The organism is Shinella agrisoli (genome assembly GCF_046557955.1).
GTDB lineage: Bacteria > Pseudomonadota > Alphaproteobacteria > Rhizobiales > Rhizobiaceae > Shinella.
Genome location: NZ_JBJIEP010000023.1, coordinates 1 through 56,937, shown reverse-complemented (window position 1 = coordinate 56,937; position 56,937 = coordinate 1). Strand labels below are relative to the sequence as shown.

Sequence of the window (56,937 nt, the reverse complement as noted above, 5' to 3'; positions counted from 1 at the left end):
CGCCAAGCTCACGCCGTGGCAGAAGACGCAGGTGGCGCGCCATCCGCAGCGGCCGCATTTCGTCGACTACGCCGCCCAGCTCTTCGAGGAATTCACCCCGCTTGCCGGCGACCGCAAGTTCGCCGAGGACGAGGCGATCCAGGCCGGCCTCGGCCGTTTCCGCGGCGAAGCCGTCGCGATCATCGGCCAGGAAAAGGGCAACGACACCAAGTCGCGCCTGAAGCACAATTTCGGTAGCGCCCGTCCGGAGGGCTACCGCAAGGCGATCCGCATCATGGAAATGGCCGACCGTTTCGGCCTGCCGGTCATCACGCTGATCGACACCGCCGGCGCCTATCCGGGCATTGGTGCGGAAGAGCGTGGCCAGGCCGAGGCCATCGCCCGCTCGACGGAAATGTGTCTCAACATCCGCGTGCCGATCGTCTCGGTCGTGCTCGGCGAGGGCGGCTCGGGCGGCGCGATCGCGATCGCCACCGGCGACCGCGTCTACATGCTGGAGCACGCGATCTACAGCGTGATCTCGCCGGAGGGCGCCGCCTCGATCCTCTGGCGCGATTCCACCCGCGCCAAGGAGGCCGCGAGCAACATGAAGATCACGGCCGAGGACCTGAAGGCTCTCGGCATCATCGACGGCATCATTCCGGAGCCGGTGGGCGGCGCGCATCGCGATCCCGCGGCGGTCATCGGCCGCACGGGCGACGTGATTGCCGCCGCGCTGAAGGAGCTTGGCGGCAAGCCCGGCGACCAGCTGCGCCAGGACCGCCGCCAGCGCTACCTCAATATCGGGCGCCAGCTCTGACGGATCGGCTCTTTGGCGGCGTCTCGCGCCGCCCTTGCCCAATCTCGGCCATAATCCTTGTGTCTGAAACGGGTGCGGTCTTCCGGCAGCCTCGCGAAAGAATTTCCGGTTAAGAATTTATGAAGTATAAGCCGGTTACGACTGCGCGTCCCGCCCGCCGGCGCGACGGCTCGCGATCTGACGATTTTCACGGACTTCTGGAATGCGCCTGACTGTTCTTGCCGCCGTATCGCTCCTTGCCGTGGTCGCCGCAGGCTGCACCAACGAGACGCTCGACTCGTTCGACAAGGTCGATGTCGACATCTCCAAGGTTTCCAGCAAGACCGGCTACCAGCTTTCGCCGGCGGTGCTCAGCAAGCTCTCCTCGATGAACATCGACCGGTCCTCGCCGATCATGCTGCGCATCTTCAAGGAAGAGGGCAGACTGGAGCTCTGGAAAGCGGACCGCTCGAACCGCTTCAAGCTGGTGCGCAACTACAAGATCTGCGCCTGGTCCGGCAAGCTCGGCCCGAAGATGAAGGAAGGCGACCGCCAGGCGCCGGAAGGATTCTATCCGCTCTCGCGGGCGAACATGAATCCGAATTCGAGCTACTTCCTCGCGATCAATACGGGTTTCCCGAACAATTATGACCGTGCCATCAAGGCGAGCGGCAGCCATCTGATGATCCACGGCGCCTGCTCGTCCTCCGGCTGCTATTCCATGACCGACGAGCAGATGCTGGAGATCTTCGCCTTTGCGCGCGATGCCTTCGACGGCGGCCAGAAGACGATCCAGCTCCAGGCCTTCCCCTTCCGCATGACCGCGGAAAACATGGCCCGGCACCGCGACAATCCGAACATCGAATTCTGGAAGATGCTGAAGGTCGGCTACGACCATTTCGAGATCACCAAGCGTCCGCCGGAGGTCAATGTCTGCGAGAAGAAGTACGTCTTCAACCAGCAGGCCGACAAGCCTTTCCCGCCGGCCGGCGCCTGCCCGGCGATGACGACGCCGGCTGCGCTGGAAGTGGCGCTTGCCAGCTACAACAAGACCTATGACGCAGCTTACGCGAAGGCGATGAGCAAGTACGAGGGCACCGTCTGGATCGAGCCTTCGGAGGCCGAGCGCAAGGCGATCGTCGCCGACCAGCGCAAGGGCCGGGAACTCGCCTATGCGCCGACCGGAAGCTCCCTCGATGCCGGCAAGCTGATGACGGCACGCGAGATCGAGGAACAGAAGCGCAAGGCCGAGGAGGCCGAAAGGCGGAAGGTCGAGGCTGCCGAGCGCGCCAAGCGGGAAGCCGAGCAGGCCGCCCTGGAAGCCGAGCAGCGGAAGGCCAGGGAAGCGGAAAACCTCGCCGCCGATGTCGCCGCCGCGAAGGCGGAGAAGCAGGCGCGGGGCGCGGCCGAAGCCCTGCCCGTACCGGAGGAAAATCCGGGCGTGGCGGCCGTTGAGAAGAAGGAAACCAAACCCTTCTGGAAGCTCTGGGCGAAGGATGAGGGGCAGTCCGAGGCCGAACCGGCCGCGGGCGTGACGCAGGGCACGGAGCAGGCAACGTTCGATGCCGGCCGTCAGGCAAGCAAGGAAGCCCGAATCCCGGCCGCCGACGGCGCCACGGAAAAGGTTGAGAAGCCGGCGGAAGACGCCGGCACCCTGCCGAAGGAAACCCCGGACGTCCAGGTCGTGGAAGAGACGCCGAAAAAGCCTTTCTGGAAGTTCTGGCAGAAATGACCGTGGCGGCGGCGCGCGAGGAAGTCGAGGTCTACGACCTGCGCGGGCTGAAATGTCCGCTGCCGGTGATGAAGACGCGCAAGCGTCTTTCCACGATGGAGGCCGGCGCCGTGCTCTGGGTCGAGACCACCGATCCGCTCGCCGTCATCGACATCCCGCACTTCTGCCGGGAGGACGGCCACGCGCTCGAAGCGAGCGAGCGCGTCGAGGCAGGACATCGCTTCCTCATCCGGAAGCTGGGCTAGTCTCCGGAGATTTCCATCTCCCGGAAAACTGCTGCACGGCTTTGGAGGAATCTCCTAGAGCCTCAGGCCGGGTATGGCGAGCGGATTGTCCGCCAGCGCCGCGCGGTCCGGCCGATCGATCTTCGGCGTGCCGGTGAAGGCGTCGAACAAGTCGCGCACGAAGGCTTCCGGCAGGTCCTTGGTGATCAGCACCAGCCGCGTGCGGCGGTCGGCCGGGTCCGGCCAGGCGGCGAGCCGCTCCGGCGGATGGAAGACGCTCTGCACGCCGTGCAGCACCAGCGGGCGCTCCGGACTGTTGGACATCAGCACGATGCCCTTCATGCGCAGGAGCTTCTCGCCATGCGCGGAGCGCAGGAGGTCGAGGAACATTTCCAGCGCCATCGGATCGATCGGGCGGTCGTGCACGATGCTGAAGGAGCGGATCGTCGCGTCGTGGCGCGTCACGTCATGGGCGTGCTGATGGCCGTGTGCGTGATCATGATGGTGGTGATGGTGCGCATGATCGTGAGGATGATGGCCGTGCGTCTCTTCATGCAGCCAGCGGCGGACATCCGGGATCTTGCTGCCGGGATCATAGAGGCCGTTGGCGAGCAGGTCCGGCGTGACCACTCCGGGCGCATCGGCGTCCGAGACGGGCGCCCGCGGATTGAGCGCAGCGATCTCGCTCCTTATGGCGTCCTGCGCTCCGGCATCGGCAAGCGAGGCCTTGGTAACCAGCACGCGGTCGGCCACCGCGACCTGCTTGACGGCTTCCGGATGATTGGCGAGCGTCGACAGGCCGTTGACGGCGTCGACGACGGTGATGACGCCGTCGAGGCTGAAGGATTGGGAAAGCGCGGGATTGCCCATGACCGCCTGGAGCACCGGTGCGGGATCGGCAAGGCCGGTCGTCTCGATCACCACGCGCTTCAGGGGCTGGATCTTGCCCGTCTGCATGCGGTCCATCAAGTCGGCGAGCGTATCGACGAGCTCGCCGCGGATCGTGCAGCAAAGGCAGCCGTCGGAAAGCTCGATGATGCCGTCGCCGGATTGTTCGACCAGGAGGTGGTCGATGCCGACCTCACCGAACTCGTTGATGATGACGGCGGTATCGGTGAGCGACGGGTCCTTCAGCAGGCGATTGAGCAGGGTCGTCTTGCCCGCACCCAGAAACCCGGTCAGCACGGAAACCGGCACGCGCCGCTCAGCGAGGGTCATGGTCTTTCCTGTCAGAACGTGGGACGCGGGATCGGGATCGGAACGTTGGCGATGTCGCCGATATCGCCGGCGGCGACCTTGTCGTTGCCGGCCGTTTTCGCCGTGTCGCCGCCGATGAGGCCGGCATAGACCAGCTTCAGCGGCCGGTTCAGTTCATGGATATAGGGCGAGGCCAGCTTCTGGCGGCCCGCCTCGTCGCGGCCTTCGCTGCGCACCTTGGCGGCATGCTTCGAGCAGATCTCTTCGGAGACGTCGGCGACGATGTCGCGCGTCTCACCGTAGGGGCGGAGCTGGCCGAGCGTCGGCACATTGCCCACCCGCATCGTCAGGCCCTTTTCCAGCATGCCGGCGGAAATGTCGGCACGGGCGCCGAGGCTGTCGGAACCGAGCACGACGGAGACGACGCTGCGGCCGTTTCGGGTAGCGGAGGAAACCTGATTGAAGCCGGAAGCGCAGATGAAGCCTGTCTTCATGCCGTCCGCACCGTTGAAACGGCCGATCAGCATGTTGAAGTTCGGGTACTGCTTCTTGCCGGTCGTGAAGCCTTCAAGCGCGAAATAGGACGCATATTGCGGGAATTCGCGCTTCAGCGTCACGGCGAGCACGGCAAGGTCGCGCGCCGTCGTATACTGGCCCTTGCCGGGCAGGCCGTTCGGGTTGATGAAGCGCGAGGAAATCATGCCGATGCGCTTGGCCTCGGCATTCATGCGGGCGACGAAGGCTTCCTCGGAGCCGGCGACGGACTCGGCGATGGCCACGGAGACGTCGTTCGCCGACTTGACGAGAATGATCTTCAGCGCGCTGTCGAGCGTCATCTTCTGGCCGGGCTTGAAATACATCTTGCTCGGCGGCTCGGCGGCGGCGTGCTTGCTCATCACGACCGGGCTTTCCAGCGTCAGTTCGCCGGCCTTGATGGCGCGAAAGACGGTATAGGCGGTCATCAGCTTGGTGAGCGAGGCCGGATACCAGCGCTGGAAGGCGTCCTCGTGCTCGATGACCTTCAGCGTGTTGACGTCCACCAGCATGCGCGGGCCGGCTGCCGCCGTGGTTGCCAGGAGGGAAGCTGCGAGCAGCAGGCCGCAGCCCAGATGCCATGCGCTCCGGCGCGTCGTTCGTCCGTTCATCTGCAAGGGTCTGTCCTCGAAATCGGGAGTTGTCTCGAACCGTCGCCCTATTTAACCTATATGGCACCGTGATGGCAAAGCCATCGAGTGCAGATGGCCAAATTTGCGGCCGAAATGACAGGAAGTGTTGCATGCCCATTCTGAACCGCGCCGCAGAAATGCAGGACGAAATCGCTGAATGGCGCAGGCAGTTGCACCGGGAACCGGAGCTCCTCTTCGCCGTCGAGAAGACCGCGGCCTTCGTGGCGCAGAAGCTGCGCGAATTCGGGGTGGACGAAATCGTGACCGGTATCGGCCGCACCGGCGTGGTCGGCATCATTCGCGGCAAGGGCGAGGGACGCACGATCGGGCTTCGTGCCGATATGGACGCGCTGCCGATGGACGAGACGAGCGGCAAGCCCTGGTCCTCCACCGTCAAGGGCAAGATGCACGCTTGCGGGCATGACGGCCATACGGCCATGCTGCTCGGTGCGGCAAAGTACCTAACCGAGACGAGAAATTTCTCGGGCAACGTCGCGGTCATCTTCCAGCCGGCCGAGGAGGGCGGCGGCGGCGGCAACGAAATGGTGAAGGACGGCATGATGGAGCGTTTCGGGATTTCCGAGGTCTACGGCATGCACAACCTGCCCGGCATGCCGGTCGGCGCCTTCGGCACGCGTTCCGGGCCGATCATGGCGGCGACCGATGAGTTCAACATCGCCATCAGGGGTCGCGGCGGTCACGCGGCGCTGCCGCACAAGACGGTGGACCCGATCGTCATCGGCGCGCAGGTGGTGACGGCGCTTCAGACCATCGTCTCGCGCGTTGCCGATCCGATCGCCTCCCTCGTCGTTTCCGTCACCAAGTTCAATGCGGGTTTCGCCCATAACGTCATCCCCGGAGAGGCGCAGCTCGCCGGCACGGTGCGCACGCTCGATCCCGACATGCGCGAGGAAGCGGAAGCCCGCATCCGGCAGATCTGCGGCGGTCTTGCCGCCGCCCATGGCGCCGAGATTACGGTCACCTATCACCGCAACTATCCCGTCACGGTGAATCACCCGGAAGAGACCGGCCATGCCATCTCGGTGGCCCGCGAGATAGCCGGCGAGGCGGCGGTCGATCCGTCGCTCGATCCGATGATGGGCGGGGAGGATTTTTCCTACATGCTGCTCGCCCGGCCCGGCTCTTTCGTCTTCCTCGGCAACGGTGACACGGCGGGCCTCCACCATCCGGCCTACGATTTCAACGACGACGCCATCCCCCACGGCGTGACCTATTGGGTCAAGCTCGCCGAAAGCCGTCTCGCTGCCTGACAAAAAGAGCCCGGCTGCAGGGACGAACAGCCGGGCAAGGCGGGGAGGATCGGACGGAGGTCGCGGTGGCCATCCCATGACCGAATGTCCCACGGCCCGGCCGGCCGCGCTGTTCCCCATGGAACTCGTCGGCGCGGCCCCGAAAATCGCTTGGCTTCCGGCCGCGGCTTTTGTATGGGTGCAGTCAGTGGTCCCGTAGCTCAGCAGGATAGAGCACCAGATTCCTAATCTGGGGGTCCCGCGTTCGAATCGCGGCGGGATCACCATCTTCTCCAGAAGACGTTCAGACCTCTTCCGTCTCGCGCTCGGGCGTGACGACGTGCGGTTTGGCGCGGACTGCGGGGACGATGGAGGGCGTGGCGACGACCTTCGGCGGCGGGGCCTTCAGGCCGAGGAGGTTGCGGATGCGGTCGGAAACGAGCGGACGGAAGCGGCTGGCGCGGAAGGGCATGTCGACGGCGCCGTAGCCCTCCGGGCCGTCGTCCTTGCCGCGGTACAGCTCCATCAGCTTGATGCCGTAGAAGTCGCCGTCGACATAGTGGCGATAATGGCCGGCCCAGCGGACCGTATAGATCTGCCCCTTGCGGATGCCCTGGTCGATCGAGACATTCTTGAAACGGTCGTTGATGCAGACGACCTTCTGTCCGACATGGAAGGTAGGCATTCCGTTTCCCTCTTCGATGCGGTCCCGTCTCAGCCGGTCTTGCGGCAGTTGACGCCCGGCGCGTTCTCGCCCCTGGTCAGGTCGTAAAGCGTCGCCTCGTCGCCCTTGGTCCACCATTCGTGGCGGCCGCCGGCATATTTGGCGCCGGAAGCCGACATGACGTTGGCGGCGATGACCGTCTCTTCGCCGATTCTCAGCACGGCCAGCGAGTTCGCGCCGACATTGATGTATTCGACGACGACGCGCTGCTCGGCGTCGCACTGGTAGTTCAGCGTCTCGCGTGCCACGCTCTGCTCGGGACCGGGCAGGCGGATGATGATATCCGTGTTGTTCTTCAGCGCCGCCAGGCGGATCGCCGGCGCGCCTTCCTTGCCCGTCAGGTGCAGGATGCCATTCTCGAGCTTCCAAGAGGTCACGGTACCGAGCGCATCGAAAAACTTCTGCTCCTGATCCATGATGGCGGGCGCGCACATCTTGCGCGTCGCCGCGGCCGGGGCAAAGGCGATGTTGCCGTTCTGCACCTTCAGCTTGCCGCGATAGGTGTTGCAGCCGCCATTGCCGCCGTAGGAGCCATCCGGCTTGATCTCCAGCGTCGTTTGCAGGTTGTCGATGACACCGTTGCCGCCGATGTCCTCGGCGAGCCACGTGCCGCCGAGACCACCTGGGACCGGCTCGTCGGCACAGGCCGGAGCCGCCGCCCAAAAGGCGAGGCAGGCGAGGGTCCATACTCTCAGGCGTCGGTACACAGATTTCTCCAATCGCGTCAGGGCGGAAGACCGCTTTGCGGGGACGTTATGGCCGTCCGGGCGAAAAGGTCAAGCCGCGGGTTCCAGAAGACTGGCGCAGCCTTCGCTTTACAGCATTTCGATGACTTGTTGCAGGCGTCTTTCGCCTGTAGAGCCTTTTGCTGATAAGAAGAAAAACGCGGAAATCCACCATGGCTCCCCACGCGCGGCAGAAGCGCCGTATCACCATTCTCGGCTCCACAGGCTCCATCGGCACCAGCACGCTCGACGTGGTGCGCCAGCTCGGCGGGCGCGAACGCTTCGAGGTCCTGGCGCTGACCGGCAACGGCAACGTGGAACTGCTCGCCGCACAGGCCCGGGACTGCGGGGCGCGGACGGCGGTGACGGCCGACGAGAGCCGCTACGGCGCGCTCAAGGATGCGCTTGCCGGAAGCGGCGTCGAAGCGGCGGCAGGGCGGGCGGCTCTGCTGGAAGCGGCCTCCGGCGACGCGGACTGGGTGATGGCGGCGATCGTCGGCACGGCGGGCCTTGCCCCGACGCTGGCAGCAGCGAAGAAGGGCGCGGACATCGCGCTTGCCAACAAGGAATGCCTCGTGTCCGCCGGAGACCTCTTCGTCCAGGCGGTTTCGGCAGGCGGCGGACGCCTCATCCCGGTCGACAGCGAGCACAGCGCGATCTTCCAGGCGCTGGAAGACGATCAGCGCCAGGCCGTCGAGCGCATCGTGCTGACGGCGTCCGGCGGTCCCTTCCGCACCTGGAGCCGCGAGCGGATGGCGGGCGTGACCGTCGACATCGCGCGGGCGCATCCCAACTGGTCGATGGGCCTGAAAATCTCGATCGGCAGCGCCTCCATGTTCAACAAGGCGCTGGAGATGATCGAAGCCAAGCATCTCTTCGACGTGCGGCCGGACCAGATCGAAGTGGTCGTGCATCCGCAATCGATCATCCATTCCATGGTGGGGTATGTCGACGGCTCGGTGCTCGCGCAGCTGGGCGCGCCCGACATGCGCACAGCGATCGGCTATGCGCTGACCTATCCGCAGCGTTCGCCGCTCAACGTCGACCGGCTCGACTTTGCGAAGCTCTCACGGCTCGATTTCGAGGCGCCGGACGAGGTTCGCTTTCCGGCGCTTCGCCTCGCCAGAACGGCGCTCACGCGCGGCGGGCTGCAGGGCGCGGTGATGAATGCGGCGGAAGAGGTGGCCTTCCACGCCTTTGTCGGCGGACGCATCGGCTTCCTCGCGATGGCCGACATCGCCGAAGGCGTGATGGACAGGCTCAGCCACCTGCCGCCGGCGTCCTGCATGGACGATGTCTTCGCCGCGGACGAAGAAGCCCGGCGGGTGGCCGCCGGGCTCATTGGATAGTTCCTGCTTACATTCTTGCTTCAGGCGACCGCGCGGGCCAGCGCGCAGCGCGACCAGAGCGAATGGAGCGCGCCGACGAGGTGGTCGATATCGGCGTCCGAATGCAGCGGCGTCGGGGTGATGCGCAGGCGCTCGGTCTTCTTCGGCACCGTCGGATAGTTGATCGGCTGGACATAGATGCCGAAATTGTCGAGCAGCAGGTCCGATATCCACTTGCACTTGGCGGCGTCGCCGACCATCACCGGCACGATATGGCTCGGATTGGGCATGTGGGGAATGCCGTTGCGGTCGAGCAGAGAGCGCAGGCGGCGCACGCGCTCCTGGTGCGCGAAGCGTTCGATCTGGCTTTCCTTGAGATGGCGGATCGAGGCGAGGGCACCGGCGGCAAGCGCCGGCGGCAGGGCCGTCGTGAAGATGAAGCCCGAGGCGAAGGAGCGGATGAAGTCGCAGAGCGCGGCCGAGCCGGTGATGTAGCCGCCCATGACGCCGAAGGCCTTGCCGAGCGTGCCTTCTATCACGGTAAGGCGGTGCATCAGGCCTTCGCGTTCGGCAATGCCGCCGCCGCGCGGGCCGTACATGCCGACGGCGTGCACTTCGTCGAGATAGGTCATCGCGCCGTACCTGTCGGCGATGTCGCAGATTTCCTTGATGGGAGCGATGTCGCCGTCCATCGAGTAGACCGATTCGAAGGCGATCAGCTTCGGCGCCTTCGGGTCGGCGGCGGCGAGCTTGGCTTCGAGGTCCTTCAGGTCGTTGTGCTTCCAGATCACGCGTTCGCATTTCGAGTGGCGGATGCCCTCGATCATCGAGGCGTGGTTCCCGGCATCGGAGAAACAGATGATGCCGGGGATCTTGGAACAGAGCGTGCCGAGCGCGGCCCAGTTCGAGACGTAACCGGAGGTGAAGAGAAGAGCGGCTTCCTTGCCGTGCAGGTCGGCAAGCTCGCGTTCGAGCAGGACATGGTAATGGTTGGTGCCGGAGATGTTGCGGGTGCCGCCGGCACCGGCGCCACAGTGGTCGATGGCGAGCTTCATCGCCTCGGTCACCTTCGGGTGCTGGCCCATGGCGAGATAGTCGTTCGAGCACCAGACCGTGACGTCCTGGACGCCGTTTGCCGTGTAGCGCGTCGCTTTCGGGAAATTGCCCTTCTGGCGCTCCAGATCGGCGAAGACGCGGTAGCGGCCTTCCTGATGCAGGCCGTCCAGCTCGTTCTTGAAGTAGGTCTCGAAGTCCATCCAGAGTCTCCGGTCCGGCAACACTCCGGACGTCATCATCATCGTTGGCGGTCGTTCAAACGGCTACACCCGGCGGTGTCCTGCTGCAACGGCGTCCGCTGCGGCAAATCGGCGCCACCTTTGAACCATTCCAATGTATCCTAGACTGCAAAAGGCCATTTCCTATTGATGCATGTCAAGTCTGCACGAAAAAAGGACGGCCTCAACCGCCCTTTTAATCGAACAGCTTCAGCTTTTTCGAGGGTCAGGTGGCGGCGACCGCGCGCTTGGCCATGACCTTCACGAGATTCGCGCGGTATTCGGCGCTGCCATGGAGGTCCGAGAGCAGGTCGGAGGCATCCACCTCGACAGCGGAGACGGCGTCCGCCGACCAGTCGGCGGCAAGCGCGTCCTCCAGGCCCGCATGGCGGAACACGCCGTTGGAGCCGGCGCCCGTCACCGCAACCCGAACGCTGCCATTCTCCGCCTTCGCGACGAAGACGCCGGCCATCGCATAGCGTGAAGCCGGGTTCGCGAACTTGGCATAGGCCGCCTTTGCCGGCGCGTCGAAGGCTACCGCAACGACGATCTCGCCGTCTTCCAGCGCCGTTTCGAAGAGGCCTGTGAAGAAGTCGCCGGCAGGGATCTCGCGCGCATTGGTGATGATCGTCGCATCCAGCGCCAGCATGGCGGCGGGATAGTCGGCGGCCGGGTCGTTGTTGGCGATGGAGCCGCCGATCGTGCCCATGTGGCGCACGTGCGGGTCGCCGATATGGGCGGCGAGATGGCAGGCCGCCGGGCAGACGGCCTCGATCTCGGCCGAGGTCGAGACCTCATGGTGCGTCGTTCCCGCACCGATGCGCACCCGGCGCCCGTTGACGGTGATGCCCTTGAGCTCGGCGATGTGACGCAGATCGACGAGATCGGAGGGGGCGGCCAGCCGCTGCTTCATGGTGGGGATCAGCGTCATGCCGCCGGAGACATATTTTGCCTCGTCGAAGGAGGACTGCAGCTTGACGGCGTCGGTGATCGAGGCTGGGCGATGATAGGTGGTTGCGTACATGGTTCCCTCCGTCAATGGGCCGCAGCCCGCGCAGCCGCCCATACCCTCTGGGGCGTCGCCGGCATGGTGAGGTCGTTGTTTCCGATGGCGTCGGTGATCGCGTTGATGAGCGCCGGCGGCGAGCCGATGGCGCCGGCCTCGCCGCAGCCCTTGATGCCGAGCGGATTGTTGGGGCACGGCGTCACCTGGTGCGAGACCGTGAAGGAGGGCACGTCGTCGGCGCGGGGCATGGCGTAGTCCATGTAGCTCGCCGTCAGGAGCTGGCCCGTCTGCGGATCGTAGTGCACGCCTTCGAGCAGCGCCTGGCCGATGCCCTGGGTAATGCCGCCGTGTACCTGGCCCTCCACGATCATCGGGTTGATGATGTTGCCGAAGTCGTCGGCGGCCACGAACTGGATGATCTCGGTCTTGCCGGTTTCCGGATCGACCTCGACCTCGCAGATGTAGCAGCCGGCCGGGAAGGTGAAATTGCTCGGGTCGTAGAAGGCGCTTTCCTTGAGGCCCGGCTCCATGTCGGCCGGCAGGTTGTGCGCGGTATAGGCGGCGAGCGCCACCTGGAACCACGGAACCGACTTGTCTGTGCCGGCGACCTTGAGCGCGCCGTTCTCGATGACGACGTCGCTCTCGTCCGCCTCCATCAGGTGGGCCGCGATCTTCTTCGCCTTGGCCTCCACCCTGTCGAGTGCCTTCACCACGGCCGACATGCCGACGGCGCCGGAACGCGAGCCGTAGGTGCCCATGCCCATCTGCACCTTGTCCGTGTCGCCATGCACGATGGAAACGCTGTCGATCGGCACGCCGAGGCGGCCGGCGACCACCTGGGCGAAGGTCGTCTCATGGCCCTGGCCGTGGCTGTGCGAGCCGGTCAGCACCTCGATCGTGCCGACGGCGTTGACGCGCACCTCGGCCGATTCCCAGAGGCCGACGCCCGCACCGAGCGATCCGACGGCGGCCGAGGGCGCAAGGCCGCAAGCCTCGATATAGCAGCTCATGCCGATGCCGCGCCTCATGCCGCGGCTTGCGGCTTCGGCCCTGCGGGCCGGGAACCCGTCGCAGTCGGCGGCCTTCATGGCCGCGTCCAGCGAGGCCTCGTAGTTGCCGGCGTCGTAGTTCATGATGACCGGCGTCTGGTGGGGGAAGGAGCGGATGAAGTTGATGCGGCGAAGCTCCGCCGGCAAGACGCCGAGTTCGCGCGCCGCCGTCTCAATCGTGCGTTCCAGGACATAGGTCGCTTCCGGCCGGCCGGCGCCGCGATAGGCGTCGACGGGGGCGGTGTTGGTATAGACGGCGCGCACGTTGGCATGGATCGCGGGGATGGCGTACTGGCCGGAGAGCAGCGTTGCGTAGAGATAGGTCGGGACGCATGAGGAGAAGAGCGACATGTAGGCGCCGAGATTGGCGACGGTGTCGACCTTCAGCGCCGTGATGCGGTTGTTCGTGTCGAAGGCCATGCGGACGGTCGAGACGTGATCGCGGCCATGGGCGTCCGTCAGGAAGGCCTCGGTCCGGTCGCTCGTCCATTTTACGGGAACGCCGGTGCGCTTGGAGGCCCACAGACAGACGATCTCTTCGGGATAGATGAAGATCTTGGAGCCGAAACCGCCGCCGACGTCCGGCGCGATGACGCGCAGCTTGTTTTCCGGCGCCACGTTGTAGAAGGCGCTCATGACGAGGCGCGCGACATGCGGGTTCTGGCTCGTCGTGTAGCAGGTATAGTGGTCTTCGGCGGGGTCGTAGACGCCGAGTGCGGCACGCGGCTCCATCGCGTTCGGGGCCAGCCGGTTGTTGACGATCTTCATCTCCGTGACATGGGCGGCGGAGGCGATCGCGGCGTCGACCGCGGCAGAATCGCCGAGATCCCAGTCGAAGATCAGGTTGCCGGGCGCTTCCGGATGGAGTTGCGGCTGGCCCGCTTCGAGCGCCTTGACTGCCTCGGTGACGGCGGGCAGCACCTCGTAATCGACGACGACGGCTTCGGCCGCATCGCGGGCCTCTTCCACGCTGTCGGCGACGACCACGGCGATGGCATCGCCGACATACCGCACCGTCTCGTGCGCGATCGGCCGCCAGGCCCCCATCTTCATCGGCGATCCGTCCCTGGAATGGATCATCCAGCCGCAGATCAAGTTGCCGATGCCGTCTTCCTGCATCTGCCTGCCGTCGAGCACCGCGACCACGCCCGGCATGTCCCGCGCCGCGGACGCATCGATGCTCCTGATTTTCGCATGGGCGTGCGGAGAGCGCACGAATGCGGCGTAACGCATGCCCGGTACGGACATGTCGTCCGTGTAGCGGCCCCTGCCGGTCAGGAACCTCTTGTCTTCCTTTCGCGCGACGCGCGCGCCGATGCCTTCGACACCCATCTTCATCTCCTCCAGAGAATGGAGGCAGTAGGGGTTGGCCAATAGGCGTCAGGGAAATCGCAAAGATCGCGACGGCCTCCCTATTGGCTGCTGCCTATTGCCCAAGACCTTATTCCGCTGCCTGCCGGCCTGCCGCACCCATCTCCCCGGCGGCGGCGAGGATGGCTTTCACGATATTGTGGTAGCCGGTGCATCGACAGATATTGCCTTTGAGGTTCTCCCGGACCGTCTTCTCGTCGAGCCTGGCGCCGTAGCGGTTGATCATGTCGACGGCGGTCATCACCATGCCGGGCGTGCAGAAGCCGCATTGCAGGCCGTGATTGGCCTTGAAGGCGGCCTGCACCGGGTGCAGCTCGCCGTTTGCGGCAAGGCCTTCGATGGTGAGGATGTCCGATCCCGCGGCCTGGGCGGCGAGGACGGAACAGCTTTTTACTGCCTTGCCGTCCATGTGCACGACGCAGGCCCCGCACTGGGACGTATCGCAGCCGACGTGGGTTCCGGTGAGACAGAGATGGTCGCGGAGGAAGTGCACGAGCAGCGTGCGATCCTCGCACTCCCTGCTGACCTTCCTGCCGTTGACGGTCATTGCCACTTTCGTCATTCGTTCCTCCCTGGCGTTCTCTCGCTGGGGCCGATCGATCCGACGTCACATGCAGCGGGCGTCCTCACGACGCGGGCCGGGGACGCTCCTCCGGCGCCGGCGCAACCTCAACAGTCATATCATTTGACTTTTTCCCGCGGCGATCAACCGGTACTTTCAGGCGGGCGCGAAATTTCTCGTGACCGGTCGGCGCGGGCGAAGCCAAACGGAATAACGGCAGCGTTTATTCGGGCTGCAAAAAAATAGTTCAACGCCATGGACTTCCCCATTTCGGGATATATTTTCAATCGCGGACAGACCTGACCGTCGATGACGGCCCCGGTATGTTGCGTGAGTAGAAGGGGATAGTGCGGACCCGGCAAACGCGGCCGCAGCTCAACTTTGGAGAACATCTTCATGAAGAAAGTCATTGCGCTCGTTCTGGTTGGCCTTGCCGTCGCCAGCTGCACGCCGACGGAAAGAGGTGCGGGTATCGGCGCGGCCTCCGGCGCGATCATCGGTGGCGCGGTCACCGGCAATGTTCGTGGTGCGGCTGTGGGCGCGGCCATCGGTGGCCTGTCCGGTGCCGTCATCGGCAGCGTTTCCGAGCAGCCCGGCCAGTGCTACTACCGTGACCGCTACGGCCGCCGCTATATCGACCGGTGCCCGTCGGGTTACTGATACCTGACGCATGCAACCTATGCGAAGCCCCGGATGTCCTCCGGGGTTTTTGCGTTTCCGCTTTCGGCACAAAATGCCGTCCGGTGCTTCAAATCTCGTGCGCCTGCGTGTAAAACCGCCGTTAACATTACGGAAAACCTAACACGTTAGGGTCTTTTCTGCCTGAAAGCTCCGGATGAACGGGAGCGCCTGAAGTACTGTGTCGGAAGCTGTCGGCCTGCCGCGCACCGCACCTCGGGGAAGGCGACGGATAGCTGCGGATGCGGGATAAAGTGAACCGGCCGGAAAAGAGTTTCGCGTTTCTGAAGGCTGGCACCGCGCTCGCGGTTGCTGCGGCGCTGGCGTGCGGCCCCTTCTGCGTCCAGCCGGCGTCGGCTTTCGAGATCTTCGGCATGAAGTTCTTCGAGGATGACGAGGAAGAGGCGGCCGCCGTCATCGATCCCGTCAACTATACCCTGACGCTCGATCCGGGCACGGACGACGCCGACCTCAAGGAAGCCATCGAGAATACCGCGCGCCTCAAGCAGGACGAGGGCAAGCCGGTTTCCGGCGATCTCGGCCTCGTCATCAAGGCGCGCGACGACCGTGACCGCATTCTCGCGGCCCTCTATGAAAATGCGCGCTACGGCGGCGTGGTGAACGTCACCGTCAACGGCCAGGACCTCGACTCGCTGCCCCCCAACCCGGAGTTCAACCGGAGCGGCGCGATACCGGTGACGATCCGCGTCCAGCCGGGTCCCGTCTTCACCTTCGGTGACGTCGTCTTCTCCGGCGATGCGGAGGGACGCAACCCGGCGGACTACGACCTTGTGCCGGGGGCGCGCGCGGACTCCACCATCATCCTGAAGGCCGGCGAAAAGATCGTCGTGGACCTGAAAGCGGAGGGGCGGCCGCTCGCGAAGCTCACCGAACGCAATGCGACGGCCGACCACGAGACACGGACGGTGGACGTGGTGATCGCCGCCGAGGGTGGGCCGGTCGCTCCCGTCGGCGATGTCGGCGTGACCGGCACCAAGACGGTCGATCCGGATTTCGTGCAGCGCTATTCGCGCATCAATGCCGGCCAGCCCTACTCGCCGGAGGCGCTCACCAAGGCGGCGGAGCGGCTGCGTACGCTCGGCGTCTTCTCCAGCGTCACGATCCGCGAGGCGGACAGGCTGGCGCCGGACGGTTCGCTCCCGATGACCATCGAGGTCTCCGAAGGCAAGCACCGCTATTTCGGCGTCGGCGCGCAATATTCCAACACGGAAGGCTTCGGCGTGCAGGGCTATTGGGGCCACCGGAACCTGTTCGGGCAGGCCGAGTCGCTGCGCATCGAAGGGGCGGTCAACCGTATCGGCGAAGCGAAGGATCTCGGCGAACTTGACTATTCGAGCGCCATCCTGTTTTCCAAGCCGGGCGCCTTCGGTCCGGCGACCACGTTCAATGCCAGCCTGAAGGCCTCCATCGTCGATCCGGATGCCTACAAGGCGTTCACGATCACCGGCGCGGCCGGCGTCAGCGTCGAGCTTTCCGACAAGGACACGGTGAGCGCCGGCGGCGAGGTGATGTGGAGCGACGTCGAGGACGCCTTCGGCAAGAACAAGTACCTGACGTTCAGCCTTCCGATCGAGTATGTGCGCGACACCCGCGACGACAAGCTGAACCCGACCGAAGGCTATCGCTTCATGATCAACGCGAAGCCGAGCTACGAGAATTACCGGGGCACCTTCTTTTCCAGCTTCGAGGGCGCGATCACCGGCTACCAGGCGCTCGGTGCCGAGGATCGCTTCGTGCTGGCCGGCAAGCTCGCCGCCGGCACGATCATCGGCGGCGACGAGCTTTCCGACATTCCGGCGACGCGCCGCTTCTTCCTCGGCGGCGGCGGCACGGTGCGCGGCTACGGCTACCAGGAGATCTCGCCGCGCAACGGCGCCAACCAGCTTCTCGGCGGCCGCTCCTATGTGGCGGCGTCCGCCGAGGTGCGCATCGGCCTCACCGAGACGATCGGCATCGTGCCCTTCATCGATGCGGGCACGGTTTCGACCGACGAAGTGCCGGATTTCGAGGACATACGGGCAGGCGCCGGCATAGGCCTGCGCTACGCGACGCCGTTCGGGCCGCTGCGGCTCGACGTCGCCGTGCCGCTGCAGAAGTACCCGGGTGGAACCTCCTTCGGAATCTATGCCGGCATCGGCCAGTCCTTCTGACTGTCGCCTCAATTTTCGTCTAGGCTCTTGATCGGTTGCGCGATTGGGATTCTAGACGTGGAGGAGCGATTCCTCGTTCCCGCACGCGAAATGGATGAAGCATGAACAGGCTGTCCCGAATTCTCCGCGCCATTCTCCGCTATGCCGGCTACGGCCTTGCGATCGTGCTTGTCCTTCTCGTGGCGCTCGTGGGGTTCGTCGGGTTTACCGATACGGGCGCGCGCATGGCGGTTTCCTATGCGGAAAGGGTCGCGGCGGCGAGCGGACAGGTGATTTCGGTCAGCGAGCCATCCGGCCTGCTCACCGGCCGCCTGCGTGCCGGCGCCATCACGCTCGGCGACGAGAAGGGCACCTATGCCGAAATCCGCGACCTCGCCGTGGACTGGTCGCCGCTCCAGCTTCTCTTCTTCAGCTTCGATGCGTCCCGTGTTTCCGCCTCTTCCGTTTCCCTGCTGCGCCTGCCGGAATCGAAGGCCGGGGCAGAAACGTCCGACCAGCCCTTCACCCTGCCGGTGGAAGTGCATGTCGGCTCGCTGGCGATACCGGAGCTTTTCGTCTCGGGCGCGATCGCCGGACGCGACCAGCGTATCGTCGTTTCGGGCCGCGGCGATGCGACAGCCGAGAGCGTGGCAGTCAAGCTCTCCGCCTCGGAGAAAGCCCGGCCGGATGCCCGGATCGCGGCCGACATCGTCTTCAACCCGGCACAGAACGAGCTTCGCCTCGAAGCCGACGTCGCCGAACCGGAAGGCGGCATTCTGGCGGCGCTTCTCAAGCTGCCGAACGACCCCGCCGTGGCGATCCGCCTTACGGGCGACGGTCCGCTGTCGCAGTGGAAGGGTCGCCTTTCCGCCGCACTCGACGGCACGGAAATGCTTCGGGTCGACGGTCGCCATGACCTTTCGGCAGACGGCCTGCACACGGTCGCGCTCCAGGGCGGCGGCACGTTCGACGCGCTGATGCCGCCGCAGCTTCGACCGCTCTTTGCCGGGGAGACCGGCATCGACGTGGTCGCGGCCTTCGACGGGTCGGACATGCTGCGCATCGAAAAGGGCACGATCGCGACAGGCGCGATGACGCTCGATGCCTCGGGCACCGTGAGTGCCAAAGGGGCGAACGACCTTGAGGTGAAGCTCGCCGGCAAGGACGGGCCGATCGATTTCCGCTGGCCGCTAGCCGAGGGCGATGCGCGAATGCTGATCGAAGGCGCCGGCATCTCTCTGACCGGCGAGGCGACGGCGGCGGCACTCAGGGCCGATGCGCGGCTCGTTTCCGCCGAATTGCCCGCAGGCCGCATCGACAACATCCGCCTGACGGCCGAGAGCGAGGCCTTCAACGTGGCAAACCAGTCCGGCCGCATCGATGCGACGCTCGAAACGGGCATGACGGCTTTCGCCAATCCCGATATCGACCGTGCGGTGAAAGGGCCGGCAAAGCTCGCCGCGACCTTGAACGTTTCGCGGAGCGAAATCGCCTTCGACCCCGCGACGCTCGAAAGCGCCAGCATCGGCGGCACGCTGTCGGGCCGCTATGGACTCGAAAGCCGCGAGGCAGACGTCAACTTCCGCCTCTTCGCGCTGCCGGCCGTGCTGCCGCCGGCGCTTTCCGGCAGGTTCGACACGACGATCGCGACGGAGGGCCGGGTTCAGCTGACGGGGGACGGTGCGATCCAGCTTACCGGCCTGCAGGTCAAGTCCGGCACATTGGAGACGGCGGGCGACGTATCGTTCGGCGGCGGCAATCTGGAGGCTGCGCTCACCGGCAAGGTGCTGAACCTCGGCAAGCTGCTGGCCGATGCCGCGGGCGAAGCGGCGTTCGAGCTTTCCGCGAGCGGTCCCGTGCAGGGGCTCGACGTCTCGGCCAAGGTCACGTCGAGCGGCGCGACGCTGTCCGGCCGCACCCTCAGCGACCTCGTCGTGACGCTTGCCGGCAAGGCCGTCGCCGACAGCCCGTCCGGGGAGCTGACGGCGACCGGCGCGCTCGATGGCCAGGCGATCAATGTGCGTTCGAGCATCATGTCGGAAGGCGGGCGCATCTCGGTGCCGGTGCTGGAGGCGGAGATCGGCCCGAACACGCTGAAGGGTTCGCTGACGCTGGCGCCGAATTTCATGCCGGACGGCACGATCCGCTTCGATTTTCCCGATCTCGGCCTGCTCGCCGCCATGGCGGGCCAGCAGGCGGCCGGCGATCTTGCCGGCCAGGTTGAAATCGCGACGGCCAACGGCAGGACCTCCGCGACCGTGGAGGCTTCGGGCTCCGCCATTCGCCGCGACACGGTGAGCATCACCAAGCCGGCCGTCGATCTTGCCATTGCCGATCTGGCGACGGCCGCCGTCACCGGAACGGTGCGCGCCGAACGCGTCGCCTCGGGCGAAAACCGGCTGGAGGCCCTCCAGCTCGACTTCTCGCGCGAGGGGCAAAGCACGGGCTTCGATCTCACGGGCCGTCTCGACGGCGCGCCGCTCGTGACGAAGGGGCGTGTCCTCCAGCGCGGCGGCGGGCTCGACGTCGCCCTCGATGCCTTCGAAGCCGCGCCGCGGCGTATCGCGCTGAGGCTTGCGAAGCCAACGACGATCGGCATCACCGACGGTGTTGCGACGCTGGACGGCCTGACCATCCAGGCCGGGCGCGGCTCCGTCGCGGTTTCCGGCCGGGCCGGCGAGACGCTCGATCTTTCGCTTCGTCTCACTGCGCTGCCGGCGGCGCTCGTCAACAATTTTGCCGCAGGTCTCGGCGCGGAGGGCGCCATCGGCGGCACGGTGACGGTCAAGGGCAAGGCCGCGGCGCCGGTCGTCAACTACGCGCTCGACTGGGACGGGGCGGCCACGAGCCAGACCCGCGGCGCCGGCATCGGCACGCTCAACATCAATGCGAAGGGCGAGTTCGCCAACAACCAGGTCCGCCTCGATACGGTGCTCTCCGGTGGCGGCGGCCTTTCCTTCCGCGGTGGCGGGACGGTGGGCATCGGCGGCGCGACGCCGCTTTCGCTGAAGTTCAACGGCTCGGTGCCGTTCGGCGTGCTCCAGGGGCAGCTTTCCGCGCAGGGCTTCGTGCTGACCGGCAACGCCGACGTCGATCTTTCCATCGGCGGCACGGCGGCCGCCCCTTCGGTTACCGGAACCATCACGGCGGGCGGTGCGCGCCTCGTCGATGTCCGCCGAAACCTTGCGGTGGAGAACCTCACCATCCGCGTCACCATGGACGGGCGGCAGGCGGTGATCGAGACCGTCTCCGGCCGGCTGGCGAGCGGCGGCCAGCTTTCGGCGAGCGGGCGCGTCGGCATCGATCCGGCCAGCGGCTTCCCGGTCGACGTGGCGATCAAGCTCGCCGACATCACCTATGTCGACGGCACGCTGGTGACGGCGAACGTCACGGGCGACCTGACGCTGAAGGGGCCGGTTTCCGGTCTGGCGCTCGGCGGAAGGGTGGTGATCAACAAGGCGAACATCACCATTCCGCAGAAGCTGCCGGCCTCGCTTTCCGAGATCGACATCAAGCATCGCAACGCGCCGGCCGATGTCAGGCGCATGACCGCCGACGTCCAGCGCGCGCAGGGCGGCAGCGGCGCCTCGCGGGGCATCGCGCTCGACCTTACCATCGAATCGCCGGGCCAGCTTTTCGTGCGCGGCCGCGGCATCAACGCGGAAATGGGCGGCAGCCTCAAGATCACCGGCACCTCTTCGGCGCCGGTCGTCTCCGGCGGCTTCGAGCTGGAACGCGGGCGCATGGAGATCCTGACGCGCCGCCTCGATTTCACCAGCGCCCATATCGGCTTTGCCGGCGGCCTCGTGCCGACCGTCAACCTCGTCGCGGCAAGCACGGCAGGCACGACGGAAATCACCGTCACGGTGGCGGGCGTTGCCAGCAATCCCACCGTCACCTTCGCCTCCTCGCCGTCATTGCCGCAGGATGAGATCCTCGCCCAGCTCATCTTCAACCGTTCGATGTCGAACCTGTCCGCCGTGCAGATCGCACAGCTCGCCGCGGCGGCCAGCCAGCTTGCCGGGGGCAGTTCGACCGGCCTGCTCGACAGCCTGCGCAGCAAGCTCGGGGTCGACGACCTCGACATCACGACGGACGCGGAAGGCCGGGCGCAGGTCTCGGCCGGCAAGTACCTGAACGAGCGGACCTATATCGAATTGAAGCAGGATCCCGAGACGAACGGCGCCAAGGCGGTCATCAACCTCGACGTCGGCCGCGGCCTCAAGCTTCGCGGCGAGGCGGGCAGCGGCAGCGCCGGTGCGGGTATCTTCTACGAAAAGGAATATTGAGGGCAGACGCCGCGCGGCCTTGCGGCAGCCGGTGGACCGCGCCTCATGCCAGCGCATTCTTGGTGGTCTTCAACAGGATGTTCGTCTCGGTGACGGTGATGCCGTCGATGAGGCGGATGCGGTGCAGCGTCTCGTCGAACGTGCCGAGATCGCGGTCTTCCAGCTCGGCAATGAAATCCCAGCGGCCGTTGGTGGAATGGAGCGCGCGCACCTGCGGCAGACCGCGCAGCTGCGCGGCCACGCGGTCGGCCATCTTGCCGTGCACCTCGATCATCACGATGGCCCGCACGCCGCTTCCCGTCAGCTCCGCGCCCGTCTTGATGGTGAAGGCCGCGATCGTGCCGGAGGAAACCAGCCGATCTATCCGCGCCGCCACCGTGGCACGCGAAGCGCCGGTCATCGCGGCGAGCGAGGAGACGGGCGTGCGGGCATTGTGGCGCAGCGCGCTGATCAGCGCGTGGTCGAGGTCGTCGAGGCTTGCCATTTTGTCTTGCCGGGCTTCTCAAAATGCTGAAATGAGCCGTCTATTTGTCAGTTTTTCCTCTTTTTGCCAACAGCGTGAGCGGCAATAATCGGCCAAAACCGTACAAACCGGCGCTTACGCGTCCGCGGGGAAACCATGGCTGAAAATGACAAGCATGTCGCGCTGATCGGCGCACCTCTCGAGGAAGGCTCCGGCCGCCGCGGTGCGGCAATGGGGCCGACGGCGCTGCGCATCGCAGGCGTCGATGCGACGTTGATCGACCTCGGACACACAGTGACGGACGAAGGCGACCTGCGCCCGCTGCCCGCACGGGACCTTCCCAACCATCCGAAGGCCAACAACCTGCAGATCGTCGCGGCCTTCACGCGTGCGCTTGACACGGCCGTCTACGATGCGGCCCGCGGCGGCAGGTTCCCGCTGGTGCTCGGCGGCGACCACGCCCTCTCGATGGGCTCCGTCTCCGGCATGGCGCGCCATGCGGCCGACCAGGACCGTCCGCTCTTCGTGCTCTGGCTCGATGCGCATGCGGACTTCAACTCGCCGGCGACCTCCCCGTCCGGCAACATGCATGGCATGCCGGTCGCCTTCTTCTGCGGCCAGGCCGAATTCGCGCCGATCCTTGAAGCGGGGCGTCCCTTCGTCGATCCGAAGAACGTCTTCCAGGTGGGCATCCGTTCCGTCGATGCGCGCGAGAGGGAAGAGATCGCCGAGCACGGCGTCAATGTCTACGACATGCGCTCGATCGACGAGACCGGCATGGCGCATATCATGCACGACATCATCGCCCGCATCAAAGCGGCCAACGGCCTGCTGCATGTCAGCCTCGACGTCGACTTCCTCGATCCGGACATCGCGCCCGGCGTCGGCACCACCGTGCCGGGCGGCGCGACCTTCCGCGAGGCCCACCTCATCATGGAGATGCTGTGCGACAGCGGCCTCGTCTCCTCGCTCGATCTCGTCGAGCTGAACCCGTTCCTCGATGACCGCGGCAAGAGCGCGCGCATCCTCGTCGAGCTGACCGCAAGCCTGTTCGGGCGCCGCATTCTTGACCGGCCGACCCGGAGCGCCTGAAACCTGGAGGACTTTATGACGCCGTCGACCGCAAGCCTGATCGAAACCGAATACCGCCTCGGTGCCCACAACTACAAGCCGCTCGACGTGGTGCTGTCGCGCGGCGAGGGGGTCTTTGTCTGGGATATAGACGGCAACCGTTATCTCGACTGCCTCTCGGCCTATTCGGCGGTCAACCAGGGGCACTGCCATCCGAAGATCCTCGCGGCGATGATCGAGCAGGCCCAGAAGCTGACGCTCACTTCACGCGCCTTCCGCAACGACCAGCTCGCCCATTTCTACGAGGAGATCGCGGCGCTTACCGGTTCGCACAAGGTGCTGCCGATGAACTCCGGCGCCGAGGCGGTCGAGACCGCCGTCAAGGCCGTCCGCAAGTGGGGCTACGAGGTGAAGGGCGTTCCGGAGGGCCGCGCCGAAATCATCGTCTGCGCCAACAATTTCCATGGCCGTACCATGGGCATCGTCGGCTTCTCGACGGACCCGGATGCGCGCACCGGCTTCGGCCCCTTCGCGCCGGGCTTCCGCCACGTGCCGTTCGGCGATATCGATGCCTTCCGCGAGGCGGTCAACGAGAACACGGTCGCCTTCCTTGTCGAGCCGATCCAGGGCGAGGCGGGCGTGCTGATCCCGCCGGCCGGCTATCTCCCGGCCGTGCGCGAGCTTTGCACGAAGCACGGCATCACGCTCATTCTCGATGAGATCCAGACCGGCCTCGGCCGTACCGGCAAGCTGCTTGCCGAGGAGCACGAGGGCATCGAGGCGGACGTGACGCTGGTCGGCAAGGCGCTTTCCGGCGGTTTCTATCCGGTCTCGGCGGTGCTGTCGAACAGCGAGGTGCTCGGCGTGCTGAAGCCCGGCCAGCACGGTTCGACCTTCGGCGGCAACCCGCTCGCCTGCGCCATCGCGCGCGCCGCGTTGAAGGTGCTGGTGGAGGAGGACATGATCGGCAATTCCGAGCGCATGGGCGAGCGCTTCCAGGCTGGGCTCAAGGGCATCCGCTCCAACATCATCAAGGAAGTGCGCGGCCGCGGCCTGATGCTGGCCGTGGAACTCGACGCTGCCGCTGGCGGTGCGCGCAAGTATTGCGAGGCGCTGAAGGAGCGTGGAATCCTCGCCAAGGATACGCATGGCGACACGATCCGCATCGCTCCGCCGCTCGTCATCACCGGCGACCAGGTGGACTGGGCGCTCGAACAGTTCGAGGCGGTATTGCGTACCTGACAGGCGTGCAACGCTGAAAAATCGAGGGCTCCGCGTCACAGCGGGGTCTTTCTTGGCGCGGCAGGTATTCGGGTGTTTGAAAGATTTTAACCAGGGCGTGCATAGGATCGGGACACGACGCAGCCCAACCTGGAAAGACCCCCGATGACCTCCATCAAGACGGCCGGCTTTGCCGGCGATACGCTCGAAATCATCGCATTCCGCCTGCACGATCAGGAATTCTGCGTGAAGACGACGACGATTCGCGAAATCCGCGGCTGGGCTCCGTCGACGCCGATCCCGCATTCGCCGCCGGACGTCATCGGCGTGATGAACCTGCGCGGCACGGTGATCCCGATCATCGACCTCGCCCACAAGCTGGGCATGAAGAGCACGGAAGCCAACGAGCGCAGCGCCATCGTCGTCGCCGAGGTGCACAGCATGGTCATCGGCCTCGTCGTCGACCGTGTCTCCGACATCCTCACCATCCGCGGCGAACAGATCCAGCCGGTGCCGGAAGTGACGACGTCCTTCGACAAGGCCTATGCGGAGGGCATCATCGCCCACGAGAACGGCATGATCTGCTTCCTCAATCTCGCGCGCATGTTCAAGGAGCGCGACGTGGAGGACATGGCGGCCTGATCGCCCGGCGGTCTTGTTTCAGGGGGCTGGCGGTGCACCGTTCTGCGCGGCCGCCGGCGCTTCCGCCGGGGGCGGGCGGCGGATCAGCGGCACGGCCTGCAGGACGAGCCCGTCGAGGCCCTCGCCGCCGTGATTGTCGACGAGGTCGAAGAGCTGCCGGCGCATGCGTGGCTCCCAGAACTTGTTGATGTGCGTCGCCACGCCGTTTGCGGCTTCGCTTGCCGGCTGCGAGTGGAAGAAGGTCGCGATCTGGTTCGCCATCCTGACGAGCTTGTTGCCTTCCGACATGGTATCTCCTAGCCGTTCCCCATCCGGCGCCCGGCGCCGGAGACGATGCGTTCCGCACCGGTGAAAATCTCGAACTCCTCGCCGCGGACCAGCGCGATCAGCGTCATGCCGGCCTCTTCCGCCGTGCGGATGGCAAGCGCCGTCGGGGCGGAAATGGCGATGATGAAGGGGCTGCCGATGATCGCCGTCTTCTGCACCATCTCGACCGAGACGCGGCTGGTCACGACGACCGCGCCCGTCCCGCCGGCATGGCCTGCACGGCGCGCGGCGCCGACGAGCTTGTCGAGCGCATTGTGCCGCCCGACGTCTTCGCGCACGGCGACGAGGCCGGTACCTGGCACATAGAACCCGGCACCGTGCACGGCGCGCGTTGCCATGTGCAGCGGCTGCTGGCCGTTGAGCAAGCGTACGGCCTCGACCACCTCATCCTCCGTCAAGGTAAGCGATGACGAACGCACGGACGGCGTGACACGCACCGCCTGCTCGATCGACTCGATACCGCACAGGCCGCAGCCGACCGGCCCGGCCATGTGGCGGCGGCGGGCGGTCAGCGCATCGTTCTGCGCGTCGGCAAGGCGGATCTGGAGGTCGATGCCCTTGTCTTCCGCCACCGCCTCGATGGTTTCGATCTCACGCGGATCGGTAATGATGCCTTCCGTGAGGCTGAAGCCTATCGCGAAATCCTCAAGGTCGGCGGGCGTCGCCATCATCACCGCATGGGTGGAGCCGGCATAGGAGAAGGCCACCGGCGTTTCCTCCGGTACGAAGCGCTCGCCGTCGACGAGCCGCCCGCTGCGGCGGGCGGTTTCGGCGACCTTGGTGGTGGTGGAGAATTCCGGCACGCGTGATCCTATTCTGCTGCCTCCAGCTTGCCGGCGATCCGGCGCGACCGGCGTGACAGCTCGTCATATTCGACCTGCCATTCGGACGGACCGTTCGACGGCGAGACCTGCACGGCCGTCACCTTATACTCAGGGCAGTTCGTCGCCCAGTCGGAGAAATCGGTGGTGATGACGTTCGCCTGCGTCAGCGGATGGTGGAAGGTGGTGTAGACGACGCCGGGCGCCACGCGGTCGGTGACGAGCGCGCGCAGCGTCGTCTCGCCGGCACGGCTGGCAAGGCGCACCCAGTCGCCGTCGCGGATGCCGCGGTTTTCCGCGTCGTGCGGATGGATCTCCAGCCGGTCCTCCTCGTGCCAGACGACATTCTCCGTGCGCCGCGTCTGGGCGCCGACATTGTACTGGCTGAGGATGCGGCCCGTGGTGAGCAGCAGCGGGAAGCGCGGACCGGTCTTCTCGTCCGTCGCGACATATTCCGTCCGGATGAACTTGCCCTTGCCGCGCACGAAGCCGCCCACATGCATGATGGGCGAGCCCTGCGGACTTTTCTCGTTGCAGGGCCACTGAACCGAGCCGACCTTCTCCAGATAGTCGTAGGAGACGAGCGCGAAGCTCGGTGTCGTCGCGGCGATCTCGTCCATGATCTCGGAGGGGTGGCTGTAGTTCCAGTCAAGGCCGAGGGCCCGGGCGAGGTTCTGCGTGACCTCCCAGTCCGCATAGCCGTTCTTCGGCGTCATCACGCGGCGCACGCGGTTGATGCGGCGCTCGGCGTTGGTGAACGTGCCGTCCTTCTCGAGGAAGGTCGAGCCCGGCAGGAAGACATGGGCGTAGTTCGCCGTCTCGTTCAGGAAGAGGTCCTGCACGACGACGCATTCCATGGCGGCAAGGCCCGCGGAGACATGCTTGGTGTCAGGGTCGGACTGGAGAATGTCCTCGCCCTGGATATAGATGCCCTTGAACGTACCCTCGACGGCCGCATCCAGCATGTTGGGGATGCGAAGGCCCGGCTCGTTGTTGAGCTTCACGCCCCAAAGCTTCTCGAAGATTTCACGCGTGGCGTCATCGGAGATGTGGCGGTAGCCGGGCAGCTCGTGCGGGAAGGAACCCATGTCGCACGAGCCCTGCACGTTGTTCTGCCCGCGCAGCGGATTGACGCCGACCCCGGGACGGCCGATATTGCCGGTCGCCATGGCGAGGTTGGCGATGGCCATGACCGTGGTCGAACCCTGGCTGTGCTCCGTGACGCCGAGGCCGTAATAGATCGAGCCGTTGCCGCCGGTGGCAAAGAGGCGCGCGGCTCCGCGCAGCGCCTGCGCCGGCACGCCGGAGAAGGCTTCGATCGCCTCCGGGCTGTGGCGGGGTTCGGCGACGAAGGCGGCCCAGTCCTCGAATTCCGACCAGTCGCAGCGTTCGCGGATGAATTTTTCGTCGTAGAGACCCTCCGTCACGATGACATGGGCGAGCGCGGTGACGACCGCGACATTCGTGCCGGGCTTCAGCGGCAGGTGGTAGGCTGCCTTGATATGCGGCGAGGAGACGAGCTCCGTGCGGCGCGGGTCGATGACGATCAGCTTGGCGCCCTGGCGCAGGCGCTTCTTGAGGCGCGATGCGAAGACCGGATGGCCGTCCGTCGGGTTGGCGCCGATGACGATGACGACGTCCGTATGTTCCACGGAATCGAAATTCTGCGTGCCGGCCGAGGTGCCGAAGGCCTGGCCGAGGCCGTAGCCGGTCGGCGAATGGCAGACGCGGGCACAGGTATCGACGTTGTTGTTGCCGAAGCCGGCGCGCACCAGCTTCTGGACGAGGAAAGTCTCCTCGTTCGTGCAGCGGGACGAGGTGATGCCGCCGATGGAGTCACGGCCGTACTGATACTGGATGCGGCGGAACTCGCCGGCGACATGGGCATAGGCTTCCTCCCAGGTCACTTCGCGCCAGGGATCGGAGATCTTCTCGCGGACCATCGGTTTCAGGATGCGGTCGCGGTGGGTGGAATAGCCATAGGCAAAGCGGCCCTTCACGCAGGAATGGCCGCGGTTGGCCTGGCCGTCCTTCCACGGCACCATGCGCACCAGCTCCTCGCCGCGCATCTCCGCCTTGAAGGAGCAGCCGACGCCGCAATAGGCGCAGGTGGTGACGACGGAATGCTCCGGCTGGCCGATTTCGATCACCGATTTTTCGGTCAGCGTCGCGGTCGGACAGGCCTGCACGCAGGCACCGCAGGAAACGCATTCCGATTCGAGGAAATGCTCATGCATGCCGGGCGATACACGGCTGTCGAAGCCGCGGCCCTCGATGGTCAGCGCGAAGGTGCCCTGCACCTCCTCGCAGGCGCGCACGCAGCGCGAGCAGACGATGCACTTCGACGGATCGTAGGTGAAATAAGGGTTCGATTCGTCCTTCGGCATCCAGCGGACGTTGATCTCGCCGTTGTTGCGGGCCTTGACGTGGTTGTCTCCCTCATAGCCGTAGCGCACGTCGCGCAGCCCGACAGCGCCGGCCATGTCCTGCAATTCGCAGTCGCCGTTCGCCGCGCAGGTGAGACAGTCGAGCGGATGGTCGGAGATGTAGAGCTCCATCACGCCTTTGCGGATCTGTTTGAGGCGGCTCGTCTGCGTGTGGACGACGAGGCCCGGCGCGACCGGCGTCGTGCAGGAGGCGGGCGTGCCGTTGCGTCCCTCGATCTCCACGAGGCAGAGGCGGCAGGAGCCGAACGCGTCCACCATGTCGGTGGCGCAGAGCTTCGGCACCTTTATGCCGGCCTCCATCGAGGCGCGCATGATGGAGGTGCCCTCCGGAACGGTCACCTCGTTTCCGTCGATGGTGAGCGTCACCATCTTTTCCGAGCGGGAGGCGGGGGTGCCGTAATCGATTTCAGGAACGAGGGGCATGGGATCACTCCGCTGCTTCGGCGATCGGCGCCGGCGAGAAATCTTCCGGGAAATGGGTCATGGCGCTCAGCACGGGATAGGGCGTGAAGCCGCCGAGCGCACAGAGCGAACCGAATTTCATCGTGTTGCAGAGATCGGCGAGCAGTTCGCGGTTCTTTGCCGGCTCGATGCCCTGCATGATCTTGTCGGCCGTCTCGACGCCGCGCGTCGAGCCGATGCGACAGGGCGTGCACTTGCCGCAGCTTTCCACGGCGCAGAATTCCATCGCGAAACGGGCCTGCTTCAGCATGTCGACCGTGTCGTCGAAGACGGTGATGCCGGCATGGCCGATGAGGCCGTCCTTCGCTGCGAAGGCTTCGTAATCGAAGGGCGTATCGAAGAGCGCGCGCGGGAAATAGGCGCCGAGCGGGCCGCCGACCTGCACGGCGCGGACCGGCCGGCCGGAGGCGGTGCCGCCCCCGATACCTTCGACGATCTCGCCGAGCGTCAGGCCGAAGGCCGTTTCGTAGAGCCCGCCATACTTGACGTTGCCGGCGATCTGGAGCGGGATCGTGCCGCGCGAACGGCCCATGCCGAAATCGCGGTAGTAGGCGGCCCCCTTGTCCAGGATGACCGGAACGGAGGCGAGCGAGATGACGTTGTTGACGACGGTCGGGCGGCCCATGAAGCCTTGCAGCGCCGGCAGCGGCGGCTTGGCGCGCACGATGCCGCGCTTGCCTTCGAGGCTGTTGAGGAGGGCCGTCTCCTCGCCGCAGACATAGGCGCCCGCGCCGACGCGGATCTCCATGTCGAACGCCCTGCCGGAGCCGAGCACGGAGGGGCCGAGCACGCCGGCGGCACGCGCGACGGCGACCGCCTCGTTCATGACGGCGATCGCATGCGGATATTCGGAGCGCGTATAGACGAAACCCTTGGTCGCGCCCGTCGCCAGGCCGGCGATCGCCATGCCCTCGATCAACACGAAGGGATCGCCTTCCATGATCATACGGTCGGCGAACGTGCCGCTATCGCCTTCGTCGGCGTTGCAGACGATGTATTTCCTGTCGCCCTTTTCCGCATTGATGGGAGCGTCGAGCACGGTCTTCCACTTGATGCCCGTCGGAAAGCCGGCGCCGCCGCGTCCGCGCAGGCCGCTGTCGATGACCTCCTTGACCACATCGGCGGGAGCCATGGCGATCGCCTTTTCAAGGCCCTTCAGGCCGCCGTGGGCCCTGTAGTCGTCCAGCGAAACGGGATCGACGACGCCGCAGCGGGCGAAGGTGAGGCGAGTCTGGTTCTTCAGGAACGGAATGTCTTCCGTCCCGCCAAGACAGAGCGGATGGGTGCCGCCTTCGAGAAAACCGGCGTCGAGCAGGCCCGGCACGTCGGACGGTTTTACCGGGCCGTAGGCGATGCGGCCGCCGGCGGTCTCGACCTCGACCAGCGGCTCCAGCCAATGCATGCCGCGCGAACCGTTGCGCACGATCGTGACGCCGAGGTTGCGGGCCTCGGCTTCTCGGGCGAACGCCCTGGCGACGCGCTCGGCGCCGAGCGCGAGGGCAGCGGTATCGCGAGGAACGTAGATGCGAACGGTCATCGGCGCGCCTCCGCAACGAGTTCCCTGGCAAGATCCGCGTCGACCCGTCCGTGCACCTCGCCATCGAGCATCGCGGCGGGTGCGCAGGAACAGAGCCCGAGACAGTAGACGGGCTCCAGGGTGACGGCGCCGTCCAGCGTCGTCTGGTGGAAGTCGATACCGAGCAGCGATTTCACGCGCTCGGCGATCTCGTCCCCACCCATCGACTGGCAGGCCTCGGCGCGACAGAGTTTCAGGACATGCCGCCCCGTCGGATGGTCGCGATAGTCGTGATAGAAGGTGACGACGCCGTGCACTTCGGCGCGTGAAAGGTTCAACTCGCGCGCGATGACCGGCAGGCTCTCCTGCGGCACATAGCCGAACTCCGCCTGGATTTCATGCAGGATGGGAAGAAGCGGCCCTTCGAGCCCCTTCAGTTCGCCGACGATTTCCAGCGTTCTTGCCCCGACATCGCCGCCGGCTATGTGAACATTCATGGCCAGGCCTCCCAACCGACACGAATGAACCGCAAGGGATCGGAATTCGACGCTTCGATGCCGTTGAAGATGCACGGCGGAATCCCGTCGATCCTTACGATCTATTCTAACAGCTTCTCAGCCGGGAGACGACGGGTCAATAAAGCTGTCCCGTCAATCAATAGGATTTTCCTATCAATCGATCCCTTTTTCGGCAAGGATACGGGCCTCGTGCAGCAGGGCCGAAACGAGCGGCGTGAAAGGCTCGCGGTGTGTCGCCACGAGGCCGACCGTGTGGTGCGGCGTCGGCTCCACGAGAGAAACTATACTCATTTCCTCATGAAATCCAAAGGATTTTGCGACATTCCGCGGCATGATGCTGCACCAGCGCCCGGTGCGCACATGGGAAAAGAGTACGATCATCGAATTCGATTCGAGCGAGGGTTCGACCGTCACGCCCGCCTCTGCGAAATGCCGGTTGATGATACGGCGGTTCTGCATGTCCGTGGTCAATAGGCAAAGCCTAACGCTGCCCGCCTCCTGCCAGGTCACGGTTTCGCGATCGGAGAAAGGGCCGCCCCTGGCGGTGACGAGGCAGTAATGCTCATGCAGCAGCGGCACGCTCGTCACGCGGCCGAGGGGCTCGTTTTCGAGATAGGTGAGGCCGGCGTCGATCTCGAGGTTTTCCAGGAGGCCCAGAATCTGGATCGAGGTCGTCGACACGATGGAGAACGTGACGTCCGGGTGCTTTTCCTGAAACGGCGCCGTGATGCGCGGCACCATGGAGAGCGTTGTCGGGATGGCGGCAAGCCGGATATGGCCGGAAAGGCCCTTGCGGGCGGCGCGCATCTCCTCGCGCATGGTGCGGGTGTCCCCCACGATGCGGCGTGCCCATTCCAGCACGCGCTGTCCCTCCGGCGTCAGGCCCTGGAAACGCGAGCCGCGCACGACGAGCATCACCCCCAGCTGGTCCTCCAGCTGGCGGATCGCGGCGGAAAGCGTCGGCTGCGAGATGCCGAGCTCCTCGGCGGCCCGGGCGAAGTGCTTTTCGCGGGCGAGCGCAATGAAATATTCCAGCTTGTCTATCATCTGTGAACGGCGCCTCCGATCTCTTGATACAAAAGAACAGTGGCGGCACCAATGCCCTGCGCCCTATATCTCTATCGGCGCAGCAAGCACGAGGACGAAAGCCATGACGTTTCAGGCATTGGTGGTCGAGAAGGCCGCGGACGGTGGCGTTTCCGCCTCGGTCCAGGAACTCGAGGATTCGCGGCTTCCCGACGGCGACGTCACGGTCGCCGTCGAGTATTCGACGCTGAACTACAAGGACGGGCTCTGCATCAACGGCAAGGGCGGCCTCGTGCGCACCTTTCCGCATGTGCCGGGCGTCGATTTCGCCGGCACTGTCGAGGCTTCGGACGATCCGCGCTACCGGCCGGGCGACCGGGTGGTGCTGACCGGCTGGCGTGTCGGCGAGATCTGGTGGGGCGGCTATGCGACGCGCGCCAAAGTGAAGGCGGACTGGCTCGTGCCCCTGCCGGAGGAGCTTTCGACGCGCCAGGCCATGGCGATCGGTACGGCTGGCCTTACCTCCATGCTCTCCGTCATCGCGCTGGAAAAGGCGGGGCTTTCGCCGCTGAAGGGCGAGGTGCTGGTGACGGGCGCTGCCGGCGGCGTCGGCTCGGTCGGCGTCGCGCTGCTGGCAAAGCTCGGTTATTCGGTCGCCGCCGTCACGGGCCGTCCGGAAACGGCGAGCTATCTGAAGGATCTCGGCGCGGAAACGATCGTCGACCGGGCGGAGCTTGCGGAAGCAACCGGCAAGCCGCTGGAATCGGAGCGCTGGGCAGGTGCGATCGACGCCGTGGGGGGCGATATGCTCGCGCGCGTGCTCAAGCAGATGAAATATGGCGGCGCGGTTGCGTCGGTCGGTTTGGCGGCAGGTGCGGCCGTGCCGTCCTTCACGGTCATCCCCTTCCTGCTGCGCGGCGTGAGCCTCATAGGCATCGATTCGGTCATGCTGGCCTATGACCGGCGCGTCGATGCCTGGAACCGCATCGCCTCCGACCTGCCGATGGACAAACTGGAGGCCATGGTCGTCGAACACCGGCTCTCCGACCTGCCGGAATTGGCGAGCCACATCCTTGAGGGCAAGGTCAAGGGCCGCGTCGTAATCGACGTGCGGGCTTGAAGCTCAGCAGATAAGCTGGCCGCCGTTCACCTCGAGCACCTGGCCGGTGATGTAGCCGGACAGCGCGTTCGAGGCGAGGAAGAGATAGGCGGGAGCGCAGTCCTCCGCCGTTCCAAGGCGCTGCAGCGGAATGGTCTTGCGCGTCGCCTCCAGCTTTTCGGCAGAGGAATAGCGCGAATGGAAGTCGGTGGTGATCGTGCCCGGCGACACGCAGTTGACGCGGATGCCTTCCGGCGCAAGTTCGCGGGCAAGGCCCTTCGAATAGGTGGAGACGAAGGCCTTGGTCGCCGAATAGATCGCGGAGCCGGGACTGCCGCCGGTCAGCGCGGAGATCGATACCGTGTTGACGATGGCGCCGTGCGGCGCGCGGCGCAGCGACGGCAGCAATGCGCGCGTCACCTCGACGACGGAGGTCTGGTTGAGGCGCACGACGGTCTCGTATTGCTCGTTGGTGAGTTCCGCGGCGGGGAAACGTCCGACCATGGTGCCGGCATTGTTGATCAGCACGTCGACATGCGAAAAAAGGCTGTCCGCTCGCTGCAGCACCGCGCCGACGCCGGCCTCGGTCAGAAAGTCCGCGTAGACGATATGGGCCCGGGCTTCGGCGACGGCAGTTTCAAGGAAATCGGGCAGAGAACCATGCGCGCTGCGGCCGCCGTGCAGCAGCACGTGGGCGCCACAATCGAGGAACTGGCGGGCGATCTCCAGGCCGATGCCGCGTCCCGCGCCGGTCACGACGACGTTGGCGCCCTTGAACAAGGCTGGATGAAACATGTGCTTTCCTCCCGGATGTCCTGCCGTTCGCCCAGTATCACAAAAATGCAGGCGCACTCCAAGAAGGCGGGACGGATCAATTGATGTGCTTTCGTTTTTGCATATTATGAAAGCAAACGAAAGCGTTGGGAGGAGCCTATGTTTCTGACGGGTCGCCAGGCGGAGATCCTCGATCTCGCCAAAGCCGAGGGGCGTGTGCTCGTGGAGGACCTTGCCGCGCGCTTCTCCGTGACGCCGCAGACAATCCGCAAGGATCTCAACGACCTGTGCGACAACAAGGTCCTGACGCGCATCCATGGCGGCGCGCTTTTCCCGAGCGGCAACGAGAACGTGAAATACGAGGCGCGCCGCTCGATCGCCGCGCTGGAAAAGCAGGCGATCGGCCGCGCGGCGGCGGCCATGATCCCGGACAATTCCTCGCTCTTCATCAATATCGGCACGACGACGGAGGCGGTCGGCGAGGCGCTGCTCGATCACCGGGAACTGATGGTCATCACCAACAACATCAATGTTGCCAATCGCTTGCGCGTCTATCCCTCGATCGAGGTGGTGATTGCCGGCGGCGTCGTACGCGGCGCGGATGGTGGCATTGTCGGCGAGGCGGCCGTCGATTTCATCCGCCAGTTCAAGGTGGACTATGCGGTGATCGGCGTTTCCGCGATCGACGAGGACGGCGCCCTGCTCGACTTCGATTATCGCGAGGTGAAGGTGGCGCAGGCGATCATCGCGAATGCGCGCCATGTCATCCTGGTTTCGGATTCGACGAAGTTCGAAAGGACGGCGCCGGTGCGCATCGGCCACCTTTCGCAGGTTCATACGTTCATCACCGACATCTGTCCGCTGGAAGGCATCCGCAGCATTTGCCAGGAGAACGACGTGCGTCTCGTCGAGACCGCATCACCGGCCTGAAACATGGAAGCGGAACTTCCGGCCGCATTCGTTTGACATTCGGAATGTTTTCGTTTTAACTCTTCTGGCTTTCGCAACTGCGCAGAATTGTGCGATGCGAAATGGGAGGGGAATTTGGACGGCGACGTGATCCGCGATATTTTCGTCATCGGTGGCGGCATCAATGGCTGCGGCATTGCGCGCGATGCGGCAGGGCGCGGCTATTCGGTGGTCCTTGCCGAGATGAAGGATTTCGCGTCCGGTACGTCCTCCGCTTCCACCAAGCTCATCCATGGGGGCTTGCGCTACCTCGAACATTACGAATTCCGCCTCGTGCGCGAGGCGCTGATGGAGCGCGAGGTGCTGTGGGCCATGGCGCCGCACGTCATCTGGCCGATGCGCTTCGTCCTGCCCTTCCAGAAGGGCGGCCTGCGTCCGGCCTGGCTCATCCGCCTCGGCCTCTTCCTTTACGACTATATCGGCGGCCGAAAGCTTTTGCCGCCGACGCGCACGCTGGACCTTGCGAAGGACCCGGCGGGCGGCCCGTTGAAAAAGCTCTTCCGCAAGGCTTTCGAGTATTCCGACGGCTGGGTGGATGACGCGCGTCTCGTGGTGCTGAACGCCCGCGATGCCGCCGACCGCGGCGCGGATATCCGCACCGGCACGAAGGTCGTCACCGCGCGGCGCGAGAACGGCCACTGGAACGTGGAGACGGAAAACGTCGAGACGGGCGCCCGCGAAACCTTTCGCGCCCGCATGCTCGTGAACGCGGCGGGCCCGTGGGTGGACAAGGTTCTTTCCTCGGCCTTCGGTCTCAACGACGTGCACAATGTCCGCCTGGTGCAGGGCAGCCATATCGTCGTGAAGAAGAAGTTTTCCGATCCGCGCGCCTATTTCTTTCAGAACCCGGACGGGCGTATCATGTTCGCCATCCCCTACCAGGAGGAGTTCACGCTGATCGGCACGACCGACCGGGACTACCAGGGCGATCCCCGGGACGCCCGCATCAGCGACGCGGAAATCGATTATCTTTGCGCTTCGGCGAGCGAATATTTCGCCGAGCCGGTGAAGCGGGACGACATCGTCTGGACCTATTCCGGTGTGCGCCCGCTCTTCGACGACGGCGCCAACAAGGCGCAGGAAGCGACGCGCGATTACGTGCTGAAGGTCGACGGCGGCAGCGGCCAGGCGCCGTTGCTCAACATCTTCGGCGGCAAGCTCACCACCTATCGGCGTCTTGCCGAATCGGCGCTTGAGAAGATCGGCGAGGAGATCGGAGAAAAAGGCGAGTGCTGGACGGCGCAGTCCCGGCTTCCGGGCGGCGATTTCAGGGTCGACGGCTTCGATGCCGAGGTGAAGGTGCTCGCATCGCACTTTCCGTTTCTGGCACCGGCCCATGCCCGCCGGCTCGTCCGGCTCTACGGCACGCGGGCGCGGGCGATGCTGGACGGCGCGAAAAGTATCGACGATCTTGGACGGCACTTCGGCAGCGATCTCTACGAATGCGAGGTCCGCTGGCTGATGAAGGAGGAATGGGCCCGGCACGCCGAGGACGTGCTGTGGCGTCGCACCAAACGAGGATTGCATCTCTCGGCCGCCGAGGCGGCTGCGCTGGAGGACTATATGGCGGGAGCGCTTGCCGTCCCGCACTAGCGCCTGATCCGGTGGCTGGGAGGAACATTGGAGACATGAATGCTTGAACTCAGAAACATCGCGAAGGTGGCGGGGGCGGAGACGCATATCCACCCGACCAGCCTCGTGCTCGAGCGCGGCTCGCTCAACGTGCTGCTCGGCCCGACGCTGTCGGGCAAGACATCGCTGATGCGGCTGATGGCCGGCCTCGACCGGCCGACATCGGGATCCGTCTGGTTCGACGGCAAGGACGTGACGGGCGTGCGCGTGCAGGACCGCGGCGTCGCCATGGTCTACCAGCAGTTCATCAACTATCCGGCGCTGACCGTCTACGAGAACATCGCCTCGCCGATGCGCATCAAGGGTGCGGACCAGGCGACCGTCGACCGGGAAGTGCGCAAGGCGGCGGACCTGCTCAAGCTCACGCCCTATCTCGACCGCACGCCGCTGAACCTCTCCGGTGGCCAGCAGCAGCGCACGGCGCTCGCCCGCGCCATCGTCAAGAACGCCAGCCTCGTGCTGCTCGACGAGCCGCTCGCCAACCTCGACTACAAGCTGCGCGAGGAACTGCGCCTCGAACTGCCGAAGATATTCGCCGCCTCCGGCGCGATCTTCGTCTATGCGACGACGGAGCCCTCCGAGGCCCTGCTTCTCGGCGGCAACACGGCGACGCTGTCGGAAGGGCGCATCACGCAGTTCGGCCGTACCATCGACGTCTATCGCCGTCCAAAGGACCTGCTCACGGCGCGCACTTTCGCCGATCCGCCGCTGAACACGATGCAGGTGCTGAAGAACGGCGCGCATTTCGAAGTCGGCGGCAAGCCCGTGCTGCCGGTGCCGGCGCATCTTGCCGCGCTGCCGGACGGTCCCTGCACCATCGCGTTCCACCCGCATCACCTGGCGCTTTCCAGCCAGAGCGCAGCCTCGGCAAGCCTTCAGGCACGCACCGCGATTTCCGAAATCGCCGGTTCGGAAAGCTTCATCCACATCGAGTTCGAGGGCAGCCGCTGGGTCATGCTCTCGCCGGGCATCCACGACATCGAGCCGGACGCGGTTGTCACCGTCGATGTCGACACGCGCCACCTGATGGCTTTCGGCACGGACGGCAGGGCGATCGCCGAGCCAGCGGCCGCGGCGGCCTGAGGAGGAAACCATGGCACGCATCAACCTCGACCACATCCGACACGCCTACGGCGAAAAGCCGAAGTCGGAAGCGGACTATGCGCTGAAGGAAGTGCATCACGAATGGAACGATGGCGGCGCCTATGCGCTGCTCGGCCCGTCCGGCTGCGGCAAGACCACGCTGCTCAACATCATTTCCGGCCTGCTGCAGCCGTCCGAGGGCCGCATCCTGTTCGACGGAAAGGACGTCACGTATCTGTCGACGCAGCAGCGCAACATCGCGCAGGTCTTCCAGTTCCCGGTCATCTACGACACGATGACGGTCTACGACAATCTCGCCTTCCCGCTGCGCAACCGCGGCGTCGCGGAACCGGAGGTCGACCGGCGCGTGCGCGAAATCCTGGAGATGATCGATCTTGCGGGCTGGGCGAAGAAGAAGGCGCGCGGCCTCACAGCGGACCAGAAGCAGAAGATCTCGCTCGGCCGCGGCCTCGTGCGCAACGACGTCAACGCTATCCTGTTCGACGAACCGCTGACCGTCATCGACCCGCACATGAAATGGGTGCTGCGCTCGCAGCTCAAGAAGCTGCACCGCCAGTTCGGCTTCACCATGGTCTATGTCACGCACGACCAGACCGAGGCGCTGACCTTCGCCGACAAGGTCGTCGTCATGTATGACGGCCAGATCGTGCAGATCGGCACGCCGGCCGAGCTGTTCGAGAAGCCGAGCCACACCTTCGTCGGCTATTTCATCGGCTCGCCCGGCATGAACCTCTTGCCCGCCGCCATCGACGGCAGCAACATCAAGATTGGTGAGCAGACGCTTACGCTTGACTACAAGCCGCAGATCGCGGCCGGTGCGAAAACCGAGTTCGGCATCCGTCCGGAATTCATCTCGCTTTCCCGTGACGGCATGCCGGTCTCGATCAGCAAGGTCGAGGACATCGGCCGGCAGAAGATCGTGCGCGCCGAATTCGCCGGCAGGCCGATCGCCATCGTCGTGCCGGAGGACGGGGAAATTCCCGCCGAGCCGCGCGTGACCTTCGATCCCGCGGCCATCAACATCTACGCCGACAGCTGGCGTGTCGGCAGGGAGGGCTGACGATGAACAAGACCTGGAACAACAAGGCCTGGTTCATGGTCCTGCCGGTGCTGCTGCTCGTCGCCTTCTCGGCGGTGGTGCCGCTGATGACGGTGGTGAACTATTCGGTGCAGGACACGTTCGGCAACAACCAGTTCTTCTGGGCCGGCACCGACTGGTTCGCCGACGTTCTGGAATCCGACCGCTTCTGGCAGGCGCTCGGCCGGAACCTGCTCTTTTCCGCCATCATCCTCGCCATCGAGATTCCGCTCGGCATCCTGATCGCGCTCAACATGCCGAAGAAGGGCATCGGCGTGCCGGTCTGCCTCGTGCTCATGGCGCTGCCGCTGCTAATCCCGTGGAATGTCGTCGGCACGATCTGGCAGGTCTTCGGCCGCGTCGACATCGGCCTGCTCGGCCGCGTGCTGCACTCGCTCGGCATCAACTACAACTACGTCAACAATGTCTTCGACGCCTGGGTGACGCTGATCGTCATGGACGTCTGGCACTGGACGAGCCTCGTCGTGCTGCTCTGCTATGCCGGCCTCGTCTCGATCCCGGAGGCCTATTACCAGGCCGCCAAGATCGACGGCGCCTCGCGCTGGGCGGTGTTCCGCTACATCCAGCTGCCGAAGATGAAGCGCGTGCTGCTCATCGCCTTCCTCTTACGCTTCATGGACAGCTTCATGATCTACACGGAGCCCTTCGTCGTCACCGGCGGCGGTCCCGGCAACTCGACGACGTTCCTGTCGATCGACCTCGTCAAGATGGCGATCGGCCAGTTCGACCTCGGCCCGGCCGCGGCCATGTCCATCATCTACTTCCTGATCATCCTGCTGCTCTCGTGGATCTTCTACACGGTCATGACCAGCAGCGACGAGCAGGCGTGAGGGAGGAAACCATGACCTCACAGGCAACCACCGCAAGCACCGTTCGGACGAGCGCCGCGAGCAACGCCGGCACCAGGGCCGGCGCCGGCTCCAGGCGCAGCCTCGCCTGGCTTGTTCCAACGCTCTACATCGTCTTCCTGATGCTGCCGATCTACTGGCTCGTCAACATGAGCTTCAAGACGAACACGGAGATCACCGGCGTCTTCTCGCTGTGGCCGCAGACGCCGACGCTCCGGAACTATGCCGTCATCTTCACCGATCCGGCCTGGTATTCGGGCTATATCAACTCGATCATCTATGTGGTGCTGAACACGGTCATCTCGGTCGTCGTCGCGCTGCCGGCGGCCTATGCCTTCTCGCGCTACCGCTTCCTCGGCGACAAGCACCTGTTCTTCTGGCTGCTCACCAACCGCATGGCGCCGCCGGCCGTCTTCGCGCTGCCCTTCTTCCAGCTCTATTCGGCCTTCGGCCTGATCGACACGCATATCGCGGTCGCCATCGCGCACTGCCTGTTCAACGTGCCGCTCGCCGTCTGGATCCTCGAAGGCTTCATGTCGGGCGTGCCGAAGGAGATCGACGAGACCGCCTATATCGACGGCTATTCGTTCCCGCGCTTCTTCACGAAGATCTTCGTGCCGCTGATCGCGTCCGGCATCGGGGTGGCCGCCTTCTTCTGCTTCATGTTCTCTTGGGTGGAACTCCTGATCGCCCGCACGCTGACGACGACGGATGCCAAGCCGATCGCCGCGACGATGACGCGCACGGTCTCGGCCTCGGGCATGGACTGGGGCGTGCTCGCCGCCGCGGGCGTGCTGACCATCATTCCCGGCGCGCTCGTCATCTATTTCGTCCGCAACTACATCGCCAAGGGCTTCGCCCTGGGGAGGGTCTGATGGCCGCCGTCGCAAACCGCAACAACCGATGGCCCGTGGCGCTTGCCGCCGTGCTCGGCGTCTATGCCGCCGCCGCCGGCTTCCTCGTCCTGTCGGTCCCGGAGAAGGACGGCGCGCGCGACTGGTTCGCCTCGCTCATACCGGGCGGCTGGATGGCCTGGTCGTTCCCGACGGCCATGTTCTTCCTGACGATCTTCCTGCTGATCGCGCTGATGGCGGTCTGGGAATATGCCCGGCCGGGCGGCGCCCCGCGCGTCGGCATCCTGCGCTTCGAGACGACCCGCGGCGACCGGCTCTTCGTGTCGCTGCTCGGCTCGGCGTTCATTCATCTCGCATGGCTGGGCCTCGTCGGTCCCAACCTGTGGTGGGCTCTTGCCTTGTCCGTGGTCTACGCCATCGGCGTATTCCGCTTCGTCTAGGCAAATCGAATGGAGGCTCCTGGGAGAATTGTGGGGCCTTCGCACATGAAGTCAAAACGGCAATCGCAAAACCCCAAGGGAGGATCAAAATGCGAAAGCAACTTCTGACGACGACGGCAGCCATGCTGCTGGCGTTCACCGGCTCCGCCTTCGCGGACATGGACGCTGCAAAGAAGTTCCTGGATGCGGAGATCGGCGACATGTCCTCGCTCGACCGCGCCGCCCAGGAAGCGGAGATGCAGTGGTTCATCGACGCCGCCAAGCCGTTCGCCGGCATGGAGATCAAGGTCGTCTCCGAGACGATCACCACGCATGAATACGAATCGAAGGTGCTCGCGCCGGCCTTCTCCGCGATCACCGGCATCAAGATCACCCACGACCTCATCGGCGAAGGCGACGTCGTCGAGAAGCTGCAGACGCAGATGCAGTCGGGCGAGAACATCTACGACGCCTACATCAACGACTCCGACCTCATCGGCACGCACTGGCGCTACCAGCAGGCCCGTTCGCTGACCGACTTCATGGCCAACGAAGGCAAGGACGTCACCAACCCGAACCTCGACATCGACGACTTCATCGGCAAGTCCTTCACGACCGCGCCGGACGGCAAGCTCTACCAGCTTCCAGACCAGCAGTTCGCGAACCTCTACTGGTTCCGCTACGACTGGTTCAACGACGAGAAGAACAAGGCGGACTTCAAGGCGAAGTACGGCTACGACCTCGGTGTGCCGGTCAACTGGTCGGCCTATGAGGACATCGCCGAGTTCTTCACCGGCCGCGAGATCGACGGCAAGAAGGTCTACGGCCACATGGACTACGGCAAGAAGGACCCGTCGCTCGGCTGGCGCTTCACCGACGCCTGGCTGTCGATGGCCGGCAACGGCGACAAGGGCATCCCGAACGGCAAGCCGGTCGACGAATGGGGCATCAAGGTCGACGAGAACTCGCGTCCGGTCGGCTCGTGCGTCGCCCGTGGCGGCGATACCAACGGCCCGGCCTCGGTCTACGCCATCCAGAAGTATCTCGACTGGATGAAGGCCTATGCGCCGGCCGCCGCCCAGGGCATGACCTTCTCCGAATCCGGCCCGGTCCCCTCGCAGGGCGAGATCGCGCAGCAGATGTTCACCTATACGGCGTTCACCGCTGACTTCGTGAAGGAAGGCCTGCCGGTCGTGAATGAAGACGGCACGCCGAAGTGGCGCTTCGCCCCGAGCCCGCACGGCGTCTACTGGAAGGACGGCATGAAGCTCGGCTACCAGGATGCCGGTTCCTGGACGCTGATGAAGTCCACCCCTGACGACCGCGCGAAGGCCGCCTGGCTCTATGCGCAGTTCGTGACCTCCAAGACCGTGGACGTGAAGAAGAGCCATGTCGGCCTCACCTTCATCCGCCAGTCCACGCTGGACCACCAGTCCTTCACCGATCGCGCGCCGAAGCTCGGCGGCCTGGTCGAGTTCTACCGTTCGCCGGCCCGCCTGCAGTGGTCGCCGACCGGCACGAACGTTCCGGACTATCCGAAGCTGGCCCAGCTCTGGTGGCAGGCGATCGGCGATGCCGCATCCGGCGCGAAGACCGCGCAGGAAGCCATGGACTCGCTGTGCGCCGAGCAGGAAAAGGTGCTGGAACGTCTCGAGCGGGCCGGCGTCCAGGGCGACATGGGGCCGAAGCTCGCCGAAGAGCACGACCTCGAATACTGGAACAAGGATGCCGTCGAGAAGGGCAACCTGGCGCCGCAGCTCAAGGTCGAGAACGAGAAGGAAAAGCCCCTCACCGTCAACTACGACGAACTCGTCAAGAGCTGGCAGCAGTAGACGAAACGGTGGCGGGCGGCTTGCCGCCCGCAGCCATCATCATCATCCGATCCCCTTTGCCCGCGTGCCGAAAGGCGCGCGGGCCTTCTCGTTTCAGCCGAGCTTCTTGACCCAGAGTGTATCGATGATGGCGGGAAGCAGGTTGTCCAGCATTTCCGTGTCGCTGCCGCAAGCCCCGATGCGGGAAAGCTTCCTGTCGAGCGTCAGATGGGCGAAACCGTGCGCGGTCGACCATATGCCGATCAGCATGGCCTCGCCCTCCGTTTCTAGCTCGGTGCCCTCGGGCTGTCCGCGCAGGGCGAGCACCGTCCTTTCGAGCGCATCCCAGGCCCCGCCGGCCGCCTCTTCCAATGAAGGCTGGCCTTCGAGCAGCATGTCATGGCGGAACATCAGGTGGAAACGCCCCGGAAAATCCAGGGCGAAGCGGACATAGGCGATACCCTGCGCCTTGAGACGCTCGGCAGGCGTGCCGCTGTCGCCCGCGATGGCCAGCCGGCGGGCAAGCTCTCCGTAGCCGAGCGTGGCGACCTCCGTCAGCAGGCCGGCCGTGCCGCCGAAATGATGCGACGGGGCGGCCGGCGAAACGCCGGCGCGGCGGGCGGTTTCGCGCAGCGTAAAACCCTCGAGGCCGCGTTCGGCGAGCAGATCGTCGGCGGCGCGGATCAGCGTCTCGCGCAGGTCTCCATGGTGATAGCCGCGTTCGGCAGTTTTTTTCTCATTCATCGCGGGCCTCGCACGATTGTCATCTTTACAGTGTAAAGATTATGCGGTAGCACAATATAAACACTGTTCAGATTTGATGCGGGGTATCATAATGCGTGTAGACGGCATGGCAACCGCCGATGGCGCAACAGGGCGGGAGCGATGGACGCTTTCGCGGATGCCCGACCAGACGGGCCGCTGCGCCGTCGTCACCGGCGCCAACAGCGGCCTCGGCTTCCTGACGGCGCGGGAGCTTGCGCGGAAAGGGGCCCGGGTCATCATGACCGCGCGCGACGAGGGCAGGGGGCGGATGGCGCTGGCGCGCATCCGGGCCGAGCTCGCCGATGCCGCGGTGGAGCTTCGGCGGCTGGACCTCGCGGACCTGGACGACGTTGGGGCTTTCGCCGAAGCCCTGCTTGCCGAAAGCCGGCCGATCGATCTTCTCGTCAACAATGCCGGTGTCATGATGCCGCCCCTCGGGTTCACGCGGCAGGGGCACGAGACCCAGTTCGGCGTCAACCACCTTGCCCATTTCGCACTGACGCTGCGCCTGCTGCCGCTGCTTTGCGCCGCGCCGGGCGCGCGCGTGGTGACCGTGAGCTCCGAGCTGCACCGCCGGGGCCGCATCCATTTCGAGGACCTGAAGGGCGAGAGAAGCTACGGCCGCATCGCCTTCTATGCCCAGTCGAAGCTGGCCAATGTGCTCTTCGCGCTGGAACTCGACCGCCGGCTGAAGGCTGCCCACCTGCCGGTCGTCAGCGTGCTGGCGCATCCCGGCTATTCCGACACCAACCTCCAGACCAATGCCACCTCCGGCGTGCTGCGCCTCTTCCTGCGGATCGGCAACCGTTTCCTGGCGCAGGATGCCGAGCAGGGTGTGCTCAACCAGCTTTATGCGGCCACGGCCGAAGGCCTTCGCGGCGGCGAGTTCATCGGTCCGGACGGGTTTCGCGAGATGCGCGGCGCGCCGACGCTGGTGCATCCGCTGCCGGCCGCGACCGATCCGGCGCTTGCCGCGAGGCTGTGGCGGCTCTCCGAAGACCTGACCCACCTGACCTTTCCATCCGGCGCGGAGCGCGTGCAATGACCGAGTTGACAATGGACTCCTGCCATTTCTTCCGTGCGTGGATGCGCGATCCGCTGCGCGTTGCCTCGATCACGCCCTCCGGCAAGGCGCTGGCGGATCTCATCGTGCGCGAGATCGGGCCGGCGACCGGCCGGGTCATCGAACTCGGCCCGGGAACCGGCGTCTTCACGCGGGCGCTGCTGCGGCGTGGGGTCGCGGAGGAGAACATCGTGCTCGTGGAGAAAGGGGCGGAGTTTGCCGCGCTCCTCCAGCAACGTTTCCCGAAGGCCAGGATCGCCTGCATCGATGCGGCGCGGGTAGCGCGTGTCGGTACCGAGCCCGCGGGAGCGGCGATCAGCGGCCTGCCGCTGCTCTCGATGCGGCCGCGAAAGGTCCATGCGATCCTTGCCGGCACCTTCGCGCGGCTCGGCGAGGATGCGGCGCTCTACCAGTTCACCTACGGGCTTCGCTGCCCGGTGCCGCGCGTCGTGCTCGATAGGCTCGGTCTTTCGGCCGTCAGGATCGGCGGCACGTTCCGCAACGTGCCGCCCGCCTTCGTCTACCGGATCAGCCGCGGTCGCTGACCGGACCCTTTGCCGGATTCCATGCATTGCGCAGCGCGGGGTCTTCCGCTAAGAGACCCCGCGGTTTCTCCCGCGCGCTCGCGCGAACTTCTGGAATAGCGGTACACACCCATGGCACGCATCGTGATGAAATTCGGCGGAACGTCCGTCGCTGACCTCGACCGTATCCACAATGTGGCCCGCCATGTGAAACGCGAGGTCGATGCCGGCCACGAGGTCGCCGTCGTCGTCTCGGCCATGTCCGGCAAGACGAACGAGCTCGTCGCCTGGGTACAGGGCATGCCCAAGGTGACGGGCGCAAGCGCCCCCTTCTATGACGCACGCGAATATGATGCCGTCGTCGCTTCCGGCGAACAGGTGACCTCCGGGCTTCTCGCCATCGCGCTCCAGTCTATGGGCATCAATGCCCGCTCCTGGCAGGGCTGGCAGATCCCGATCAGGACCGACAATGCGCACGGTGCAGCCCGCATCCTCGACATCGACGGCACGGACATCATCCGCCGCATGGGCGAGGGCCAGGTCGCCGTCGTCGCCGGTTTCCAGGGCCTCGGCCCGGACAACCGCGTCGCCACCCTTGGCCGCGGCGGTTCCGACACCTCGGCCGTCGCCATCGCCGCGGCCGTCAAGGCGGATCGTTGCGACATCTATACCGACGTCGACGGCGTCTATACGACCGACCCGCGCGTCGAGCCGAAGGCGCGCCGCCTGAAGAAGATCGCCTTCGAGGAAATGCTCGAAATGGCCTCGCTCGGCGCCAAGGTGCTGCAGGTGCGCTCGGTCGAGCTTGCCATGGTGCACAAGGTGCGCACCTTCGTCCGCTCGTCTTTCGAGGATCCCGATGCGCCGGGCATGGGCGATCTTCTGAACCCGCCCGGTACGCTGATTTGTGATGAGGATGAGATCGTGGAACAGGAAGTCGTAACCGGCATCGCCTATGCCAAGGATGAAGCGCAGATCTCGCTCCGCCGCGTCGCCGACCGGCCGGGCGTCTCGGCCGCGATCTTCGGTCCGCTGGCCGAGGCCCATATCAATGTCGACATGATCGTCCAGAACATCTCCGAGGACGGCTCGAAGACCGACATGACCTTCACGGTTCCTTCCGGCGACATGGAGAAGGCGCTCAAGGTGCTCGAAGGCGCCAAGGAGCAGGTGGGCTTCGACGTGATCCAGCATGAGACGGGCCTGGTGAAGGTCTCGGTCATCGGCATCGGCATGCGCAGCCATGCAGGGGTCGCCGCCTCGGCCTTCCGCGCGCTTGCAGAGAAGGGCATCAACATCAAGGCCATCACCACCTCCGAGATCAAGATTTCCATCCTGATCGATGGCCCGTATGCCGAACTCGCCGTTCGGACTTTGCATTCCGTCTACGGTCTCGATAAGAAGTAAGGACCGGCCGACTCGGCGCCGATCTTTGATCGCCGGCGCCGCCATGCGCCGGCGGAGTAACGTCATTTTCGGGAGACGCCACGCGATGAGAGATCTCTCCGCGGGTCCGCGCGTTCTTCTCAAGCGGCTGCGCGAACTCATGGCGGAGCCGCTCGAGCCGCAGGAGCGCCTTGACCAGATCGTGCGCCAGATCGCGCAGAACATGGTCGCGGAAGTGTGCTCGGTCTATGTGCTGCGTTCCGACGGCGTTCTCGAACTCTATGCGACCGAAGGTCTCAATCCCGGCGCCGTCCACCTCGCCCAGCTCAAGATGGGCCAGGGCCTCGTTGGTACGATCGCGGCTTCCGCGCGGCCGCTGAACCTCTCCGATGCGCAATCGCATCCCGCCTTCACCTATCTGCCGGAAACGGGCGAGGAGATCTACCACTCCTTCCTCGGCGTTCCTATCTTGCGCACCGGCAGGGCGCTCGGCGTGCTTGTCGTGCAGAACAAGGCGAGCCGCACCTACCGCGAGGACGAGGTGGAGGCGCTCGAAACGACGGCAATGGTGATTGCGGAAATGGTGGCGACCGGCGAGCTCAAGAAGCTCACCAAACCCGGCCTCGAGCTCGACCTTTCCCGCCCGGTCGCCATCGAGGGGGCAAGCTTCGGCGAAGGCATCGGCCTCGGCTATGTCGTGCTGCATGAGCCGCGCATCGTCGTCACCAACCTGCTCAACGAGGATTCCGAGCACGAACTCGGGCGTCTTGCCGAAGCGCTCGGCTCCCTGCGCATTTCCATCGACGACATGCTCTCGCGCCGCGAGGTGTCGATGGAAGGCGAGCACCGCGAAGTGCTCGAAACCTACCGCATGTTCGCCCATGATCGTGGCTGGGTGCGCAAGCTCGAAGAGGCGATCCGCAACGGCCTGACGGCGGAAGCGGCCGTCGAGCGCGTGCAGAGCGAGACCAAGGCGCGCATGATCCGCCTGACGGATCCGTATCTGCGCGAGCGCATGCACGATTTCGACGACCTTGCGAATCGCCTGCTGCGCCAGCTCACCGGCTATGGCGCGAAGCTCTCCGCCAGCAGCTTCCCGAACGATGCGATCGTCGTCGCGCGTGCCATGGGCGCGGCCGAGCTGCTCGACTATCCGCGCCAGAACGTGCGCGGCCTCGTGCTCGAGGAAGGTGCGGTCACCAGCCATGTGGTGATCGTGGCGCGCGCCATGGGCATTCCGGTTGTCGGCCAGGCAGCCGGTGCGGTGGCGCTTGCGGAGAACGGCGACCCGATCATCGTCGATGGCGATGATGCCAAGGTGCATCTCCGGCCGCTGCCCGATCTCCAGCGCTCATACGAGGAGAAGGTGCGCTTCCGCGCCCGCCGGCAGGAGCAGTACCGCGCGCTGCGGGCCGTCGAGCCGGTGACGAAGGACGGCCGCGAGATCAACCTCCAGATGAATGCCGGCCTTCTGGTCGACCTGCCCCATCTCAACGAATCGGGTGCGTCCGGCATCGGCCTTTTCCGCACCGAGCTCCAGTTCATGATCGCCTCGACCATGCCGAAGGCGGAAGAGCAGGAGGCTTTCTACCGCAACGTGCTGAAGCAGGCGGGCGGGCGCCCCGTGACCTTCCGCACGCTCGACATCGGCGGCGACAAGGTCGTGCCCTATTTCCGCGCGGCGGAGGAAGAGAACCCGGCGCTCGGCTGGCGTGCGATCCGCCTGTCGCTCGACCGGCCGGGCCTTCTGCGCACCCAGCTTCGCGCCATGCTGCGGGCGACGGCCGGCGCGGACCTCCGGCTGATGCTGCCGATGGTAACGGAGGTCGGCGAACTGAAGGAGGTCCGTGACCTTCTCCAGAAGGAGATCCAGCGCCAGTCGAAGCTCGGCGAACAATTGCCGAAGAAGCTGCAGTTCGGCGCCATGCTCGAAGTGCCGGCGCTGCTCTGGCAACTGGATGAACTGATGGCGGAGGTCGATTTCGTTTCCGTCGGCTCGAACGATCTCTTCCAGTTCGCGATGGCGGTCGACCGCGGCAACGCCAGGGTTTCCGACAGGTTCGATACGCTCGGCCGCCCGTTCCTGCGCATCCTGCGCGACATCGTGCGCGCGGGGATACGCAACGAGACACCCGTGACGCTCTGCGGCGAGATGGCGAGCAAGCCGATTTCCGCAATGGCGCTGCTCGGCATCGGTTTCCGCTCCGTCTCGATGTCGCCGGCGGCGATCGGCCCGGTGAAGTCCATGCTGCTGTCGCTTGATGCCGGAAAGCTCGAATCGGTGCTGATGCCGGCACTCGACGATACGAAGCCGACGGCTTCGATCCGCCAGATTCTCACCGACTTCGCGGCAGAGAACGGCATTCCGCTTTGAACCTTTGACTGGAGTTTGAACGGTGGCGAAGCTTCCCGTTGAAAAGATGCGCGAACTCGAACGCCGCTTCGGCGAGATCGAGGCGCGTATGTCGGCGGGCCCGGATTCGGAGACCTATGTGCGTCTCGCCTCGGAATATTCCGAGCTCCAGCCTGTCGTGACGAAGATCCGCGAATACCAGAAGGTGAGCGGCGAGATCGCCGACCTCGAAGTGCTGCTTGCCGACAAGGCGACGGACCGTGAGATGCGCGATCTTGCGGAAATGGAGCTGCCGGAGCTGAAGGAGCGGCTGGAGGGCCTGGAAAAGGAGATGCAGATCCTGCTTCTCCCGAAGGATGCCGCCGACGAGAAAAGCGCCATCCTCGAAATCCGCGCCGGCACGGGCGGCTCCGAGGCGGCGCTGTTTGCCGGCGATCTCTTCCGCATGTACGAGCGCTATGCGGCCGCCCATAGCTGGAAGGTCGACGTCATTTCGGCGAGCGAGGGCGAGGCCGGGGGCTACAAGGAAATCATCGCCACGATCACCGGCCGCGGCGTCTTCGCCAAGCTGAAGTTCGAATCGGGCGTGCATCGCGTCCAGCGCGTGCCGGAAACGGAGGCGAGCGGCCGCATCCATACCTCCGCGGCGACGGTCGCCGTGCTGCCGGAGGCCGAGGAGATCGATATCGAGATTCGCCCGGAAGACATCCGCATCGACACGATGCGCTCGTCCGGTGCCGGCGGCCAGCACGTCAATACAACGGACTCGGCCGTGCGAATCACGCACCTGCCGACCGGCCTCGTCGTGACGAGCTCGGAAAAGTCGCAGCATCAGAACCGCGCGAAGGCGATGCAGATCCTGCGCTCGCGGCTCTACGACATGGAGCGCCAGCGCGCGGACAGCGAACGGTCCGCCGACCGCAAGAGCCAGGTCGGCTCGGGTGACCGGTCCGAGCGCATCCGCACCTACAATTTCCCGCAGGGCCGCGTCACGGACCACCGCATCAACCTGACGCTCTACAAGCTCGACCGGATGATGGAGGGCGAGATCGACGAGGTGGTCGATGCGCTTCTTGCAGACTACCAGGCCGGCCTCCTGGCGCAGCTTGGCGAACAGGGCCGGGCATGAGCACGACGCTCGCCGAGGTGCTTGCCGCGGCGCGGCGCCGGCTTTCCGAGGCGGGCGTTGCGGATGCCGCGGGGGATGTGCGGGTGCTGGTAGCGGGGGTCCTCGGTCTTTCGCCGACCGCCGCTGTGACGGACGGCGCGCGTCCGCTGGACGACGCGCAGGTGAAGGCGATCGACAGGGCGCTCGCCCGGCGGGCAGCGCACGAGCCGGTGCACCGCATCCTCGGCCGCCGCGCCTTCTCGCGGCTCGACCTCATCCTTTCGCCCGAAACCCTGGAGCCGCGGCCGGACACGGAAATCCTCGTCGATGCGCTCGTGCCCCATGCGAGGCGGATTGTCGCTGAAACGGGTTGCTGCCGCATTCTCGACCTCGGCACGGGAACGGGCGCGATCTGCCTCGCCTTGCTCGATCTCGTTCCCGGAGCGGTTGGAGTTGGAACCGATCTTTCCGCGGGCGCCCTTGAAACGGCAATGCGCAATGCCGATATGAACGGTGTCGCAGACCGCTTCGAGGCGGTCGAAAGCGACTGGTTTGCAGCCGTGACCGGCGTCTTCGACATCATTGTGTCAAATCCGCCCTATATCGTCCGCTCCGTGATCGGAACGCTGGACGACGAAGTCCGGCTCTACGATCCGATCCTGGCGCTGGATGGCGGACGAGACGGGCTTGACGCCTATCGGGCCATCGCCGCCGGAGCGGGCGGTCATCTTCGGGAAAATGGCCTGGTGGCTTACGAAATCGGTTACGATCAGAAGGAAGAGGTCACTGCGATCATGCGCGAGAACGGTTTTTCGCGCGTCGAATCGGTCCAGGATCTTGGCGGCAACGATCGCGTTCTAGTCTTCACGAAAGCCGTAGCTGTGTAAATTTTGCTGCACGTATGCAGCAAATTCCGCAGCCGCAAAGAAAAGGCTTGGAATTGTGAAGGAAGCGGGATAGGTTGCGGCCACGCACTGGGCAAGAGGTCATGGCACAGCGATTTGCTTTTGCATGACCCGATCGCGAGGGTTGCTCTCTCCGAAGAGTTGCTAGGGTTGAAGACTGCCCTGTGCGGGTACCTGTTAATTTGACGTCTTACGGCGACAGGACCACCGACCGGCGTGGTTTGCCCGCGGGTAAGGATGCTTGATCAGGCGTGTCCCGATCAGGCGTGCAGACACATGAATCATCGATACACGATACGTTAGGTGAGTGACATATGAGGCCAGGACAGCAAAACAAGCGCGGCCGCGGGCGTAACAACAACAATAACAACAATAACAACAACAACCACCGCAAGGGCGGCAACCCTCTGACGCGGACCTATGACAGCTCGGGTCCCGACGTGAAGATCAGGGGTACGGCCCAGCATATCGCCGAAAAATACGCAGCGCTTGCCCGCGATGCCCAGAGCGCCGGCGACCGCGTCATGGCGGAAAACTATCTCCAGCACGCCGAGCACTACAACCGCATCATTGCCGCCGCCCAGGCGCAGATGCAGGACCGTTTCCAGCGTGACGACCGTCCCGACAATGCCGACCGCCACGACTTCAACGACCGTGACGGCTACGACCGGGATCAGGACGAGATCGATTCGACGCCCGTCGAAGAGCCGGCGCCCGTTGCCGCCGTCGCCGCCGAGCAGCCCGTCGTTGTCGATGGTTCCGGCCCGCAGCCGGTGATCGAAGGCACGCCGGCCGAAGTCGCACTCGAAGAGGAAGCCGCAACGCCGGCTGCCGGGCGCAGCCCGCGCCGACGCAACACCGCCCGCCCGCGCCGTCCGCGCCGCGGCGAAGGCCAGGCAGCCGGGGGCGAAGACGCCCCGCCGGCTAGCGGCGAAGCGCCTGCGCTCGAAGCTGCCTCGGAATAACGGTCCATCTGCCCCGGACATTCGGAGAACCCGGCCTTGTGCCGGGTTCTTGCGTTTCGGCAAGCCGCCCGAAAAATGTCTTTCGGCGCGCCTTTCGCTCCCTTTAATTCCGAAAATGCCTCCACCATATTCGCTTCAGGCGGTTGACCGGTCGCAAGACAGGGGCCGTATGCACGAAGGGCTTGCCTTAACGGGAGCCTTATCCTGAATCGTCGACCGGTGCCTCGAAGGGCCGGCCGAGCTATGGAGGCAGATGATGAACATTGAAAAATATTCCGAACGCGTTCGCGGGTTCCTGCAATCCGCGCAGACGAAGGCGCTTGCGGATGGCAATCCGCAGTTCACGCCCGAGCACGTTCTGAAAGTGCTGCTCGATGACGAGCAGGGCATGGCCGCGTCCCTTATCGAGCGGGCCGGTGGCAGCGCGCGCGAAGCGCGGATCGCCAATGACGCCGCCCTCGCCAAGCTGCCGAAAGTAACGGGCGGCAACGGACAGGTCTATCTCTCGCAGCCCCTCGCAAAGGTTTTCTCGACTGCCGAAGACGCCGCGAAGAAGGCCGGCGACAGCTTCGTCACCGTCGAGCGCCTGCTGCTGGCGCTGGCGATCGAAAAGTCCGCGGCGACGGCCGACATCCTGGCCAAGGCCGGCGTGACGCCGACGACGCTCAACCAGGCCATCAACGACATCCGCAAGGGCCGCACCGCCGATACGGCAAGCGCGGAGCAGGGTTTCGACTCGTTGAAGAAGTTCGCCCGCGACCTGACGGCCGATGCGCGCGAAGGCCGGCTCGACCCGGTGATCGGCCGTGACGACGAAATCCGCCGCACGATCCAGGTCCTGTCCCGTCGCACGAAGAACAACCCGGTCCTCATCGGCGAGCCCGGCGTCGGCAAGACGGCGATCGCCGAAGGCCTTGCGCTGCGCATCGTCAACGGCGACGTGCCGGAGAGCCTGAAGGACAAGAAGCTGATGGCGCTCGACATGGGCGCGCTGATCGCCGGCGCGAAGTATCGCGGCGAATTCGAGGAACGGCTCAAGGCCGTGCTTGCCGAAGTGCAGGCGGAAGACGGCGAGATCATCCTCTTCATCGACGAGATGCACACGCTGGTCGGCGCCGGCAAGGCGGACGGGGCGATGGACGCCTCCAACCTCCTGAAGCCTGCGCTTGCCCGCGGCGAGCTGCACTGCGTCGGCGCCACCACGCTCGACGAGTACCGCAAGCATGTCGAGAAGGACGCCGCTCTTGCCCGCCGGTTCCAGCCCGTCATGGTGGACGAACCGACGGTCGAGGACACGATCTCGATCCTGCGCGGCCTGAAGGAGAAGTACGAGCAGCACCACAAGGTCCGGATCTCCGACTCGGCCCTCGTTGCCGCTGCGACGCTCTCCAACCGCTACATCACCGATCGCTTCCTGCCGGACAAGGCGATCGACCTGATGGACGAAGCCGCCTCGCGGCTGCGCATGCAGGTCGATTCCAAGCCGGAAGAGCTCGACGAACTCGATCGCCGCATCATCCAGCTGAAGATCGAACGCGAGGCCTTGAAGAAGGAAACCGACCGCTCGTCGCAGGACAGGCTCGAAAAGCTCGAGATCGATCTTGCCGCGCTGGAAGAGGAAGCCGCCGCGCTCACCGCACGCTGGCAGGCGGAGAAATCGAAGCTCGGCCGCGCCGCCGACCTCAAGCGCCAGCTCGACGAATTGCGCAACGAACTGGCCATTGCCCAGCGCAAGGGCGAGTTCCAGCGTGCCGGCGAGCTTGCCTACGGCATCATTCCGAAGCTCGAGAAGGAGCTGGAAGACGCCGAGGCGCGTGATGCCGGCGACGTCGACCCGATGGTGCAGGAAGTCGTGACGGCCGACAACATCGCCCACGTGGTGTCCCGCTGGACGGGCATTCCCGTGGACAAGATGCTGGAGGGCGAACGCGACAAGCTCTTGCGCATGGAGGATGAGCTCAGCAAGTGGGTCGTCGGCCAGGGCGATGCCGTCCAGGCGGTTTCGCGCGCCGTCCGCCGCGCGCGCGCCGGCCTGCAGGATCCGAACCGGCCGATCGGCTCGTTCATCTTCCTCGGTCCCACCGGCGTCGGCAAGACGGAGCTGACCAAGGCACTCGCCCGCTTCCTCTTCGACGATGAGACGGCGATCCAGCGTATGGACATGTCGGAATACATGGAGAAGCACTCCGTGGCCCGGCTGATCGGTGCGCCCCCCGGCTATGTCGGCTATGAGGAAGGTGGCGCGCTCACCGAATCCGTCCGCCGCCGGCCCTACCAGGTCGTGCTGTTCGACGAGATCGAGAAGGCGCATCCGGATGTCTTCAATGTCCTGCTGCAGGTCCTCGACGACGGCCGCCTGACCGATGGCCAGGGCCGCACCGTGGACTTCCGCAACACGATGATCATCATGACCTCGAACCTCGGTGCCGAATATCTGACGGCGCTCGGCGAGAATGAGGACAGCGATACGGTTCGCGACCAGGTGATGGATGTCGTCAAGGCATCTTTCCGGCCGGAGTTCCTGAACCGGATCGACGAGATCATCCTGTTCCACCGCCTCAGGCGGTCGGAAATGGGCGCCATCGTCGATATCCAGCTGGAGCGCCTGCGCAAGCTGCTCGCCGACCGCAAGATCGTCCTCGATCTCGACGAGGAAGCCGTGCACTGGCTGGCCGAGAAGGGGTACGACCCGGTCTATGGTGCGCGTCCCCTGAAGCGGGCGATCCAGAAGCACTTGCAGGATCCGCTGGCGGAAAAGATCCTGTCCGGCGACATACCGGACGGCGCCACCGTCAAGGTGACCGCCGGCTCCGACCGGCTGCTCTTCTCGCCGCGCAATGTGGCGGTGAACAAGGCTGCCTGATCGGCTTTCCTGTGATGAACGAACGAAGCGCGGGCTCCGGCCCGCGCTTCTTGCGTCGAAATATCTTTTCCGCGTCCGTTGGGACCGCGCGGCGCTCAGTGCGTTTCGGCGACTTCCGTCGGGTTGCCGCCGCGTCCGAGCAGATCGTCGATGCGCTTGCGCTCGACCTCGAACTGGGCAAGGGCCTTGCCCTCCAGCGACTTGCCGCCGGGCAGGCGGATTTTCAGCGCATCCACCTTGTTGCCGTTGACGATCAGTTCGTAGTGCAGGTGCGGGCCTGTCGACAGGCCGGTGGAGCCGACATAGCCGATGACCTGACCCTGGCGGACCTTGACGCCGGGCTTGATTCCCTTGGCGATGGCATTCTGGTGGTTGTAGGAGGAGACATAGCCGTTGGCATGGCGGATCAGCGTCTGATTGCCGTAGCCGCCCGAGTCCCAGCCGGCCTTCTCCACGACGCCGTTGCCGGCGGCGATGATCGGCGTGCCGCGCGGCGCCGCCCAGTCGACGCCGGTATGCATGCGCGAGAAACCGAGGATCGGATGGCGCCGCATGCCGAAGCCGGAGCGGAAGATGCCGTTCGGAACGGGATTGCGCAGCAGGAACTGCCGGATGCTCTTGCCGTCCTTGTCGTAGTAGTCGACGGAACCGTCTTCCGGATTCTGGAAGCGGTAGACGCGGGTCTCCGTGTCGCCGAACTTGGCGTCGAGGAAGAGGATCTCCGAATCCTCCGTCGCCGTGCCGTTCTCGCTGGTGACGGAGAAGAAGGCCTCCAGCGAATCTGTGGGACGAAGCTGCGCCTGGAAATCGACATTGCTGGCGAGGATGCGAATGATCTCGGCCGTCATGTCCTGACCCATGCCGTATGAGAGCGCCGCGCGATAGATGCCGTCATAGACGCGCGGCAGGTCGCGCCCGGCAATGATGGTCGGCCGGTCGTCGTTGTCGAAGGCGGTCGCAACGGCGTCGAGCACCGGTGGTTCCGCGCCGCGGACGAAACGGCCGCTGTCGTCGAGCGCCGCTGTCACCACGTGGCGGCCGCGCGAATAGATGCTGGCACGCACGATGCTCGCTTCCTTGCCCTTTTGCGAGATGCAGATGCGCAGCACGTCGCCCTCGGCAAGCTGCTTGCGGCCGAGCTGGCGTTCGAGATAGGCGGAGAGATCGTCTGCCTGGGCCTTGGTATAGCCGGAGGCCGTCATGATCTGATCGATGTCGGCGGCGCGGCGTACGGGAATCACGTCGTCGGCATATTCGGTGTCGTCCGGGGTCAGCGTGTCGAAGGTCGACACGCTCATGTTCTCCTCGACGATTCGGGCCGTCAGCCCCAGCAGGTCCAGGTCGGAGGAATCCGAGGCGAAGCGCTGCGGATCGACATAGTAGAGCGAGGCGACCTGCGTGCTGCCGTCCGTCAGCACCGAACCGTTGGTGCGCACATTCTCCTCGACCTCCTCGATCGACATCTGGTCGGCATAGTCGAGCGCCGAGCCGCCGGTCGGAAAGGCATCGGTCTGCAGCGCGACTTCCGATTCGACGTCCGAACCGTAGATGGTGCCCATGCGTGAGGCCGGCGCGGCGTCCTTGCCGTTCGTCGAGAAGATCGCGAGCGGGTCGAAGCGCGGATAGTCCTCGCTCGTCGCGTGATTGGCCGCAAGGGCCATCTTGACATGGGCGAAGGGCTGGCGGCGCACCACTTCCTTCTCGCCGTCATGGATCATGGTGGAGATTTCCATGATCTTCTTGTCGGAAGGTTTCGCGACGATGGCCGGCTCGAGAACCCGCTCGCCGCGCTTGGCGGTCTCGCCGGTCCTGCTCGTCTGGCTGGTCGCGCCGAGTGCGGCGAAGGCCTCTGCCGGAATGGCGAGCTGCTGGCGGCCGTCGAGGGCGGCAAAGAGCGCGACGCCCATGAGGATGGAGGACGTGATGCCGGTCAGGAACGTGCCGGAAAGCCAGCGGAGCGAGATTTCCCGGCGGTCCGGCGCCTTTCGCCCGTCGGCGAGGATCGGCGGTTCGTTGCCGAGGGATCGGATCATGTTCCTGTCGGTGGTCATGCCGATGCGCTTCGCCCTGTCTCGCCAGTTCCGTTTTCAGCGCGGGAAGATGCACGCAGGAGGCCCTGCGAGTCAAATCACGCCGATTCTGTCGTTCTCCTCTAGAGGCGGGGATTGTGAAAATCTGAGGGCAATCGGGGCATTTGGCGGTCGATCGGTGCCAAAAGTGCCGCAAAGCCATGGCGTCCGCCTGACAAATGAAAAGCAAACGCGCCATTGCGAGAAATTTTCAAAAAAATGTCACATGCCCTGTTGACGAGTTGGATTGGGTGGGCTTATAACGCGGCCATCGAACGAGAGCGGCTTCGCTTCTGGCGGCGGTTGCTTT

Annotated in this window: 46 protein-coding genes and 1 tRNA gene (1 of these 47 only partly in view); 29 read left to right on the top strand and 18 right to left on the bottom strand. The window is 65.2% G+C overall.

The window, feature by feature from the left end:
* The 3 genes from ACIIOY_RS21565 to ACIIOY_RS21555 form a co-directional block, all read left to right on the top strand.
* Positions 1 to 799, top strand: partial view of an acetyl-CoA carboxylase carboxyltransferase subunit alpha gene (locus ACIIOY_RS21565; protein ID WP_411036738.1) — the 3' portion only. Its footprint begins 155 nt before the window's first position; 799 of the gene's 954 nt are visible here — the last part of the coding sequence; its start codon lies beyond the left edge, outside the window; its stop codon occupies positions 797 to 799.
* A 202-nt stretch (positions 800 to 1,001) separates the two neighbouring features.
* Entirely contained in the window at positions 1,002 to 2,510 is a 1,509-nt protein-coding gene (locus tag ACIIOY_RS21560; protein ID WP_411036737.1) for a L,D-transpeptidase family protein, read from the top strand.
* Positions 2,507 to 2,755 (top strand): sulfurtransferase TusA family protein, encoded by a 249-nt coding sequence (locus ACIIOY_RS21555; RefSeq protein WP_411036736.1) that lies wholly within the window; start codon positions 2,507 to 2,509, stop codon positions 2,753 to 2,755. Before ACIIOY_RS21560 ends, ACIIOY_RS21555 begins: the two co-directional genes overlap by 4 nt.
* A 54-nt stretch (positions 2,756 to 2,809) precedes the next feature.
* Here the strand turns inward: ACIIOY_RS21555 and ACIIOY_RS21550 are convergent, their stop codons facing one another.
* Both ACIIOY_RS21550 and ACIIOY_RS21545 read right to left on the bottom strand, forming a co-directional pair.
* Entirely contained in the window at positions 2,810 to 3,952 is a 1,143-nt protein-coding gene (locus ACIIOY_RS21550; protein WP_411036735.1) for a CobW family GTP-binding protein, read from the bottom strand.
* A gap of 11 nt (positions 3,953 to 3,963) precedes the next feature.
* Positions 3,964 to 5,076 (bottom strand): D-alanyl-D-alanine carboxypeptidase family protein, encoded by a 1,113-nt coding sequence (locus ACIIOY_RS21545; protein WP_411036734.1) that lies wholly within the window; start codon positions 5,074 to 5,076, stop codon positions 3,964 to 3,966.
* Between the two features lie 131 nt (positions 5,077 to 5,207).
* Here ACIIOY_RS21545 and ACIIOY_RS21540 point away from each other — a divergent pair, with 131 nt between their 5' ends.
* Both ACIIOY_RS21540 and ACIIOY_RS21535 read left to right on the top strand, forming a co-directional pair.
* On the top strand, positions 5,208 to 6,368 hold the full coding sequence (locus ACIIOY_RS21540) for a M20 aminoacylase family protein (protein WP_411036733.1): 1,161 nt from the start codon (positions 5,208 to 5,210) through the stop codon (positions 6,366 to 6,368).
* A 189-nt stretch (positions 6,369 to 6,557) separates the two neighbouring features.
* A tRNA-Arg gene (locus ACIIOY_RS21535) sits at positions 6,558 to 6,634 on the top strand.
* Between the two features lie 17 nt (positions 6,635 to 6,651).
* Here the strand turns inward: ACIIOY_RS21535 and ACIIOY_RS21530 are convergent.
* Positions 6,652 to 7,032 (bottom strand): CAP-Gly domain protein, encoded by a 381-nt coding sequence (locus ACIIOY_RS21530; RefSeq protein ID WP_411036732.1) that lies wholly within the window; start codon positions 7,030 to 7,032, stop codon positions 6,652 to 6,654.
* A 29-nt stretch (positions 7,033 to 7,061) separates the two neighbouring features.
* On the bottom strand, positions 7,062 to 7,778 hold the full coding sequence (locus tag ACIIOY_RS21525) for an META domain-containing protein (RefSeq protein WP_411036731.1): 717 nt from the start codon (positions 7,776 to 7,778) through the stop codon (positions 7,062 to 7,064).
* A 191-nt stretch (positions 7,779 to 7,969) separates the two neighbouring features.
* On the opposite strand from ACIIOY_RS21525, the gene dxr reads away from it, so the two are divergent.
* On the top strand, positions 7,970 to 9,145 hold the full coding sequence (gene dxr, locus ACIIOY_RS21520) for a 1-deoxy-D-xylulose-5-phosphate reductoisomerase (RefSeq protein ID WP_411036730.1): 1,176 nt from the start codon (positions 7,970 to 7,972) through the stop codon (positions 9,143 to 9,145).
* A 20-nt stretch (positions 9,146 to 9,165) separates the two neighbouring features.
* On the opposite strand, the gene hemA is transcribed toward dxr, so the two are convergent.
* The 4 genes from hemA to ACIIOY_RS21500 form a co-directional block, all read right to left on the bottom strand.
* Positions 9,166 to 10,380 (bottom strand): 5-aminolevulinate synthase, encoded by a 1,215-nt coding sequence (gene hemA, locus ACIIOY_RS21515; RefSeq protein WP_411036729.1) that lies wholly within the window; start codon positions 10,378 to 10,380, stop codon positions 9,166 to 9,168.
* A 244-nt stretch (positions 10,381 to 10,624) separates the two neighbouring features.
* Positions 10,625 to 11,422: an FAD binding domain-containing protein gene (locus tag ACIIOY_RS21510; protein ID WP_411036728.1), complete on the bottom strand. Its 798-nt coding sequence runs from the start codon at positions 11,420 to 11,422 to the stop codon at positions 10,625 to 10,627.
* Between the two features lie 11 nt (positions 11,423 to 11,433).
* The gene (locus ACIIOY_RS21505; RefSeq protein ID WP_411036727.1) at positions 11,434 to 13,785 is read right to left on the bottom strand and encodes a xanthine dehydrogenase family protein molybdopterin-binding subunit; all 2,352 of its coding nucleotides are present in this window, start codon (positions 13,783 to 13,785) and stop codon (positions 11,434 to 11,436) included.
* A 109-nt stretch (positions 13,786 to 13,894) separates the two neighbouring features.
* Positions 13,895 to 14,386, bottom strand: a complete 492-nt coding sequence (locus ACIIOY_RS21500) for a (2Fe-2S)-binding protein (protein ID WP_411036726.1) — start codon at positions 14,384 to 14,386, stop codon at positions 13,895 to 13,897.
* A gap of 396 nt (positions 14,387 to 14,782) precedes the next feature.
* On the opposite strand from ACIIOY_RS21500, the gene ACIIOY_RS21495 reads away from it, so the two are divergent.
* The 3 genes from ACIIOY_RS21495 (at position 14,783) to ACIIOY_RS21485 (ending at position 21,503) form a co-directional block, all read left to right on the top strand.
* Entirely contained in the window at positions 14,783 to 15,046 is a 264-nt protein-coding gene (locus ACIIOY_RS21495) for a YMGG-like glycine zipper-containing protein (protein ID WP_411036725.1), read from the top strand.
* A 260-nt stretch (positions 15,047 to 15,306) separates the two neighbouring features.
* Positions 15,307 to 17,235 carry an autotransporter assembly complex protein TamA gene (locus ACIIOY_RS21490; protein ID WP_411036724.1) on the top strand — a complete coding sequence of 643 codons (1,929 nt, stop codon included), beginning with the start codon at positions 15,307 to 15,309 and terminating at the stop codon, positions 17,233 to 17,235.
* Positions 17,236 to 17,336: 101 nt separating this feature from the next.
* On the top strand, positions 17,337 to 21,503 hold the full coding sequence (locus tag ACIIOY_RS21485; RefSeq protein WP_411036723.1) for a translocation/assembly module TamB domain-containing protein: 4,167 nt from the start codon (positions 17,337 to 17,339) through the stop codon (positions 21,501 to 21,503).
* A gap of 43 nt (positions 21,504 to 21,546) precedes the next feature.
* On the opposite strand, the gene ACIIOY_RS21480 is transcribed toward ACIIOY_RS21485, so the two are convergent.
* Positions 21,547 to 21,987 carry an Lrp/AsnC family transcriptional regulator gene (locus tag ACIIOY_RS21480; protein WP_411036722.1) on the bottom strand — a complete coding sequence of 147 codons (441 nt, stop codon included), beginning with the start codon at positions 21,985 to 21,987 and terminating at the stop codon, positions 21,547 to 21,549.
* A 135-nt stretch (positions 21,988 to 22,122) separates the two neighbouring features.
* Between ACIIOY_RS21480 and rocF the strand changes: the two genes are divergently transcribed.
* The 3 genes from rocF (at position 22,123) to ACIIOY_RS21465 (ending at position 24,900) form a co-directional block, all read left to right on the top strand.
* Positions 22,123 to 23,058: an arginase gene (gene rocF, locus ACIIOY_RS21475; protein ID WP_411036721.1), complete on the top strand. Its 936-nt coding sequence runs from the start codon at positions 22,123 to 22,125 to the stop codon at positions 23,056 to 23,058.
* Between the two features lie 15 nt (positions 23,059 to 23,073).
* The gene (gene rocD / locus ACIIOY_RS21470) at positions 23,074 to 24,279 is read left to right on the top strand and encodes an ornithine--oxo-acid transaminase (protein WP_411036720.1); all 1,206 of its coding nucleotides are present in this window, start codon (positions 23,074 to 23,076) and stop codon (positions 24,277 to 24,279) included.
* Positions 24,280 to 24,423: 144 nt separating this feature from the next.
* Positions 24,424 to 24,900: a chemotaxis protein CheW gene (locus ACIIOY_RS21465; RefSeq protein ID WP_411036719.1), complete on the top strand. Its 477-nt coding sequence runs from the start codon at positions 24,424 to 24,426 to the stop codon at positions 24,898 to 24,900.
* Positions 24,901 to 24,918: 18 nt separating this feature from the next.
* Here ACIIOY_RS21465 and ACIIOY_RS21460 read toward each other — a convergent pair whose 3' ends face one another.
* From ACIIOY_RS21460 to ACIIOY_RS21435, 6 genes are all read right to left on the bottom strand, one after another.
* The gene (locus ACIIOY_RS21460; RefSeq protein WP_411036718.1) at positions 24,919 to 25,188 is read right to left on the bottom strand and encodes a formate dehydrogenase subunit delta; all 270 of its coding nucleotides are present in this window, start codon (positions 25,186 to 25,188) and stop codon (positions 24,919 to 24,921) included.
* An 8-nt stretch (positions 25,189 to 25,196) separates the two neighbouring features.
* Positions 25,197 to 26,030, bottom strand: a complete 834-nt coding sequence (gene fdhD, locus ACIIOY_RS21455; RefSeq protein WP_411036717.1) for a formate dehydrogenase accessory sulfurtransferase FdhD — start codon at positions 26,028 to 26,030, stop codon at positions 25,197 to 25,199.
* Positions 26,031 to 26,038: 8 nt separating this feature from the next.
* The gene (fdhF, locus tag ACIIOY_RS21450) at positions 26,039 to 28,918 is read right to left on the bottom strand and encodes a formate dehydrogenase subunit alpha (protein WP_411036716.1); all 2,880 of its coding nucleotides are present in this window, start codon (positions 28,916 to 28,918) and stop codon (positions 26,039 to 26,041) included.
* Positions 28,919 to 28,922: 4 nt separating this feature from the next.
* Positions 28,923 to 30,494, bottom strand: coding sequence for a formate dehydrogenase beta subunit (locus tag ACIIOY_RS21445; RefSeq protein WP_411036715.1), 1,572 nt, complete (start codon positions 30,492 to 30,494; stop codon positions 28,923 to 28,925).
* Positions 30,491 to 30,970, bottom strand: coding sequence for a formate dehydrogenase subunit gamma (locus ACIIOY_RS21440; protein WP_411036714.1), 480 nt, complete (start codon positions 30,968 to 30,970; stop codon positions 30,491 to 30,493). Before ACIIOY_RS21440 ends, ACIIOY_RS21445 begins: the two co-directional genes overlap by 4 nt.
* A 174-nt stretch (positions 30,971 to 31,144) precedes the next feature.
* Positions 31,145 to 32,038 carry a LysR family transcriptional regulator gene (locus ACIIOY_RS21435; RefSeq protein ID WP_411036713.1) on the bottom strand — a complete coding sequence of 298 codons (894 nt, stop codon included), beginning with the start codon at positions 32,036 to 32,038 and terminating at the stop codon, positions 31,145 to 31,147.
* Positions 32,039 to 32,141: 103 nt separating this feature from the next.
* Here ACIIOY_RS21435 and acuI point away from each other — a divergent pair, with 103 nt between their 5' ends.
* Positions 32,142 to 33,137 carry an acrylyl-CoA reductase (NADPH) gene (gene acuI / locus ACIIOY_RS21430; protein ID WP_411036712.1) on the top strand — a complete coding sequence of 332 codons (996 nt, stop codon included), beginning with the start codon at positions 32,142 to 32,144 and terminating at the stop codon, positions 33,135 to 33,137.
* Positions 33,138 to 33,140: 3 nt separating this feature from the next.
* Here acuI and ACIIOY_RS21425 read toward each other — a convergent pair whose 3' ends face one another.
* Positions 33,141 to 33,911 (bottom strand): SDR family NAD(P)-dependent oxidoreductase, encoded by a 771-nt coding sequence (locus tag ACIIOY_RS21425; RefSeq protein ID WP_411036711.1) that lies wholly within the window; start codon positions 33,909 to 33,911, stop codon positions 33,141 to 33,143.
* Positions 33,912 to 34,049: 138 nt separating this feature from the next.
* Here ACIIOY_RS21425 and ACIIOY_RS21420 point away from each other — a divergent pair, with 138 nt between their 5' ends.
* From ACIIOY_RS21420 to ACIIOY_RS21385, 8 genes are all read left to right on the top strand, one after another.
* Positions 34,050 to 34,820, top strand: a complete 771-nt coding sequence (locus tag ACIIOY_RS21420) for a DeoR/GlpR family DNA-binding transcription regulator (protein WP_411036710.1) — start codon at positions 34,050 to 34,052, stop codon at positions 34,818 to 34,820.
* 126 nt (positions 34,821 to 34,946) lie between these two features.
* Positions 34,947 to 36,452, top strand: a complete 1,506-nt coding sequence (gene glpD, locus ACIIOY_RS21415) for a glycerol-3-phosphate dehydrogenase (protein ID WP_411036709.1) — start codon at positions 34,947 to 34,949, stop codon at positions 36,450 to 36,452.
* A gap of 39 nt (positions 36,453 to 36,491) precedes the next feature.
* A complete protein-coding gene (locus ACIIOY_RS21410) occupies positions 36,492 to 37,574 on the top strand; it encodes an ABC transporter ATP-binding protein (RefSeq protein ID WP_411036708.1) in 1,083 nt (360 codons plus the stop codon).
* Positions 37,575 to 37,584: 10 nt separating this feature from the next.
* The gene (locus ACIIOY_RS21405) at positions 37,585 to 38,655 is read left to right on the top strand and encodes an ABC transporter ATP-binding protein (protein ID WP_411036707.1); all 1,071 of its coding nucleotides are present in this window, start codon (positions 37,585 to 37,587) and stop codon (positions 38,653 to 38,655) included.
* 2 nt (positions 38,656 to 38,657) lie between these two features.
* Positions 38,658 to 39,524 (top strand): carbohydrate ABC transporter permease, encoded by an 867-nt coding sequence (locus tag ACIIOY_RS21400; RefSeq protein WP_411036706.1) that lies wholly within the window; start codon positions 38,658 to 38,660, stop codon positions 39,522 to 39,524.
* Positions 39,525 to 39,535: 11 nt separating this feature from the next.
* Positions 39,536 to 40,417: a carbohydrate ABC transporter permease gene (locus ACIIOY_RS21395; RefSeq protein ID WP_411036705.1), complete on the top strand. Its 882-nt coding sequence runs from the start codon at positions 39,536 to 39,538 to the stop codon at positions 40,415 to 40,417.
* Positions 40,417 to 40,836: a DUF2160 domain-containing protein gene (locus tag ACIIOY_RS21390; RefSeq protein WP_411036704.1), complete on the top strand. Its 420-nt coding sequence runs from the start codon at positions 40,417 to 40,419 to the stop codon at positions 40,834 to 40,836. The genes ACIIOY_RS21395 and ACIIOY_RS21390 overlap by 1 nt, the downstream gene beginning before the upstream one ends.
* Positions 40,837 to 40,925: 89 nt before the next feature.
* Positions 40,926 to 42,647 carry an ABC transporter substrate-binding protein gene (locus tag ACIIOY_RS21385; protein ID WP_411036703.1) on the top strand — a complete coding sequence of 574 codons (1,722 nt, stop codon included), beginning with the start codon at positions 40,926 to 40,928 and terminating at the stop codon, positions 42,645 to 42,647.
* 93 nt (positions 42,648 to 42,740) lie between these two features.
* On the opposite strand, the gene ACIIOY_RS21380 is transcribed toward ACIIOY_RS21385, so the two are convergent.
* The gene (locus ACIIOY_RS21380) at positions 42,741 to 43,370 is read right to left on the bottom strand and encodes a TetR/AcrR family transcriptional regulator (protein WP_411036702.1); all 630 of its coding nucleotides are present in this window, start codon (positions 43,368 to 43,370) and stop codon (positions 42,741 to 42,743) included.
* 76 nt (positions 43,371 to 43,446) lie between these two features.
* Here ACIIOY_RS21380 and ACIIOY_RS21375 point away from each other — a divergent pair, with 76 nt between their 5' ends.
* The 8 genes from ACIIOY_RS21375 (at position 43,447) to clpB (ending at position 54,558) form a co-directional block, all read left to right on the top strand.
* The gene (locus ACIIOY_RS21375) at positions 43,447 to 44,436 is read left to right on the top strand and encodes an oxidoreductase (protein ID WP_411036701.1); all 990 of its coding nucleotides are present in this window, start codon (positions 43,447 to 43,449) and stop codon (positions 44,434 to 44,436) included.
* Positions 44,433 to 44,999, top strand: a complete 567-nt coding sequence (locus tag ACIIOY_RS21370; protein WP_411036700.1) for a class I SAM-dependent methyltransferase — start codon at positions 44,433 to 44,435, stop codon at positions 44,997 to 44,999. Before ACIIOY_RS21375 ends, ACIIOY_RS21370 begins: the two co-directional genes overlap by 4 nt.
* A 111-nt stretch (positions 45,000 to 45,110) precedes the next feature.
* A complete protein-coding gene (locus ACIIOY_RS21365; RefSeq protein WP_411036699.1) occupies positions 45,111 to 46,385 on the top strand; it encodes an aspartate kinase in 1,275 nt (424 codons plus the stop codon).
* Between the two features lie 85 nt (positions 46,386 to 46,470).
* Positions 46,471 to 48,738, top strand: a complete 2,268-nt coding sequence (gene ptsP, locus ACIIOY_RS21360) for a phosphoenolpyruvate--protein phosphotransferase (protein ID WP_411036698.1) — start codon at positions 46,471 to 46,473, stop codon at positions 48,736 to 48,738.
* Positions 48,739 to 48,760: 22 nt separating this feature from the next.
* The gene (gene prfA, locus ACIIOY_RS21355) at positions 48,761 to 49,846 is read left to right on the top strand and encodes a peptide chain release factor 1 (protein WP_411036697.1); all 1,086 of its coding nucleotides are present in this window, start codon (positions 48,761 to 48,763) and stop codon (positions 49,844 to 49,846) included.
* On the top strand, positions 49,843 to 50,712 hold the full coding sequence (prmC, locus tag ACIIOY_RS21350; protein ID WP_411036696.1) for a peptide chain release factor N(5)-glutamine methyltransferase: 870 nt from the start codon (positions 49,843 to 49,845) through the stop codon (positions 50,710 to 50,712). The genes prfA and prmC overlap by 4 nt, the downstream gene beginning before the upstream one ends.
* A gap of 332 nt (positions 50,713 to 51,044) precedes the next feature.
* Positions 51,045 to 51,695 (top strand): DUF4167 domain-containing protein, encoded by a 651-nt coding sequence (locus ACIIOY_RS21345; protein ID WP_411036695.1) that lies wholly within the window; start codon positions 51,045 to 51,047, stop codon positions 51,693 to 51,695.
* 256 nt (positions 51,696 to 51,951) lie between these two features.
* A complete protein-coding gene (gene clpB / locus ACIIOY_RS21340) occupies positions 51,952 to 54,558 on the top strand; it encodes an ATP-dependent chaperone ClpB (RefSeq protein ID WP_411036694.1) in 2,607 nt (868 codons plus the stop codon).
* Between the two features lie 95 nt (positions 54,559 to 54,653).
* On the opposite strand, the gene ACIIOY_RS21335 is transcribed toward clpB, so the two are convergent.
* Positions 54,654 to 56,609, bottom strand: a complete 1,956-nt coding sequence (locus tag ACIIOY_RS21335) for a M23 family metallopeptidase (protein WP_411036693.1) — start codon at positions 56,607 to 56,609, stop codon at positions 54,654 to 54,656.
* Between the last annotated feature and the right edge of the window lie 328 nt (positions 56,610 to 56,937).

What these genes read in the sequence shown, in the direction of transcription:
- ACIIOY_RS21560 (WP_411036737.1), top strand. Translation starts at nt 1,002, where the DNA reads ATGCGCCTGACTGTTCTTGCCGCCGTATCGCTCCTTGCCGTGGTCGCC.
- ACIIOY_RS21555 (WP_411036736.1), top strand. Translation starts at nt 2,507, where the DNA reads ATGACCGTGGCGGCGGCGCGCGAGGAAGTCGAGGTCTACGACCTGCGC.
- ACIIOY_RS21550 (WP_411036735.1), bottom strand. Translation starts at nt 3,952, where the DNA reads ATGACCCTCGCTGAGCGGCGCGTGCCGGTTTCCGTGCTGACCGGGTTT.
- ACIIOY_RS21545 (WP_411036734.1), bottom strand. Translation starts at nt 5,076, where the DNA reads ATGAACGGACGAACGACGCGCCGGAGCGCATGGCATCTGGGCTGCGGC.
- ACIIOY_RS21540 (WP_411036733.1), top strand. Translation starts at nt 5,208, where the DNA reads ATGCCCATTCTGAACCGCGCCGCAGAAATGCAGGACGAAATCGCTGAA.
- ACIIOY_RS21530 (WP_411036732.1), bottom strand. Translation starts at nt 7,032, where the DNA reads ATGCCTACCTTCCATGTCGGACAGAAGGTCGTCTGCATCAACGACCGT.
- dxr (WP_411036730.1), top strand. Translation starts at nt 7,970, where the DNA reads ATGGCTCCCCACGCGCGGCAGAAGCGCCGTATCACCATTCTCGGCTCC.
- hemA (WP_411036729.1), bottom strand. Translation starts at nt 10,380, where the DNA reads ATGGACTTCGAGACCTACTTCAAGAACGAGCTGGACGGCCTGCATCAG.
- ACIIOY_RS21510 (WP_411036728.1), bottom strand. Translation starts at nt 11,422, where the DNA reads ATGTACGCAACCACCTATCATCGCCCAGCCTCGATCACCGACGCCGTC.
- ACIIOY_RS21505 (WP_411036727.1), bottom strand. Translation starts at nt 13,785, where the DNA reads ATGGGTGTCGAAGGCATCGGCGCGCGCGTCGCGCGAAAGGAAGACAAG.
- ACIIOY_RS21500 (WP_411036726.1), bottom strand. Translation starts at nt 14,386, where the DNA reads ATGACGAAAGTGGCAATGACCGTCAACGGCAGGAAGGTCAGCAGGGAG.
- ACIIOY_RS21495 (WP_411036725.1), top strand. Translation starts at nt 14,783, where the DNA reads ATGAAGAAAGTCATTGCGCTCGTTCTGGTTGGCCTTGCCGTCGCCAGC.
- ACIIOY_RS21490 (WP_411036724.1), top strand. Translation starts at nt 15,307, where the DNA reads ATGCGGGATAAAGTGAACCGGCCGGAAAAGAGTTTCGCGTTTCTGAAG.
- ACIIOY_RS21485 (WP_411036723.1), top strand. Translation starts at nt 17,337, where the DNA reads ATGAACAGGCTGTCCCGAATTCTCCGCGCCATTCTCCGCTATGCCGGC.
- ACIIOY_RS21480 (WP_411036722.1), bottom strand. Translation starts at nt 21,987, where the DNA reads ATGGCAAGCCTCGACGACCTCGACCACGCGCTGATCAGCGCGCTGCGC.
- rocF (WP_411036721.1), top strand. Translation starts at nt 22,123, where the DNA reads ATGGCTGAAAATGACAAGCATGTCGCGCTGATCGGCGCACCTCTCGAG.
- rocD (WP_411036720.1), top strand. Translation starts at nt 23,074, where the DNA reads ATGACGCCGTCGACCGCAAGCCTGATCGAAACCGAATACCGCCTCGGT.
- ACIIOY_RS21465 (WP_411036719.1), top strand. Translation starts at nt 24,424, where the DNA reads ATGACCTCCATCAAGACGGCCGGCTTTGCCGGCGATACGCTCGAAATC.
- ACIIOY_RS21460 (WP_411036718.1), bottom strand. Translation starts at nt 25,188, where the DNA reads ATGTCGGAAGGCAACAAGCTCGTCAGGATGGCGAACCAGATCGCGACC.
- fdhF (WP_411036716.1), bottom strand. Translation starts at nt 28,918, where the DNA reads ATGCCCCTCGTTCCTGAAATCGATTACGGCACCCCCGCCTCCCGCTCG.
- ACIIOY_RS21445 (WP_411036715.1), bottom strand. Translation starts at nt 30,494, where the DNA reads ATGACCGTTCGCATCTACGTTCCTCGCGATACCGCTGCCCTCGCGCTC.
- ACIIOY_RS21440 (WP_411036714.1), bottom strand. Translation starts at nt 30,970, where the DNA reads ATGAATGTTCACATAGCCGGCGGCGATGTCGGGGCAAGAACGCTGGAA.
- ACIIOY_RS21435 (WP_411036713.1), bottom strand. Translation starts at nt 32,038, where the DNA reads ATGATAGACAAGCTGGAATATTTCATTGCGCTCGCCCGCGAAAAGCAC.
- acuI (WP_411036712.1), top strand. Translation starts at nt 32,142, where the DNA reads ATGACGTTTCAGGCATTGGTGGTCGAGAAGGCCGCGGACGGTGGCGTT.
- ACIIOY_RS21425 (WP_411036711.1), bottom strand. Translation starts at nt 33,911, where the DNA reads ATGTTTCATCCAGCCTTGTTCAAGGGCGCCAACGTCGTCGTGACCGGC.
- ACIIOY_RS21420 (WP_411036710.1), top strand. Translation starts at nt 34,050, where the DNA reads ATGTTTCTGACGGGTCGCCAGGCGGAGATCCTCGATCTCGCCAAAGCC.
- ACIIOY_RS21410 (WP_411036708.1), top strand. Translation starts at nt 36,492, where the DNA reads ATGCTTGAACTCAGAAACATCGCGAAGGTGGCGGGGGCGGAGACGCAT.
- ACIIOY_RS21405 (WP_411036707.1), top strand. Translation starts at nt 37,585, where the DNA reads ATGGCACGCATCAACCTCGACCACATCCGACACGCCTACGGCGAAAAG.
- ACIIOY_RS21400 (WP_411036706.1), top strand. Translation starts at nt 38,658, where the DNA reads ATGAACAAGACCTGGAACAACAAGGCCTGGTTCATGGTCCTGCCGGTG.
- ACIIOY_RS21395 (WP_411036705.1), top strand. Translation starts at nt 39,536, where the DNA reads ATGACCTCACAGGCAACCACCGCAAGCACCGTTCGGACGAGCGCCGCG.
- ACIIOY_RS21390 (WP_411036704.1), top strand. Translation starts at nt 40,417, where the DNA reads ATGGCCGCCGTCGCAAACCGCAACAACCGATGGCCCGTGGCGCTTGCC.
- ACIIOY_RS21385 (WP_411036703.1), top strand. Translation starts at nt 40,926, where the DNA reads ATGCGAAAGCAACTTCTGACGACGACGGCAGCCATGCTGCTGGCGTTC.
- ACIIOY_RS21380 (WP_411036702.1), bottom strand. Translation starts at nt 43,370, where the DNA reads ATGAATGAGAAAAAAACTGCCGAACGCGGCTATCACCATGGAGACCTG.
- ACIIOY_RS21375 (WP_411036701.1), top strand. Translation starts at nt 43,447, where the DNA reads ATGCGGGGTATCATAATGCGTGTAGACGGCATGGCAACCGCCGATGGC.
- ACIIOY_RS21370 (WP_411036700.1), top strand. Translation starts at nt 44,433, where the DNA reads ATGACCGAGTTGACAATGGACTCCTGCCATTTCTTCCGTGCGTGGATG.
- ACIIOY_RS21365 (WP_411036699.1), top strand. Translation starts at nt 45,111, where the DNA reads ATGGCACGCATCGTGATGAAATTCGGCGGAACGTCCGTCGCTGACCTC.
- ptsP (WP_411036698.1), top strand. Translation starts at nt 46,471, where the DNA reads ATGAGAGATCTCTCCGCGGGTCCGCGCGTTCTTCTCAAGCGGCTGCGC.
- prmC (WP_411036696.1), top strand. Translation starts at nt 49,843, where the DNA reads ATGAGCACGACGCTCGCCGAGGTGCTTGCCGCGGCGCGGCGCCGGCTT.
- ACIIOY_RS21345 (WP_411036695.1), top strand. Translation starts at nt 51,045, where the DNA reads ATGAGGCCAGGACAGCAAAACAAGCGCGGCCGCGGGCGTAACAACAAC.
- clpB (WP_411036694.1), top strand. Translation starts at nt 51,952, where the DNA reads ATGAACATTGAAAAATATTCCGAACGCGTTCGCGGGTTCCTGCAATCC.
- ACIIOY_RS21335 (WP_411036693.1), bottom strand. Translation starts at nt 56,609, where the DNA reads ATGACCACCGACAGGAACATGATCCGATCCCTCGGCAACGAACCGCCG.